Origin of the sequence: Cupriavidus sp. 2TAF22 (assembly GCF_052115045.1) — a bacterium.
GTDB lineage: Bacteria > Pseudomonadota > Gammaproteobacteria > Burkholderiales > Burkholderiaceae > Cupriavidus.
The window spans coordinates 1-57046 of record NZ_JBFRFX010000037.1; the positions used below are offsets into that span (position 1 = coordinate 1).

52 protein-coding genes and 1 pseudogene (1 of these 53 cut by a window edge) are annotated in these 57046 nt (G+C 66.5%); 15 read left to right on the forward strand and 38 right to left on the reverse strand.

Translation table 11 applies throughout. The features are described from left to right. The 25 genes and pseudogenes from AB4Z48_RS31590 to AB4Z48_RS31710 form a co-directional block, all read right to left on the reverse strand. Positions 1-228: pseudogene (locus tag AB4Z48_RS31590) on the reverse strand (ACP synthase 2); the annotation flags it as partial. A 31-nt stretch (positions 229-259) separates the two neighbouring features. Continuing rightward, positions 260-712 (reverse strand): excinuclease ATPase subunit, encoded by a 453-nt coding sequence (locus AB4Z48_RS31595; protein ID WP_441621328.1) that lies wholly within the window; start codon positions 710-712, stop codon positions 260-262. A gap of 82 nt (positions 713-794) precedes the next feature. Further along, positions 795-2024, reverse strand: coding sequence for a beta-ketoacyl-ACP synthase (locus AB4Z48_RS31600; RefSeq protein WP_441621330.1), 1230 nt, complete (start codon positions 2022-2024; stop codon positions 795-797). Further along, positions 2021-2752 (reverse strand): 3-oxoacyl-ACP reductase FabG, encoded by a 732-nt coding sequence (fabG, locus tag AB4Z48_RS31605; protein ID WP_441621332.1) that lies wholly within the window; start codon positions 2750-2752, stop codon positions 2021-2023. The genes AB4Z48_RS31600 and fabG overlap by 4 nt, the downstream gene beginning before the upstream one ends. Beyond that, a complete protein-coding gene (locus AB4Z48_RS31610) occupies positions 2749-3231 on the reverse strand; it encodes an ApeP family dehydratase (RefSeq protein ID WP_441621334.1) in 483 nt (160 codons plus the stop codon). Before AB4Z48_RS31610 ends, fabG begins: the two co-directional genes overlap by 4 nt. A gap of 2 nt (positions 3232-3233) precedes the next feature. After that, on the reverse strand, positions 3234-4418 hold the full coding sequence (locus AB4Z48_RS31615; protein WP_441621336.1) for a beta-ketoacyl-ACP synthase: 1185 nt from the start codon (positions 4416-4418) through the stop codon (positions 3234-3236). Beyond that, positions 4415-5050, reverse strand: a complete 636-nt coding sequence (locus AB4Z48_RS31620; protein WP_441621338.1) for a DUF3261 domain-containing protein — start codon at positions 5048-5050, stop codon at positions 4415-4417. The genes AB4Z48_RS31615 and AB4Z48_RS31620 overlap by 4 nt, the downstream gene beginning before the upstream one ends. Then, entirely contained in the window at positions 5041-6267 is a 1227-nt protein-coding gene (locus AB4Z48_RS31625; protein WP_441621340.1) for an NAD(P)/FAD-dependent oxidoreductase, read from the reverse strand. The genes AB4Z48_RS31620 and AB4Z48_RS31625 overlap by 10 nt, the downstream gene beginning before the upstream one ends. A gap of 55 nt (positions 6268-6322) precedes the next feature. Beyond that, on the reverse strand, positions 6323-8698 hold the full coding sequence (locus tag AB4Z48_RS31630; RefSeq protein WP_441621342.1) for an MMPL family transporter: 2376 nt from the start codon (positions 8696-8698) through the stop codon (positions 6323-6325). Next, the gene (locus AB4Z48_RS31635; protein ID WP_441621344.1) at positions 8691-9317 is read right to left on the reverse strand and encodes a LolA family protein; all 627 of its coding nucleotides are present in this window, start codon (positions 9315-9317) and stop codon (positions 8691-8693) included. Before AB4Z48_RS31635 ends, AB4Z48_RS31630 begins: the two co-directional genes overlap by 8 nt. Beyond that, positions 9314-9763, reverse strand: a complete 450-nt coding sequence (locus tag AB4Z48_RS31640; protein WP_441621346.1) for an acyl-CoA thioesterase — start codon at positions 9761-9763, stop codon at positions 9314-9316. Before AB4Z48_RS31640 ends, AB4Z48_RS31635 begins: the two co-directional genes overlap by 4 nt. A gap of 36 nt (positions 9764-9799) precedes the next feature. Beyond that, positions 9800-10861 (reverse strand): LpxL/LpxP family acyltransferase, encoded by a 1062-nt coding sequence (locus AB4Z48_RS31645; RefSeq protein WP_441621348.1) that lies wholly within the window; start codon positions 10859-10861, stop codon positions 9800-9802. After that, complete coding sequence (locus AB4Z48_RS31650) at positions 10858-11601, reverse strand: glycosyltransferase family 2 protein (RefSeq protein WP_441621350.1); 744 nt, start codon at positions 11599-11601, stop codon at positions 10858-10860. Before AB4Z48_RS31650 ends, AB4Z48_RS31645 begins: the two co-directional genes overlap by 4 nt. Continuing rightward, a complete protein-coding gene (locus tag AB4Z48_RS31655) occupies positions 11594-13306 on the reverse strand; it encodes an AMP-binding protein (protein WP_441621352.1) in 1713 nt (570 codons plus the stop codon). The genes AB4Z48_RS31650 and AB4Z48_RS31655 overlap by 8 nt, the downstream gene beginning before the upstream one ends. Beyond that, positions 13299-13847, reverse strand: a complete 549-nt coding sequence (locus tag AB4Z48_RS31660; RefSeq protein WP_441621354.1) for a hypothetical protein — start codon at positions 13845-13847, stop codon at positions 13299-13301. Before AB4Z48_RS31660 ends, AB4Z48_RS31655 begins: the two co-directional genes overlap by 8 nt. Positions 13848-13852: 5 nt before the next feature. Beyond that, entirely contained in the window at positions 13853-14110 is a 258-nt protein-coding gene (locus AB4Z48_RS31665; protein ID WP_441621356.1) for an acyl carrier protein, read from the reverse strand. A gap of 70 nt (positions 14111-14180) precedes the next feature. Beyond that, entirely contained in the window at positions 14181-14453 is a 273-nt protein-coding gene (locus AB4Z48_RS31670) for a phosphopantetheine-binding protein (RefSeq protein WP_441621358.1), read from the reverse strand. Then, complete coding sequence (locus AB4Z48_RS31675) at positions 14440-15216, reverse strand: lysophospholipid acyltransferase family protein (RefSeq protein ID WP_441621360.1); 777 nt, start codon at positions 15214-15216, stop codon at positions 14440-14442. Before AB4Z48_RS31675 ends, AB4Z48_RS31670 begins: the two co-directional genes overlap by 14 nt. After that, on the reverse strand, positions 15209-15946 hold the full coding sequence (locus AB4Z48_RS31680; RefSeq protein ID WP_441621361.1) for a beta-ketoacyl synthase chain length factor: 738 nt from the start codon (positions 15944-15946) through the stop codon (positions 15209-15211). Before AB4Z48_RS31680 ends, AB4Z48_RS31675 begins: the two co-directional genes overlap by 8 nt. A gap of 674 nt (positions 15947-16620) precedes the next feature. Continuing rightward, the gene (gene fahA / locus AB4Z48_RS31685) at positions 16621-17883 is read right to left on the reverse strand and encodes a fumarylacetoacetase (protein WP_441621363.1); all 1263 of its coding nucleotides are present in this window, start codon (positions 17881-17883) and stop codon (positions 16621-16623) included. Positions 17884-17982: 99 nt separating this feature from the next. Then, positions 17983-19326, reverse strand: a complete 1344-nt coding sequence (gene hmgA, locus AB4Z48_RS31690; protein ID WP_441621365.1) for a homogentisate 1,2-dioxygenase — start codon at positions 19324-19326, stop codon at positions 17983-17985. A 58-nt stretch (positions 19327-19384) separates the two neighbouring features. Beyond that, positions 19385-19624, reverse strand: a complete 240-nt coding sequence (locus tag AB4Z48_RS31695; protein ID WP_441621367.1) for a DUF2783 domain-containing protein — start codon at positions 19622-19624, stop codon at positions 19385-19387. Between the two features lie 19 nt (positions 19625-19643). Beyond that, entirely contained in the window at positions 19644-21431 is a 1788-nt protein-coding gene (locus AB4Z48_RS31700; RefSeq protein ID WP_441621441.1) for an FAD-dependent oxidoreductase, read from the reverse strand. Between the two features lie 120 nt (positions 21432-21551). Further along, positions 21552-22511 (reverse strand): MBL fold metallo-hydrolase, encoded by a 960-nt coding sequence (locus tag AB4Z48_RS31705; RefSeq protein ID WP_441621369.1) that lies wholly within the window; start codon positions 22509-22511, stop codon positions 21552-21554. Between the two features lie 618 nt (positions 22512-23129). Further along, positions 23130-23522, reverse strand: a complete 393-nt coding sequence (locus AB4Z48_RS31710) for a helix-turn-helix domain-containing protein (protein ID WP_441621371.1) — start codon at positions 23520-23522, stop codon at positions 23130-23132. Between the two features lie 266 nt (positions 23523-23788). Between AB4Z48_RS31710 and AB4Z48_RS31715 the strand changes: the two genes are divergently transcribed. Next, entirely contained in the window at positions 23789-24397 is a 609-nt protein-coding gene (locus AB4Z48_RS31715) for a TetR/AcrR family transcriptional regulator (RefSeq protein WP_441621373.1), read from the forward strand. Positions 24398-24647: 250 nt separating this feature from the next. Then, positions 24648-25556, forward strand: a complete 909-nt coding sequence (locus tag AB4Z48_RS31720; protein WP_441621443.1) for an alpha/beta fold hydrolase — start codon at positions 24648-24650, stop codon at positions 25554-25556. 234 nt (positions 25557-25790) lie between these two features. Here the strand turns inward: AB4Z48_RS31720 and AB4Z48_RS31725 are convergent, their stop codons facing one another. The 5 genes from AB4Z48_RS31725 to oxlT (AB4Z48_RS31745) all read right to left on the reverse strand — a co-directional run bounded on the left by AB4Z48_RS31725 (position 25791) and on the right by oxlT (AB4Z48_RS31745) (position 31670). Continuing rightward, positions 25791-26807, reverse strand: a complete 1017-nt coding sequence (locus tag AB4Z48_RS31725) for a zinc-binding alcohol dehydrogenase family protein (protein WP_441621375.1) — start codon at positions 26805-26807, stop codon at positions 25791-25793. A gap of 164 nt (positions 26808-26971) precedes the next feature. After that, positions 26972-28288 (reverse strand): oxalate/formate MFS antiporter, encoded by a 1317-nt coding sequence (oxlT, locus tag AB4Z48_RS31730; protein ID WP_441621377.1) that lies wholly within the window; start codon positions 28286-28288, stop codon positions 26972-26974. Positions 28289-28940: 652 nt separating this feature from the next. After that, on the reverse strand, positions 28941-29162 hold the full coding sequence (locus AB4Z48_RS31735; RefSeq protein WP_441621379.1) for a hypothetical protein: 222 nt from the start codon (positions 29160-29162) through the stop codon (positions 28941-28943). Positions 29163-29337: 175 nt separating this feature from the next. Beyond that, on the reverse strand, positions 29338-30249 hold the full coding sequence (locus AB4Z48_RS31740; RefSeq protein ID WP_441621381.1) for a LysR family transcriptional regulator: 912 nt from the start codon (positions 30247-30249) through the stop codon (positions 29338-29340). A gap of 77 nt (positions 30250-30326) precedes the next feature. After that, the gene (gene oxlT / locus AB4Z48_RS31745) at positions 30327-31670 is read right to left on the reverse strand and encodes an oxalate/formate MFS antiporter (protein ID WP_441621382.1); all 1344 of its coding nucleotides are present in this window, start codon (positions 31668-31670) and stop codon (positions 30327-30329) included. Between the two features lie 210 nt (positions 31671-31880). Here oxlT (AB4Z48_RS31745) and AB4Z48_RS31750 point away from each other — a divergent pair, with 210 nt between their 5' ends. The 3 genes from AB4Z48_RS31750 (at position 31881) to AB4Z48_RS31760 (ending at position 34008) form a co-directional block, all read left to right on the forward strand. Next, the gene (locus AB4Z48_RS31750) at positions 31881-32828 is read left to right on the forward strand and encodes a LysR family transcriptional regulator (RefSeq protein WP_441621384.1); all 948 of its coding nucleotides are present in this window, start codon (positions 31881-31883) and stop codon (positions 32826-32828) included. Between the two features lie 141 nt (positions 32829-32969). Then, positions 32970-33290 (forward strand): LysR family transcriptional regulator, encoded by a 321-nt coding sequence (locus AB4Z48_RS31755; protein ID WP_441621386.1) that lies wholly within the window; start codon positions 32970-32972, stop codon positions 33288-33290. Positions 33291-33438: 148 nt separating this feature from the next. Then, positions 33439-34008, forward strand: a complete 570-nt coding sequence (locus AB4Z48_RS31760) for a cupin domain-containing protein (protein ID WP_441621388.1) — start codon at positions 33439-33441, stop codon at positions 34006-34008. A gap of 55 nt (positions 34009-34063) precedes the next feature. Here the strand turns inward: AB4Z48_RS31760 and AB4Z48_RS31765 are convergent, their stop codons facing one another. From AB4Z48_RS31765 to AB4Z48_RS31780, 4 genes are all read right to left on the reverse strand, one after another. Next, a complete protein-coding gene (locus AB4Z48_RS31765; RefSeq protein WP_441621390.1) occupies positions 34064-34837 on the reverse strand; it encodes a fumarylacetoacetate hydrolase family protein in 774 nt (257 codons plus the stop codon). A gap of 107 nt (positions 34838-34944) precedes the next feature. After that, positions 34945-37074 carry an acetate--CoA ligase family protein gene (locus tag AB4Z48_RS31770; RefSeq protein ID WP_441621392.1) on the reverse strand — a complete coding sequence of 710 codons (2130 nt, stop codon included), beginning with the start codon at positions 37072-37074 and terminating at the stop codon, positions 34945-34947. Positions 37075-37192: 118 nt separating this feature from the next. Beyond that, positions 37193-38425, reverse strand: a complete 1233-nt coding sequence (gene frc, locus AB4Z48_RS31775) for a formyl-CoA transferase (protein ID WP_441621394.1) — start codon at positions 38423-38425, stop codon at positions 37193-37195. 18 nt (positions 38426-38443) lie between these two features. Beyond that, positions 38444-40198: a thiamine pyrophosphate-binding protein gene (locus AB4Z48_RS31780; protein WP_441621396.1), complete on the reverse strand. Its 1755-nt coding sequence runs from the start codon at positions 40196-40198 to the stop codon at positions 38444-38446. Positions 40199-40677: 479 nt separating this feature from the next. On the opposite strand from AB4Z48_RS31780, the gene sucC reads away from it, so the two are divergent. After that, the gene (gene sucC / locus AB4Z48_RS31785) at positions 40678-41889 is read left to right on the forward strand and encodes an ADP-forming succinate--CoA ligase subunit beta (RefSeq protein ID WP_441621398.1); all 1212 of its coding nucleotides are present in this window, start codon (positions 40678-40680) and stop codon (positions 41887-41889) included. Between the two features lies 1 nt (position 41890). Beyond that, positions 41891-42775, forward strand: coding sequence for a succinate--CoA ligase subunit alpha (sucD, locus tag AB4Z48_RS31790; RefSeq protein WP_441621400.1), 885 nt, complete (start codon positions 41891-41893; stop codon positions 42773-42775). Between the two features lie 113 nt (positions 42776-42888). Here the strand turns inward: sucD and AB4Z48_RS31795 are convergent, their stop codons facing one another. Then, positions 42889-43608, reverse strand: a complete 720-nt coding sequence (locus AB4Z48_RS31795) for a GntR family transcriptional regulator (RefSeq protein ID WP_441621402.1) — start codon at positions 43606-43608, stop codon at positions 42889-42891. Between the two features lie 210 nt (positions 43609-43818). After that, complete coding sequence (locus tag AB4Z48_RS31800) at positions 43819-44793, reverse strand: 2-dehydropantoate 2-reductase (RefSeq protein WP_441621404.1); 975 nt, start codon at positions 44791-44793, stop codon at positions 43819-43821. 311 nt (positions 44794-45104) lie between these two features. On the opposite strand from AB4Z48_RS31800, the gene AB4Z48_RS31805 reads away from it, so the two are divergent. Together AB4Z48_RS31805 and AB4Z48_RS31810 are read left to right on the forward strand one after the other, a co-directional pair. Next, positions 45105-46724 (forward strand): glucan biosynthesis protein, encoded by a 1620-nt coding sequence (locus AB4Z48_RS31805; protein WP_441621406.1) that lies wholly within the window; start codon positions 45105-45107, stop codon positions 46722-46724. A gap of 264 nt (positions 46725-46988) precedes the next feature. After that, a complete protein-coding gene (locus AB4Z48_RS31810) occupies positions 46989-47675 on the forward strand; it encodes a GntR family transcriptional regulator (protein ID WP_441621408.1) in 687 nt (228 codons plus the stop codon). Positions 47676-48125: 450 nt separating this feature from the next. Here AB4Z48_RS31810 and AB4Z48_RS31815 read toward each other — a convergent pair whose 3' ends face one another. Both AB4Z48_RS31815 and AB4Z48_RS31820 read right to left on the reverse strand, forming a co-directional pair. Further along, a complete protein-coding gene (locus AB4Z48_RS31815) occupies positions 48126-48311 on the reverse strand; it encodes a hypothetical protein (RefSeq protein ID WP_441621410.1) in 186 nt (61 codons plus the stop codon). A 116-nt stretch (positions 48312-48427) separates the two neighbouring features. Beyond that, the gene (locus tag AB4Z48_RS31820; RefSeq protein ID WP_441621412.1) at positions 48428-48850 is read right to left on the reverse strand and encodes a hypothetical protein; all 423 of its coding nucleotides are present in this window, start codon (positions 48848-48850) and stop codon (positions 48428-48430) included. A gap of 827 nt (positions 48851-49677) precedes the next feature. Here AB4Z48_RS31820 and AB4Z48_RS31825 point away from each other — a divergent pair. The 6 genes from AB4Z48_RS31825 to AB4Z48_RS31850 form a co-directional block, all read left to right on the forward strand. Then, a complete protein-coding gene (locus tag AB4Z48_RS31825; protein WP_441621414.1) occupies positions 49678-50514 on the forward strand; it encodes a hypothetical protein in 837 nt (278 codons plus the stop codon). A gap of 76 nt (positions 50515-50590) precedes the next feature. After that, positions 50591-51928: a caspase family protein gene (locus AB4Z48_RS31830; protein WP_441621416.1), complete on the forward strand. Its 1338-nt coding sequence runs from the start codon at positions 50591-50593 to the stop codon at positions 51926-51928. 72 nt (positions 51929-52000) lie between these two features. Continuing rightward, positions 52001-52894 (forward strand): DUF4384 domain-containing protein, encoded by an 894-nt coding sequence (locus AB4Z48_RS31835; protein ID WP_441621418.1) that lies wholly within the window; start codon positions 52001-52003, stop codon positions 52892-52894. An 82-nt stretch (positions 52895-52976) separates the two neighbouring features. Continuing rightward, the gene (locus tag AB4Z48_RS31840) at positions 52977-55985 is read left to right on the forward strand and encodes a tubulin-like doman-containing protein (RefSeq protein ID WP_441621419.1); all 3009 of its coding nucleotides are present in this window, start codon (positions 52977-52979) and stop codon (positions 55983-55985) included. 86 nt (positions 55986-56071) lie between these two features. Further along, positions 56072-56815, forward strand: a complete 744-nt coding sequence (locus AB4Z48_RS31845; protein WP_441621421.1) for a tetratricopeptide repeat protein — start codon at positions 56072-56074, stop codon at positions 56813-56815. Next, on the forward strand, positions 56812-57046 hold the 5' portion of the coding sequence (locus AB4Z48_RS31850; RefSeq protein ID WP_441621423.1) for a hypothetical protein. The gene runs 530 nt beyond the window's last position; the window shows 235 of its 765 coding nt (coding positions 1-235); it begins with the start codon at positions 56812-56814; its stop codon lies beyond the right edge, outside the window. Before AB4Z48_RS31845 ends, AB4Z48_RS31850 begins: the two co-directional genes overlap by 4 nt.

Below are 57046 nucleotides of genomic sequence, written 5' to 3' on the forward strand. Positions count from 1 at the left end.
GTCCGGCGCCGCGCCGAGCGTCCAGTCCTGCCAGGCGCCGCCGCAGGCCTGCGCCAGCAGCGCCCGCGCCAGCCAGCGCCCGGCAACGAACTGGGCGGCGCGCTGGCCGGCCCGCAGCGAGCCGAGCCGGCTTGTCTCCTGCGCGCTCATCCACTGGCCGGGCGGCGGCGCCTGCCCGGCCATGGCGGCCACGTCGGCCACCCGTACGTAAACGAGCCCGGGCTGCATGGCGCGCTTCAGCCGCGGCTGGCCAGGCAGGTCACCGGGCCGCGACCCTGGCGTAGATGCCCTTGAGCGCAACGCCGGCCACCACGGCGCCGGCATGGCATTCGTACTCGGTCGGGCTGGCGACTTCCGCCTTCTTGTAGTAGCTCACCACATCGACCACGGCATTGACGCCCAGCGACCTGGCCTTGTCCTGGAAGGCGATTAGCGCGGACAGCGCGGCCCAGCGGCAGGCTTCCTCGTCGCTCTTGCCGAAGCTGTTGGTCTTGCGGTTGGACACGTCGCCCTCCCCGGTTTCCAGGACCTTGGGTTTCGCCTGGCCGGCCAGGAAGAACTTGACCGTGCCATCGAGCTTGTCCCGCGCCTCGGGCATGTCGAGGACTTCCTGGAACGGCAGCATGTACTTGGTGTCGCGCGCCGCGGCGGGCGTGGACAGCAGCATGCCGGCCGCAGCGGTGGCTGCCAGGATCGAGAGAGCGTGTTTCATTGACCTTCCTTTCTTGGTTTTGTTGATAAGGAAAAACGCGGATGGCCCTGGAGCGGCTCGCCCGGGAGCGGCTCCAGGCCGGCTAGTGGCCCCAGCGACGGAACACCAGCGAGGTATTGATGCCGCCGAACGCGAAATTGTTGCTCATGGCGTAGTCGACGTCGAGCCGGCGGCCTTCGCCCATGATGTGGTCGAGCGGCGCGCAGCGCAGGTCAGGCGTGGCCAGGTTGATGGTGGGCGCAAACCAGCCTTCGCGCATCATCTCGATGGTCATCCATGCCTCGAGCGCACCGCAGGCGCCCAGCGTATGGCCCATGTAGCTCTTGAGCGAGCTGACCGGCACCGCGCCGCCCAGCACCGCGTGGGTGGCTTGCGACTCGGCGATGTCGCCCTGGTCGGTGGCCGTGCCGTGCGCGTTGACGTAGCCGATGGCCGAAGCGTCGAGCCCCGCGTCCTCGAGCGCCAGGCGCATGGCCTGCGCCATGGTGCCGGCCTGGGGCTGGGTCACGTGAGCGCCGTCGCTGTTGGTGCCGAAGCCGACGATCTCCGCCAGGATGCGCGCGCCACGCGCGCGGGCGTGCTCCAGCTCCTCCAGCACCAGCGTGCCGGCGCCCTCGCCCAGCACCAGCCCGTCGCGCTCGCTGTCGAACGGGCGCGGCGTGGTGTGGGGCGCATCGTTGCAGGTGCTGGTGGCGAACAGCGTATCGAACACGGCGGCTTCGGTCGGGTCGAGTTCTTCCGCGCCGCCGGCCAGCATCGCCACCTGGCGCCCGCTGCGGATGGTCTCGTAGGCGTAGCCGATGCCCTGGCTGCCCGAGGTGCAGGCGCTGGACGTGGTGAGGATGCGCCCGGTAATGCCGAAGAACACGCCGATATTGACCGCGGTGGTATGCGGCATCATGCGGATGTAGGTGGTCGCGCTGATATCCTCGGTGCTGCGCTCGTTCATCATGCGGCCAAAATCCGCCACCGCCGACGGCGTGCCGGTGGACGAGCCGTAGGCGATGCCCAGCCTGCCGCTGGTAACCAGCGGATCGCCGGCAAGCCCCGCATCATGCAGCGCCGCCTCGCTGGCCAGCACCGACATCACCGCCACGCGCCCCATCGCGCGCGTGACCTTGCGCGTGTAGTGCGCCGGCAGCGCGAACGGCGGCACGGGTGCCGCGAGCTGCGTGTTCAGGCCCTTGAAGTCCTGCCAGCCGTGCATCTGCACGACGGCGTTGCGGCCGCTGGCCAGCCGCTCGCGCACGGTCGGCCAGTCATTGCCCAGCGAGCAAACGGCGCCGGTGCCGGTAACGACAACTCGCTTCATCCGAACATCCCTCCGTTGACCGAGATCACCTGCCGCGTGATATAGCCGGCATCGGCGGACATCAGGAACGCCACCGTGGCGGCCACCTCGTCCGGCGTGCCCATGCGACGTGCCGGGATCATGCGCAAGGCTTCCTCCAGCACGTGTTCTTCCACCATCTCGGTGTCGATCAGCCCGGGTGCGACGCAGTTGACGGTGATGTTGCGCTTGGCCAGTTCGATGGCCAGCGCCTTGGTGGCGCCGATGATGCCGGCCTTGGCCGCGCTGTAGTTGGCCTGGCCACGATTGCCCACCAGCCCGGAGACCGACGACAGCGTGACGATGCGGCCCGGCTTGCGCCGCTGCACCATGGGCATCACCACGGGGTTGAGCACGTTGTAGAAGGCATCCAGGTTGGTATGGATGACTTCGTCCCATTCCTCGCCGGTCATGGCCGGGAAGGCAGCGTCGCGCGCGATGCCAGCGTTGCACACCACGCCGTAATAGCAGCCGTGCGCCTCGATATCGGCCAGCAGCGCGGCCGCGGCCTGCTCGCGCTGGCTCACGTCGAAGCACAGCACGCGCGCGCTGCGGCCCAGCGCGCGCACGGCGTCGGCCACCGATTCGGCCTCCTCGCGCCGCGAACGGCAATGCACCACCACATCGCAGCCGTCGCGCGCCAGGCGCAGCGCGATGGCGCGGCCGATGCCGCGCGATGATCCTGTGACGAGCACGGTCCGGTTCGTCATGGTTGTTGTCCTTGCAAGAAAGCCTGCGCGTCGGCAGGCTGGAAAACGGAAACATTGGCGCGCGCCACTTCGCGCCCGTCGAGCGACAGGGCGCAGGCGAACATGCCGAGCCCGTTGTCGCCGGTGAGCTCGGCGCGGGCCCGCACGGTCAGCACGCTGCCGACCGGAAACGCCGCCAGGTCGCACTCGTAGCGGCGCGAGCCGAGCAGGAAGCCGATGYCGGGCTTGCGGCCCGCGCGCAGGTCGCGCACGCCGGCCCAGGCGGCGATGGTCTGCGCCATGTATTCGATGCCGACCCAGCCGGGCATGCCGGACTCGTCGACGAACAGCTGCGTGGCGCGCACCGTGGTGCGCGCCACCGCCTGCTCGTCGTCGGCGCCGAGCAGTTCGTCCAGCAGGCGCATGGCGCCGGCATGCGGCACCACCTCGCCGATCGCCGGCAAGGTGGCCGGGCCGGCCATGTTCGGGGTCACGCTCATGGTCAGCCGGCCCCCAGGATCACGGCGCTGTTGCTGCCGCCGAACGCGAAGGAATTGCTCATCACGTAGCGCGGCGCATGGCCCAGCGTCTCGCCGGGCGCCACCACGTGCAGGGGCGGCAGCGCCGGGTCCGGCACGCCGTCCCACCAGTGCGCGGGCAGGCGGCCTTGCGCGTTGCCGGACAACGTCAGCCACATCAGCGCTGCCTCGATCGCGCCGGCGGCGCCCAGCGCATGGCCGGTCATCGGCTTGGTCGAGCTCAGCGGCACGCCGTCGCCAAACAATGCGGCGCAGGCCAGCGCCTCCATGGCATCGTTCTGCGGCGTGGCGGTGCCGTGCAGGTTAAGGTAGTCGATGGCTGCGGGTGCCAGGCCGGCACGCGCCAGGGCCTGCCGCATGGCGGCCTGCGCGCCGGCGCCGCTGGGATCGGGCGCCGACATGTGATGCGCGTCCGAGGTCTCGCCCCAGCCTGCCAGGCGCACCTCGCCGGGCTCGGCCGAGAGCAGGAAGACGGCGGCACCCTCGCCCAGGTTGATGCCGGCGCGGTTGGCCGAGAGCGGGTTGCAGCGCGCGGCCGAGACCGAGTCCAGCGCGCTGAAGCCGGCGACGGTGAAGGGGCACAAGGTATCGGCGCCGCCCGCGATCACCACGTCGGCGATGCCGCTGCGCAGCAGCCGGGCGCCCGCGGCCAGCGCCTTGGCGCTCGACGAGCAGGCCGTGGACAGCGTATACGCCACGCCGGTCACGCCGAGCGCGCCGGCCAGGAACTGCGCGGGCGAGCCCAGCTCCTGCTGACCGTAGTGGAAGCCTTCTGGCCAATTGCCGCTGGCACGGCGCCCGGTCACCGCCTCGCCGCCTTCGGCGATGCCCGAGGTGCTGGTGCCCATCACGACCGCCACGCGCGCCGGGCCCACCCGGGCAATGGCCGCCTGCACCTGCGCCAGGCACTGCAGTGCGGCGTGGTACAGCATGGCGTTGTTGCGCGTGCGATGCACCAGCGGCGTCGTGTCCGGCACCGCCAGCGCCGCGCCGACGGTGCCGAGGTGCAGCGGCCGGCCTGCGCTGTAGCGCTGCGTGACCTCGCCGCCCGGCGGGCCGTCGGTGCGCCAAAGCGCCGCGCGCACGGCATCGGCGCCGTCGCCCAGGGCACAGGTCACGCCCAGCGCATTGATGAAGATATGGTTCATTTCGGCCCTCCTTGCGTGGCCGCCGGCAGCGTGCGGATGGTCAGCCGGTAGCCGTCGCGGTACTGCTCGAACTCGATGGTCTGCGGGTCCGGGTAGCGAATCTCGGCCACTACCTCGCCACCGGCGCGCAGCACGCGGCGCCCGGCCTCGGCATCGAGCCGCCAGCCGGGCGGCAAGGCCGCGGCAATGGCTTGCACCGGCCACAGCGACAACTGCATTTCACTCAGGATACGCTCCGGCACCAACTCGGCCGGCGCCCACGGCGAACGCACCACGCGCAGGTCCTGTCCGTCCCAGTCCAGGCGCGCCAGTACCTGCCCGCCGGCCAGCGCGGCCAGCCGCGTATGAGCCGCATTGGCTTCGAGCAGCGCCTGGATCTCGCGGCGCTCCTCGCCACGCGGCGTGCGGTACACCACCGTGATCTGCTGCTGCAGCATCAGCTCGCGGCCAAGCGAAGCCGGCGGCAGGCGCAGCAGCGGCACCGCCTCGCGGCTGGCCGCCGGCGCGCCAGCCTCGGGGGTGCCGGGCGCGGGCGTGCCGGGCGCCGCGCAGCCGGCCAGCAGCAGCGCTATCGCGGCAACGGCCAGCAGCGCGGCCGGCGCCGCGTCGAAGCGGGAAGCGATCAGACGCAAAGCTGCTCCAGCACGGCCAGGCGCCGGCGCGATTCGGTGACGAAGGGGTTGCCGCGGTCCCATGCGTAACCGGCCAGGATGGCCGAGATCATGCGGCGGATTTCCGGCGTGGCGTCAGGATGGAAAATCAGCTTCTGGAAGCGTCCTTCGTACCACGCCTCGACAAAGGTGCGGAAGCAATCCACGCCTTCCTTGAGCGGCTGCCCGTACTCCGCCTGCCAGTCCACGGTCTCGCCGGCGAACTGCCGCGCCAGGCAGGCCGTGGCGAGGCTGGCCGACTTGAAGGCGATGGTCACGCCCGAGGAGAACACCGGGTCGAGAAACTCGCCGGCATTGCCGAGCAGCGCATAGCCCTTGCCCCACAGCGACTTCACATTGGCCGAATAGCCGGCGATCTGCCGGGCCGGCGTATCCCACCTGGCATTGGCCAGCAGCCTGGCCAGGCCCGGCTCTTCGCCGACCAGCGCCTTGAGGCGCTCGGTCTCGGTGCCGGTGTACTGGTCGAGGAAGCGCTTCTCCGCCACCACCCCCTGCGAGCAGCGCCCATCGGAAAACGGGATGGTCCAGTACCAGACATCCACGTGCTCGGGATGCACGCTCACGCGGATCTTGTTGCGGTCGAAGGTGCCGGGCGGAATGCGGTCTTCCACGTGGGTGAAGATGGCGCTGCGCACAGGGAAGTTGGACGGCGACTCCAGGTCCAGCAGGCGCGGCAGCACGCGGCCGAAGCCGGAGGCATCCAGCAGGAAGCGCGCCTGCACGCGGTAGACGCTGCCCTCGGCGTCGCGGACGGTGACGCTGGGCTGCTCGCCCTCCACGTCGACGGCGGTAACCTGGTGCGAGAAGCGGACTTCGGCGCCCTGCTTCTGCGCCTCGCCGATCAGCACGTGGTCGAAGCGCGCGCGCTGGACCTGGTAGGTGGTGCCCCAGCCGGCGGAGAACTTGTCGCGGAAATCGAAATCGGTATAGCGGTCGCCGCGCGCGAAGGCGGCGCCGTTCTTGTACTGGAAGCCGGCTTCGACCACGGCCTGCAGCATGCCCGCTTCCTCGATGTACGCCATGCTCTGCGGCAGCAGGCTCTCCCCGATCGAGAAGCGCGGGAAGGTTTCCTTCTCCAGCACCAGCACGCCGATGCCGCGCTTGCGCAAGAGCCCTGCCGCCACGGAGCCTGCCGGACCCGCGCCGATGATAAGGACGTCCACCTGTTCGGTATTCATTTCGTAACCCTGTTCCTGTCGTTCGATCTGTCGATCTTGTTGGTCTTGTTTGTTGTTATCGGCTCTGGTGCCGCATTGCTTCAGCCCCCTGCGCCTGCGGCCGGAACCACGGCGACAGCAGCCACACCGCGCCGACCCCCGACAGCATGGTCATGCCGAAGGCGTGCAGCGCGGGCGTGGACGACAGTGCGAGCAGGCCGAACGCCAGCAGCGTGCTGGCCGCGCCCAGCACGATCGCCGTCCACGACTCGCCGTCGCCGGGATGCTCGAGCAGGAAGATGCCGTAGTCCACCCCCACGCCGAGCAGCAGCGCCAGCGCCAGCACCGAGAACAATTGCAGCGGCACCTGCAGCCAGCCCAGCAGGGCCACGCTGAACAGCGCCGCCAACAGGGTCGGCACCAGCGCGCGCCAGGCGCCGCGGCCATAGCGCCACATCAGCAGCAGCGCCACGCCGGCCGCGCCGGCGGCCAGCAGCCAGGTCATCAGCACGCGGTAGTGCCTGAGCAGCGAGGACAGGTCCGCCACGCGGTCGACCCATTCCACGCCCGGCACCTTGGCCGCCGCCGCTTCGATCAGCGCGATGGTGGCGGGCTTGTCCAGCCCGCGCAGCAGCATGACGCTGGCATAGCCGTCGCCCTCGCGGTCCAGCCACAGGTGGCGCAGCGTGTCCGAGACCGGACTGGCCAGCCACGCCGGCAAGGTCAGCACCTGGCCGGCCGCCGCCGCGTTGGGCGCACCCACCGCGCCCCCGACCGCGCGCGCCACGCGCTCGCGCACGGCGCTTTCCAGGCCGCCGCTCAGGGCCGCGTCGGCACGCTGGCGCGCTGCCGACGGCACCCAGTCGGAGATCGCCACGAAGCCGGCAAGGTCGCCATGCGCGACCACGCCCGCCAGGGCTTGCTTGACCGCCTCCTCGCGCGCCAGCACTTCGTCGGGCGTGCCGCCGCGCACCAGCAGGAACTGCGCCGGGCTGGGCGTGCCCAGCAGGCGCCCGGCGCTACGCTGGGCCTCGATCAGCGCCGGCGGCGAGCTTTGCAACTGCCGCACGTCGTCCGCCACATGGACCTGCCACAAACCCGGCACCACGAACAAGGCCAGCAGGCCGAGCAGCAGCAAGGATGCGCGGTCCGCGCCCACGCGCGGCCAGCGCGCCAGGCTGGCGGTCAGCCAGGCCGACAGGCGCGTCTCGCGCAGCTGGCCGCGGTCGAGCAGGGGAAACCAGAACACCACGGTCAGGAAGGCCGCCACCAGGCCCACGGCCGAGAACAGCGCCATCTGCCGCAGCCCGGGGAACGGCGCGATGCCGAGCGCCAGGTAGGCCACCGCACTGGTCGACAGCGCCAGCGCCATGCCCGGCAGCAGCCGGCGCATCACCTGCGGCGGCGTGGCCCCGGGACTGGCCTGGCGCGAGACGAAATAGTGGATGCCGTAGTCTTCCGCCACGCCCACCAGGCTGGCGCCGAACACCAGGGTGATCAGGTGCACGCGGTCGAACACCAGCGCCGTGGCCGAGACCGCCGCCGCGGTGCCGACCAGCAACGACAGGCCCACCAGGATGATCGGGCGCAGCGAGCGGAAGGCCAGCCACACCAGCAGCAACACCGCCGCCAGCGAGCCCCAGCCGATCACGTTCATTTCCAGGCTGGCCTGCGCGGCGGCGGCCTCGGCGTGCAGCGGAATTCCCGCCGCCACCACCTGCACGCCGCCGCCCTGCTCCGCGGCGCGCGTGGCGAGCTTGAGCAGGTCGGAGTAGTCGGTATCGCCGCTTACCGAGAACGCCGGCTTGCTGATGCGGTAGGTCAGCAGCACCCACTCCTTGCCCTCGGCGCTGAGCGCGGCCAGGCCATCGCGCTCGTGCACGCGCGTCATGGCCGCGCGCGACAGCCACCAGTCCTGCCACAGGCCGAGCGGGTCGGCTGCCCAGTCGGTCAGGCGCGGGCCGGTGGATAGCTGGTAGAGGCGGGTCAGCGCCTGCCGGGCCAGGGTATCCGCGTCGGCCTGGCCCAGCATGGCGCGCTGGCTGTCGGTCAGCAGGCGGTCGCGGTACGGCCGGTAGAAGGCCAGCGCCGCGTCCAGGTCGAAGCTGGCGATGCGGTCCACCGGCTGCAGCAGCCCCGCCTGCGGCCGGGTTGCCGCGCTGAAGCGCTGCGCCGCGGCGCGCGCGCGCGTCCAGTCCGGGGCGCCGACCAGCACCACGATCTCGCGCGATACACCGTCGGCCAGGCGGCGCAGCACGCGGTCGGCGGTGGCGGTACGCTGGCTGGTCGGCAGCAAGGCCATCACATCGGTATCGAGCCGCGAGGCGCGCCAGAACTGCAACTGGTGCGCCGCCAGGGCGATCACCAGCAACAGCCACGCCACGGCCAGCACCCGCTCCAGGGTACTGAGGCCGTGCAAGGACTTGCCGGTGGCCAGGCCCGCGTTACTCAAAGCGCTGCTCCTCGTCGGCGGCCAGGCGCGTGGCCGCGCTCGGGTCGATCAGCTTCACGTGCGTGCTGTCGCCGCCGGCTTCTTCCAGGCGCACATCGCGCACGAAGCGGTCGCCGGCCAGCTCGATACGCGCGAACACGCGGTGCATGGCGGCATCCTTCGGCGTCAGCGTCAGGGTCCATCCGCTCTTGCCGACCAGCTTGCCGGCCACCTCGAAACGCGCCGACAAGGCACGCAGGTCGCCGCGCAGCACCGCGATCACCGACTCGCCCACTACCCGCATGGCGGGCTGGGCATCGGCCTGCATCTGCTGCTGCACGCGCCCGTCGGCACCGCGCATCACCAGCCGCTCAGGTGTCACCAGCAGGCTCGAGGCGAACGGCTCGCGCGTGCTCCACACCACGCCGCGCTCGCGCGCCAGCACGAAGTCGCCGCGCGAAACCAGCGGATTGGCAAAGCCGGACAGGCGGCGCGTCTGCTCGAAACGGCCGTGGATCACCGGCGCATCGGACAAGCGCCCCGCCACCGAGGCCAGCAGGTCGGGCGCCGCCGCGCCGGCCAGGCGCGGGACGGCCAGCACGGCGCCGCACAGGGCCAGCAAGACGCCGCGGCGCTTCATTGCCCGTCCTCCGCGCGCGCCACGCCTTCGCCGGCCGCCACGCCGAGCCGCTCCCACAACACCGGCGGGCACACGTAGCACATCTCGCCATTGCGCATGTCCACCGCCACCTGGATGGTGTAGCCCTTGGTCAGGCGCCGGCCGGTGGCCGCGTCGCGCACCAGGTATTCGATCTTCAGGCGGTTCTCCCACTCGACGATGGCCGCGCGGATGACGAAGGGCTGGCCGTAGGTCAGCGGGCCGACATACTTCACCCGCATGTCCACCACCGGCCAGGCATAGCCCGAGTCGCGCATGGCCGGATAGTCGTAGTGATAGCGTTCGAGCAGCGCGCAGCGCGCCTGCTCGAAATAGCGCACGTAGTTGCCGTGCCACACCACATTCATCGGGTCGAGGTCGTGGAAGGCGGGACTGAGCGTGATCTCGTGGCTGAAGTCTTGAGACATAGGAGTTGCCGTGTGCGGTGTGCGGGGAGCCGGCCGTCAGTCGCCGCGCGGCGCCGGCGCGCCGTGCGGTGTGGCATGTGGCGCGCCGGCGCGCGCGGCTTCGGGCACGCCGCCGCCCTGCCCCCAGAAATCGTAGAAGTTGAACCAGTCGTAGGGCGACTCCGCCAGCAGTTGCGACAGCCATTGCGCGTAGTCCGTGGCATGCCCCGTGAGGATGGCGTCGCGGCGCGCGCGCGGCAGGCGCACCTCGCGCGCCAGCTCGGTGAAGCGCAGCAGGTGGCCATTGCCCGAGCGCACGCAGCCCATGGCGAACAAGGGGCATTCCAGCAGCGCGGCCAGCACGTAGGGGCCGACCGGGAAGCGCGCCGGCGCGCCGAAGAACGGCACCGTCACCGTGCGCCCGCCGTGCACCGGGACGCGGTCGCCGGCGATCGCCACGAACTCGCCCGCGCGGACCTTCTCGGCCAGCATCAGCGCGGTGGCCGGCGAGATGTCGTCGACCTGGAACAGTTGCAGGCCGGAGCGCGGATCCAGGCGCGAGAGAATGCGGTTGAACTGGGCGGCGTGCGCGGTATGCACCAGCACCGTCAGGCGCAGGCCCTGGCGCCGGTTGGCCAGCACGCGGCACAGCTCCAGGCAGCCCATGTGCGCGGTCACGATGATGCCACCCTGGCCGCTGGCAATCTGCTGCTGCATCACTTGTTCGCCCTCGCGTCGCACGTTGCCGTAGCGATAGCCGCCGCCGATGGCGAGCAGCTTGTCGAGCAGCGTGTCGGCGAACGAAAAGAGATGGCGCAAGGTATGGCGCAGGCCCGGCGCGGCGCCCGCGGGCACGGCCGTGCCGGTGGCGGCCTGGACGCGCCGCAGGTAGTCGAGCGACGAATGGCGCGCCAGCGGCCTGGCCAGCCAGTAGTAGGTGACCACGGGATACAGCACGGCGCGGAACAGCGTGCGGCCGCACAGCCGGTAGAGCCAGTACAGGCACCACACGCCCCACACGCAGGTGGATTCGCGGATCTGGCTCCAGTGCCGCGCCATGCGGCCCGGCTGGCTGGCTTGCCGCTGGTCGTGTCGCTGGTCGTGTCGCTGCGCGTTCATGCCGGTCGCACCTTGCGCCACAGCAGCAGCGGCAGCCGCCTGAGCATGCCGAAGAACAGCCGGGTATGCATGGCCGAGATCAGCACGTTGTCACGCCAGACCTGGAAATGCGAGACGCCATCCGACGGATAGGTGACCCGCGTGGGCACGTTGACGATGGGCACGTTGCGCCAGGCCAGGTGGACCAGCACTTCGGTATCGAACTCCATGCGCCGCCCCAGCCGCACGTCATGCACCAGCGCAAGCACCGGGCCGAGCGGATAGACCCGCAGGCCGCACATCGAATCGCGGATGGCGAGCGACAGCGTGTTGATCCAGACCCAGACATGGGTCAGGTAGCGCGCCAGCAGCCGCACGCGCGGCACCGACTCGTCGTAGACCGGATAGCCGCACACCATGGCATCCGGGCGCGCCTGCGCCAGCGCCACGAACTGCGGGATGCACGCGGCGTCGTGCTGGCCGTCGGCATCGATCTGCAGGGCGTGGGTAAAGCCCATGCGCGCGGCCTCTTCGAAGCCGGCCATGATGGCGCCGCCCTTGCCCTGGTTCTTCGGCAGGCGGATCAGGTGCACGCGCTGCGCGTGCGCGGCGGCGATCTCGCGCAGCACGCGCTCGCATGCCGGGCTGCTGCCGTCGTCCACCAGCAGGCAGGGCAGCGGATGCCGCAGGATGGCCTGCACCATGGCGCCGATGGCGTGTTCGTGGTCATAGACCGGCACCAGCACCACCGGCTTAAACATGCGCGTCTCCGAAAACGATGCGACCGCTGGCATGCGGCCCCTGTGCCGAACTGAGGCGGAACGCTAGCGCGTTGCGCTCGGGCTGCCATGTCAGCGCCAGTTGCACGGTCGTGCCCGGCATGATCACGGCCTGGAACTTGAGCGTCTCCAGCCGGCGGAACTGCGCGCGCGGCGGCACCGGCAGGCGCGCCGGCGCCAGCGCCATGACCCAGTCGACCTGCGCCACGCCGGGCACGATCGGACTGCCGGGGAAATGGCCGTCGAACACGGCCAGGTCTTCGCTGATGTCCAGTTCGGCGCTGGCCGACATGGCATCCCCGCCCGCCTGCCAGCGCACCGCCGGCAACACGCGGCGGAACATATCGCGCAGCATGGCTTCGGTGGTCTTGCCCTGGGCATTGCACGGCAAGGCATCGGCGAAACTCCAGCGGCGCGGCAGCGCCAGCGCGTCCACCGCGCTCGCCAGGACGGCGCGCAGCGCGGCCAGCAAGGCTGCCCTGCCCTGGCCGGCCAGCAGGGCGGCGCCGCCATCGCTCGGCACCACCGCGGCACCGAGGCGCATGCCGATATCCAGTTCGAGCAGCACCACGCGCGCTTCGCGCACCAGCGGCGATTGCTGCAGGACTTGCTCGACCTGCGTCAGCGAGATGCGCTTTTCCTCGATCTTGACGATGCGGTCGGCGCGGCCCGCCAGCGCAAAGCCGCCGTCGCCGGCGGGCTGCACCTGGTCGGCGCACAGGTACCAGCCGTCGTCCGGCAGATGGGCCGAGCGGACCGCGAGGAAGCCGTCCTGCAAACGCCACTGCACGCCCGGCAGCGGGGTCCAGCGCTCGTCATGGCGCGCGCGCTGGCGCCAGGCGATGCCGCCGGTCTCCGAGCTGCCGAAGACTTCGACCGGGGCCAGGCCGAAATGGCGCAGCGCGTCGGCCGCGGCCTCCGGCGGCAACGGCCCGCCGGACGAGAACACGGCATGCAGCGAGGCGCGCGCCGGCGCCCAGTCGAGTGCCGGCGGCATGCGCCGCAGGTGCGCGGGGCTGGTCACCAGCACCGCAGGCGTGCCATCGCAGGCGCGCACGATTTCCTCGTGGAAGGCGAGCCGGTCGGCGGGCATGGGCCGCGCCGCGGCAAGCGGCCACAGCACGCAGAACAGCAGGCCATAGATATGCTGGTGCGAGACCGTGGCCAGCACCCGTGCCTGCGCCGGCACGCCGGCGCCGAACGCGGCCTGCAGCGCCTGCACCTCCGCCTCCAGCTGCGACAGTTGCTTGACGATGGCCCCGGGCGCGCCGGTGGAGCCGGAGGTAAACAGGGTTACCTGTGTCGAGCGCGGGTCCAGCGGCGGCCAGCCGGGAGCAGCCGCGCCATGCGCATCCCGCGCCTGCGGCCGCACCCCGCCTGGCAGGTCGCCGGCGCGCGCATCGGCGCGCCCGGCCAGCGCAGCCAGCGTCTCGGCACGCGTATCGCCAGGCAGCACCACGTGCTTGCCGGCGTGCCATGCGCCGAACAAGGCGGCGGCGAACTCGGCAGTGGATTCGAGATAGAGCGCCACCGTGGTGCCCGGCACCGCCGCGAAGGCCTGCCGCCAGGCCGTCGCGCGCCGCACGAAGGCCGGCGCATCCAGGTTGCCGGCCGTGCCGTGCGCCACCGCATGCGTGCGCGCCGCCAGTGCGGCCATCGCGCCGCTTACGCCGAGCCACTCAGCCATGCCTGCCTCCGGCCATCACGCGCTGGCGCACCAGCCATTCGCCGGCAAACATGGCACCCATCAGGCCATAGGCGATGCCGCCGTTGTAGAGTGCCCAGACCCGGTCGCTGGCCAGCACCGCGGTCAGCGCGGCCACCGTGCCGTTGGCGATGAAGAACACGCACCAGGCCTGCGTTACGCGGCGCGTGTAGGCCACGCCCGCGGGCGGCAAATCCGGCTCGCGCAGCCGCGCCAGCCGCTCGACCAGGCTGGGCGGGTGGCGCAGGCTCCAGCCGAACACGGCCAGCATGGCGCCATTGACCAGCACCGGGTAGAGCTTGAGCGGCATGGCGTGGTTGGAAGCCGCCACCACTGCCGCCAGCGCGGCGGCCAGCACCGCCAGCAGGCGCCAGCCGGCCTGGCGGCTGGTCAGCACGCGCAGCAGCGCCAGCGCCACCAGCGCCAGCGCCATCACGCGCGGCGACCAGTGCTGCAGGCCGAAGTAGATCGTCACCGGATAGCACAGCGTGAGCACGCCGAGCAGCAGTTTGCGCAGGCGCATGCGGATCAGGCCGTGGCGGGCGAATCGACCAGCAGGGCCAGTGCCTGCACCACGTCCTGCACGGTGCGCACCGCCTTGAACTGCTCGGGCTTGATCGGCTTGTTGAGCATGGGCTTGAGCTTGACCAGCAGATCGACCGCGTCGATGCTGTCGATGTCCAGGTCTTCGTACAGGCGCGCTTCCGGGCGGATGCGCCCGCGCTCGATCTCGAAGGTTTCCTCGAGCACGGTGGCCACCCGCGCAAAGATTTCGTCATGAGTCATGATGGGCTCCCTTGGTAGTCGGTGGTGCTTGCCGCGCTGGCCGCGGCTGGCGGTATGGTGATCCGCAGGCTCAGGCCGAAGCCTGGCCGGCGCGCTGCGAGGCCACGAAGGCGGCCAGTGCGGTGACGCTGGCGAAACGCGCGCGCATCTCGTCCTTGTCCCCGTTCATGGTCACGCCATAGCGCTTTTGCAGCGCCAGGCCGAGCTCGAGCGCGTCGATCGAATCCAGGCCCAGGCCTTCGATGAACAGCGGCGCGCCGTCGTCGATATCGGCCGGGCCGATGTCTTCGAGCGACAGCGATGAAATGATCAGTTCCTTGATTTCGTGTTCAAGCGCCTTCACGGCGGACCTCCCTGGAAAAAAACTCGGATAGCGATTGGGTCAGATGCCTGACGGCCAGCGCGTCGTCCAGTCCGGACGGCACCCACTGGGCGACGCTGACGTCTTCTCGCACGTCGATGATGTAACGGGGCCTGCGCGCCGGCACGCGATACCACTTTTCACCCTTGGTCAGGGTGGGCGGCTCGCAGCGGATCACCACCGGCGTGAGCGCGAAGCCGCCGCGCACGGCGATATTGGCCGCGCCGCGCTGCAGCCGCAGCGGACCTTGCAATGCGGTGCGCGTGCCCTCGGGAAAGATGACGAGGTTGTTGCCCGCGTTCAGCGAGGCAATGCAGTCGTCCACCATGCCGGCACCGGAATCGTTGCAGACGTAGCCGGTGGCGCGCACCGGCCCGCGCGTAAACGGGTTGCGGGCCAGCCCCGCCTTGACCACGCAGTCGGCCTGGCGCGTCAGCGCGATCAGGAACACCACGTCGATCAGCGAGGGATGGTTGGCCACGATCAGCAGGCCGCTGCGTTGCAGCCGCTCGGGGTGCCGCACCTCGTAGCGGATCACGCCGACGGTGCGCATGAGCAGCAGGAACAGCCGGAAGGCATGGTGGATGATGTTCTTGCACACCCGCTGGCGGCGTGCCGAGGACCACAGCAGCACCGTCATCAGCGGGAATACCGCCACGCGCAGCAGCAAGCCGCCCACGCCGAAGCTGGAGAAGCACAGTCCCGTGGCGCACACGCGCCAGGCACGGTCCAGGCGCTCAACCATGGCGCTGCCACCTCCATGCGCCGCGCTCGCCGCGGTGGCGCAGTTCGGCATCGCCCGCCAGCATGAAGCGCAAGACGTCCAGCCCATGGGGCAGCAAGGCGCCTGGCGTGGCCGGGGCGTCGGCGGCGCTGGTCGCCTCGAGGCTGAACCGGACCTCGCCGGGCTGCGGCCTGGACACGCGCCAGGCCCAGCCGAACAGGCACTCGGGTTCGTCGGCAAAGACCGCGTAGGCGGTGGGCAGCGGCGCCTCGTAGTGCACCAGCAGGACTTCGGCGGCGCCATCGGCCAGCAGGCCGCAGGCTTCCGCCACCGCCGCTTCGACGGTGTCGCGGCCGGCGGCCAGCGCTTGCAGGTTAGCGGGATCGCCGCGGTCGATCGAATACAGTGCCCCGATGGCGTTATGCACGGACAGGCCGAACGCCGTGGGCGACAGGGCCTCGCCGTCGGCGAGGTCGCCGAGCATCTGCAGCGGGCGCAGCGTATCGCCATGGCGCGACGCGAAGATGACGGGAATGCCCTCCACGCCCGGCTGGCAGGCGTAGGCGGGATGGAGAGCGGCCCGGCCTAGCGCGCTGGCGCGCCGGCGCAACATCGGGGCCATGGCGCTCAATGCGGGCAGTTCGTCACCGGCCGGCAGCCAGGGCGCACGGCTCCAGTCAAGCCAGGCTTGCTGCGTGTCTAGTTGTGCTGCACATGCCGCCCATGCGCGAATACCGAATTCCATTGCCATGCCGTTCGCGTTGGGTGGAAGAAATGGCAGCGGCGCTGCCGGCCCGCCGGCGAGCGCTGCGCGCCCAGGTGGCGGGCAGCGCTCTCGCGAGACCTCGCGAAGCGCGCCGGCCAGGCATCGAACAACACTCTGATGACGCAACGTTATCAGGAGATATCAACCGCTCACCGCCTGTTTGCCTCTGTTGACTGCTAATTGCCGCCTGTTTTTCCAGGGCGCCGCCCACATGCCATGGGCCGCAACCTGCATTTCCGAAATAACGGCAAAAAGCGCGCAAAACTAACCTCGGGGCGTGATCAGGACCGCGGAAACCCCTGGTGTGGCGCAAGAAATATATTCAGCAAATAGGACGAATCTGACCTGCGCATTTTGTCAGGGCCGAATTCTCGCACAAAGGGACATCGGAAGGCGATGCGAGATCGTTAAGAAGGTTCGCAAATGTAACGACCGGGGCGCGGCTGCGCGATGGCACCGCTGGGGGCCGCGCCGGGGGCCGTGCTGGGGGCCGTGCTGGGGGCCGTGCTGGGAGCCGCGCCGGGGGCCGGGCAGGCCGGAAGGGCCGCCGGAGGCCGCCTGGCAGCGGATCGGCGGTGAGGAGGGTGCGCGCCGGGCGCGGTCGCGAGCGGCGCACCGGGAGCCTGCAGACGGCTCCCGGCGGGTGCGGCGCGGGAGTCTCAGCGCGCCGCCAGGATCTTCCCGCTGACCTCGCCGAAGCCGACGCGATAGCCGTCGCCCTGGCACCAGCCGGTCATGATCACCTCGTCGCCGTCTTCGAGGAAGCCGCGCTTGGCGCCGTCGGCCAGCGTGAGCGGCTCGGCGCCGTTGCGGGTGGATTCCAGCAGGCTCCCGTAGGAGTCCGGCGTGGTGCCGCTGATGGTGCCGGAACCCATCAGGTCGCCCACGCGCACGTTGCAGCCGGAGACGGTGTGGTGGGCGAGCTGCTGCACCATGGTCCAGTACATGGCCTTGAAGTTGGTGTGGCAGACCGTGGTGGCATGCGCGGAGCCTTCCGGGCGCAAGGCGACTTCGAGCGCGATATCGTAGGCGTTGCCCTGCTGCTGCAGCAGGTATGGCAAGGGCTCGGGCGACTGCGCGGGATTGTCCCGGCGGAACGGCTCCAGCGCGTCCATGGTCACCACCCACGGAGAAATCGAGGTACCGAAGCCCTTGCTGTTGAACGGCCCCAGCGGCACGTATTCCCACTGCTGGATGTCGCGCGCGCTCCAGTCGTTGAGGATCACCATGCCGAAGATATGCGACGGCGCGTCCGCGGTGCTCACGGCTTCGCCCAGCGCCGACGGCTTGCCGACGATAAACGCCATTTCCAGCTCATAGTCGAGCTTGCGACAGGCGGTGAAGATCGGGCGCGGCTGGTCGGGCGGCTTGATCTGGCCCTTGGGGCGGTGCAGCGGCGTGCCGCTCACCACCACCGAGCTGGCGCGGCCGTTATAGCCGATGGGAATTTCCAGCCAGTTGGGCAGCAAGGCGTTGTCCGGGTCGCGGAACATGCGGCCGACATTGGTAGCGTGCTCGCGCGAGGAATAGAAATCCGTATAGCCGGGAATGTCCACCGGCAGGTGCAGGGTGGCCCAGGCCATCGGCACCAGCGCCTGTTCGTGCAGGGCCGATTTGCCGCGCAGGGTGTCGTCGTCGGTCGACAGCAGGCTGGCCAGGCGCTGGCGGGTCTCGGTCCAGGCCGGCTTGCCGAGTGCGATGAACGCGTTGAGCGTGGCGCCGCCGAACACGCCCTTGACGGCGGGCGGCAGCAGGCCTGCTGCATCCAGCACGGCAAGGTCGACGACGAAATCGCCGATCGCAACGCCCACGCGCGGGCCCTGCCCGTTCGTGGAAAAGATGCCGTACGGCAGGTTCTGCAGCGGGAAATGCGTTACGCCATCGTTGGCGGATTCGATCCAACTTTGCTGGACGGTGGTCATCGGGGGCTCCAAAAGGGAATGTCTATGCCTTGGGGCGCCGGCAGCCTGGCTGCGCCGGCGCCCCGGGATGTGCGGATGGCGCGACGGGCAGGCCAGGGCCTAGCGCCGCGTCGGATCGAAATGCTTCTTCAGCCCTTGCCAGCAGGTGTAGTAATCGTGCTGGAGCTGCGCGGACTCGGCCGCGTACGGCGTGGGCCGGATCACCGCCGGGGTCTCGAACATAAAGGCCATGGTATCGCTGATACGGTGCGGCTGCGACGTATCCGCGGCGGTGGCCTTGGCGAAGGTCTCGGCATCCGGGCCGTGGCCGCTCATGCAGTTGTGCAGGCTGGCGCCGCCCGGCGAGAAACCGTCGGCCTTGGCGTCGTACACGCCCTCGATCAGGCCCATGAACTCGCTGGCAATGTTGCGGTGGAACCAGGGCGGGCGGAAGGTATTCTCCATGGTCAGCCAGCGCGGGCCGAAGATGACGAAGTCGATGGTGTCCACGCCCGGGGTGTCGGACGGACTTTGGAGCACCAGGAAGATCGACGGGTCCGGGTGGTCGAAGCTGATCGAGCCGATGGTGTTGAAACGGCGCAGGTCGTATTTGTACGGCGCATAGTTGCCGTGCCAGGCGACCACGTCGAGCGGCGAGTGCCCGATCGGGGCGTGCCACAGGTTGCCCTGGAACTTGGCCACGAGCTCGAAATCGCCTTCGCGGTCTTCGTACCAGGCATGCGGCGTGAGGAAGTCGCGCGGATTGGCCAGGCCGTTGGAGCCGATCACGCCCAGGTCGGGCAGGCGGAACAGCGCACCGTAGTTCTCGCAGATATAGCCGCGCGCCTGGCCATCGGGAAGTTCGACCCGGAAGCGAACGCCGCGCGGCACCACCACGATTTCCTGCGGTTCCACGTCCAGCAGGCCCATTTCGGTGGCCAGGCGCAGCCGGCCCTGCTGCGGCACGATCAACATCTCGCCATCCGCGTTGTAGAAGAAGCGGCCATCCATCGACTTGTTGGCCAGGTACAGGTGGAGGCCGCAGCCGCTCATGGCTTCGGGGCTGCCGTTGCCTGCCATGGTGACGATGCCGTCGATGAAATCAGTGGGCTCCACCGGCATCTGCGGCGGACTCCAGCGCATCTGGTTGGGCGACGCCGGCACGGTGTCGAAGCGGCTGACGATGCGCGACTGTTCCAGCGCCTTGAACGGCTCGTGCATGGCCGCCGGGCGGATGCGGTAGAGCCAGCTGCGGCGGTTGTGGGCGCGCGGCGCGGTGAAGGCCGTGCCGGAGATCTGCTCGGCGTAAAGGCCATAGGGTGCGCGCTGCGGCGAGTTCTGGCCTTCCGGCAGGGCGCCTGGCAGGGCTTCGGTGGCGAACTCGTTGGCAAAGCCGGACTGGTAGCCGCCCTGGCCTGGCAGGTCGCGCAGTTGCGCTGGTACGTTCTGTTGCGTCTGGGTCATGGACTGGATCTTCCTCTGGTCTTTCCTCTGGGTATGGGGGACGGCCGGCCGCGCGGCGTCAGGCCGCTGCCGCCGGGTCGGCGGCGGGCTGGCGGCCAGCCCGTTCAAGCACGCCCGCGCGGGCGTGCGTCATGGCTTCCTGCAGGACGGCAAGGTCGCCGATATGGTTGGCGAGCAGCAGGATCAGCTGCGCGTTGGCGGACTGGCTCTGGGCATCGGACAAGTCGCGGTGCATATCGATCAGGGCCTCGTAGAAATCGTCCGGCCGGGCGAGATTGGGTTCGGTGTTGAGCGGCATGGGCTGTTCGTCCGGGTGGTCAGGCAATGGCTTCGAGCGCGCTGGCACTACCAGCGCAGGCTGCCGCGCCGGCGCCGTCCTGCCAGCCAAGCGCGCGCCGCAGCGCGGCCTGCACCTGCGCGGGATCGAAGGCGCGCCAGCGCGCGCACACGTGCTGGTCGGGGCGCAACAGATAGACGCTGCCCGGCCGGCCATCGTAGCGATGCGCGAGCAGGCCCTGGCTGTCTTCGAGCAGGATTGCGCCGTGCGGCAGCGCCGGGCCTTGCGCCGCATGTTCCGGCGCGGCCACGCAGACCAGCGCCAGCGGCAGCGGCAGCGGGCCAGCGGCCAGCGCCTGCAAGGCAGACAAGGCGGCCGGCGGCAGGCCCCCTGCCGCCGTGAACACCATCACGGCAAAGCGGTTGCCGAGCTGGCCCAGCAGCCACGCATGCTGGCCGCCCACCTTGACCGGCGCGTCCACGCACGCCGCGCCAGGCACCATGGCGCCGGCGAAGCCGGCTTCATTGCCCGCGCCGGGCGCAGCGTGCGCATCGGGCGTGTTGAGCACCGACTCGTGCAGCACGGCCGGTACCGACAGGCGCCCGCTGTTGACCAGCTGGCGGGCGAAGGCATGGTGGCGCGCCAGGTTCAGCACGGCGTCGCGGAACACGCGGCTCACCGGCGTCTTGGGCGTGATGAAATCGGTCGAGCGCGTGGAGTTGCGGATGTTCTCGTCGGCGGCGAATTCCCGCTCGCTGGCATAGCTGTCGAGCAAGGCGTCGGGCGCGCTGCCTGCCAGCACCAGCCCGAGTTTCCAGGCCAGGTTCTCGGCATCCTGCACGCCGCTGTTGGCGCCGCGCGCGCCGAACGGCGAGACGCGGTGCGCCGCATCCCCCGCGAACAGCACGCGCGCGTGGCGGAAACGGTCCATGCGCTGGCACGAGAAGGTATAGACGCTGACCCACTCCAGCGCGAAATCCACCTCCTCGCCCAGCAAGGCCTTGATGCGCGGGATGACCCGCCCGGGCTGCTTCTCCAGGTCGGGGTCGGCATCCCAGCCGAGCTGGAAATCGATGCGCCAGACGTTGTCGGGCTGGCGGTGCAGCAAGACCGAGTAATTGCGGTTGAACGGCGGGTCGAACCAGAACCATCGCTCGCTGGGAAACGGCGCGGTCATCTTCACGTCGGCGATCAGGAAGCGGTCGTGGAAGACGCGGCCCTTGCTTTCCAGCCCCATGGCCTGCCGCACGGGGCTGCGCGCGCCGTCGGCCACCACCACGTAGCGCGCCTGCAGCGCGTAGTTGCCGTCGGGCGTTTCCACGTCGAGCGTCACCGTGGCATCGTCCTGCGCCAGGCCGGCCACGCGATGCTTCCAGCGGATGGCCAGGTTGGGCAATTCGGCCGCGCGGTCGACCAGATAGCCTTCCACATAGTATTGCTGCAGGTTGATAAAGGCGGGCCGGGCATGCCCGGTCTCGGGCAGCAGGTCAAAGCCGTACACCAGTTCCTCGTCGAAGAAGATCTTGCCGACGTGCCAGCTCACGCCTTTTTCCACCATGCGCGCGCCGCAGCCGAGGCGGTCGAAGATGTCGAGCGTGCGCTTGGCGAAGCAGATCGCGCGCGAGCCGGTGGACAGGGTGCAATCGTCGTCCAGCACGACTACCGGCACGCCTTGCCGGGCCAGGTCGATGGCCGCGGTCAGGCCGACCGGCCCGGCGCCGACCACCACCACCGGATGCACGGAATGCGGCCCGGCGCCCGGCTGCGGCGCCTGCTGTTCGGCACAGCGCTGGTAGGCAAAGGTGCGGGCCTGGTAGTTCGTTTCCATCATGTCTCCATCGTCCAGCCTTGAACGCCGGCGCCGGCCGCTTGGGCGGCTCTGGTGGCGCGGCGGCGGCGGCGGGCCGCCGCTCTTGTGCATCTCTCGCTGCTACTCCTGCTATTCCTGCTATTCCTGCAGCGCCGCCCACATTTCCTTGTCGCGCTGGGCGGTCCAGATGCGCGGGTGCTTGATTCCGCTCGCTTCGTCGAAGGCGCGCGCCACGTCGAACGGCAGGCAATGCTCGTATATGAAAACGTGGCCGAACTGCTCGTCCATGGCGGCGCGCGTATGGGCCATGGCTGCTTTGAGGTCGAGCTTTTGCGCCACCGCCTCCTTGCCCCGCTGCAGCAGCGTGCTGACGAAATCGCGCGTGTAGTCCAGCCCGCGGCCGACCATCTCGGGCGTGGTCAGGACCGGGCCACGGCCGGGCACCAGCGCGGCCGGCTCCAGGGCACGCAGCGCCTCGAGCGTGGCGGGCCACTCCGCGAGCTGCGCGTCGCCGCAATAGCAGGCGGCATCGAATTCGACCAGGTCGCCGGAAAACAGGATCTTCTGGGAGGGAATCCACACCACGGTATCGCCCTTGGTGTGGCCCGGGCCGGGGTGCATGATCCTGACCTCGAGCTTGCCGAGGAACAGCGTCAGCTCGCGCTCGAACACCACGGTCGGCCACGTCAGGCCTGGCACCGTCTCTACGCCCGCGAACAGGCGCGGGAAGCGCTCGATCTCGGACTTCATGTCGGCCTCGCCGCGCTCCGCGATCATCTCGTAGGTGCCCCGGCTGGCGATCACGTTCTGCGCGCCCTCCTTGAAATAGGCCGAGGCGCCCAGCACGCGCACGGCGTGGTAGTGCGACAGCACCACGTGCTTGATCGGCTTGTCGGTGAGGGCCCGGATGCGCGCGATCAGGTCCTGCGCCATGGCCGGCGTGGCGGTCGTATCGACGATCAGCACGCTGTCGTCGCCAATGATCACGCCGGAATTCGGGTCGCCTTCCGCGGTGTACGCATAGGCATTCTCCGAGAGCCTGGTGAAGGTGACCTGCTTCTCCTGCAGGTCCGCCTGCGATGCAAAGGCCTTGCTCATGTCTGCTCCTCTCTTATCGTGGACCGGCCGCCTACGGACACGGCGCCGCCCTGCCCTGCATGGCAAGCCGGCGCCGCAGGGGACTGCGGCGGACGGGAATTGCGCCGGCGGCGGCCTGCCTGCCGCCTGTCATGTCATCTGCTACGCCAGACCGGACCAGACCCGACCAGGCATCACCGAAAATTACACAATACGTAATTCATTTACCTTATCGTAATCGCACAATCGAGACGTGTCAAACCGGCAGCGGCCAGGACGATGCGCGCWTCACTATCGCCATTGAAGGCCGCGGAAGGGCGTAAAGGAAGGCTGGCGCAGCAAAAGGCGCCCGGCGACGCGCGTTGCAGGCGAGGCGGACGGGCCGGATCAGGAGAAAACGGGGAACTGGCGGACTGGCGGACTGGCGGACTGGCGGACTTGGCCGACTTGCGGGCAGGAATGACTGCGTCCCGGGCGCGGGCGCCGGGGCGTCAGCGAGCATATGCGCCGGATGCACGCCGGGCGGATAACCACCCGGGGCAACCACGCAGGCTCGAACAGCAGGCTGGAGGCGTGCCTGCTGCACCGGGACAGACCACGCTACCCCGGCCGCGGATCGGGCCGGGATGGCGAGAATGCTCAGGCGGGCTTGTGACCTTCGCCGGGACTCGACGCGAAGCCGCTACCGACCGGGTTGGACGGTGTCGGGCTGGCGGGAGCAGATGCTGTGGCAGGCGCCTGGCCGGCCATGGAGGCGGCCGTGACGCCGCCGTTGCGGCTGGCTATGAATGCGTTGACGTCKGCAGCGAGATGCTGGGGTGCCAGCACCACTTCCAGTCCGAGCGCCTCGCAAGCCGCGAGGAAAGTGGACATGCGGGGGTCGGCTTGACCCGATTCGGCCCGCAGGTAAGCTTCGCGGGAAATGCCGGCCTTACGGGCGACGTCTTCCTGCTTGAGCTTTCGCGCTCGGCGCAACGCCCGCAGTTGCCGGAACGGTTCGCTAGCGCCTCTTGGCACGGCTGTACTGTTCATGTCGGTCTCCAGTCACCAGTGAAAATAAAAGTGCGCGGACGTGCATTCGAGTATAGAGCACGCAAAGCGTTCCGTATGTAATCAGGGGAACACTTTGTGCAGATTTCTTGAGAGTGCTCGGACAAACCTAACTTACGCCAATCCGTAGGTCCAATAAAGCACAATCTCCTGCCTCCGTGCAAGCTTAACGGACGACTGCAGTTTAGGTTGACGAGAGTGCACACGGCCGATATTGACAAACCGACCGGTCGTGCTATTCTCGTTCCATGCAAAAAGGTCAGCTTACCCGCGCAGCCATCGTCGAACAGGCGCTCGACACCGCCTCCCAGGTGGGGTTCGACCAGTTGTCGCTCGCCACGCTGGCGGCAGACACCAGCATGTCGAAGAGCGGGCTCTACGCTCACTTCAAGTCCAAGGAAGCGCTGCAGCAAGCGGTACTCGCGCTGGCGGTGGAACGCTTCGCCGATGTCGCCGTGCGCCCCGCCCTGCGCCAGCCGCGTGGCACGCGCAGGCTGCAGGCGCTGTTCGACGGCTACCTGCTCTGGCTGGGTGGCTCGATCAACAAGGGCCGCTGCCTGTTCATGGCCCTGAGCCAGGAATACCGCGACCGGCCCGGCGCGACGCGCGACCTGGTGGTGCAGTCGCTCAAGGACTGGCACAGCGTCATTGCCCGCGCGGTCAGCGACGCCATCGAGGAAGGCGACATTTCGCCGGCGCAGGACCCGCGCCAGTTCGCCTTCGAAATGGTCGGCATCGGCATGTCCTTCCAGCAATCCTACAAATTGCTGGGCCGCGAGGACAGCGAGGTCATGGCGCGCCGCGCCTTTGATGCGCTGCTGCGGTGCGCCGAGCTGGCGCAGGCGTCGCGCAAATAGATTCGCCCCGCTTTACCCGGCACGCATGCCGGCCACATGAATAAAGGGAAAGAGGTACACGAGGCAGCCAGGCGCTGTCTTTTTCAGCACAGAAAAATAGCACGACTGGTCGGTCTTGCGGAGCGCAAACGGAAGCGCAAACCGCTGGCAGCCCGTCAGGATGGAAGTCTTCGTTGGAGATTCAGCCGTGACGCAAGCGATTAATCGTCCCACCCAAAAGCGGCATGCCGCACCGGCATTCCCCCCCGCCATGCGCTGGACGCGCCTCTATTGGCAACTCGCCGGACTCGTCCATCCTTCCGGCGCGGCACGTGCGCTGGAACGGACCTGGTTCAGCCCGCCGCGTGGCAAGGGACCGGATGCCGCCGGGCGCGAACTGCTCGGTCAGGCACGCATGGACTGGGCCCTGGTAACCGGACAGGGCGCAAGCCGGCGTGTGCGCGTGTACCGCTGGGGCAGCGAAGGACCGACCGTGCTGCTGGCGCACGGATGGGGCGGCCATGCCGCGCAATGGCAGCCACTGGTGGCACCCCTGCTGGCCGCGGGCATGCGCGTGGTGGCTTTCGATGCCCTTTCCCACGGCGCCTCCGATGCGGGTGCGCGTGGTCCCGCGCAAAGTTCGGTGGTGGAAATGTCGCGCGCCTTGCTGGCCACGGCCTGGCATGCCGGCCCCATCCATGCAGCCATTGCGCACTCGCTCGGCAGCGCCGCGCTGGCGCTGGCCGTGCGCGAAGGCCTCCACCTCGAGGCCGCCGTGATGATCGGTCCGCCGGCCGACATGCGCAGCGCCGCGGCCGCGCTCGCCTGGCGGCTTGGCATCGCCCCGCAGGTGCTGGACCGCATGCAGCAGAACAGCGAGCGCTGGCTGGGCATGCCCTGGTCGGCCTTCAACGTGCCCGCGCTCGGGCATACGCGGCCGGTACCGCCGGCGCTGGTCATCCATGACCGGCAAGACAAGGAAGTCGACTGGGAAAACGGCGCAGCCATCGCCGGCGCCTGGCCGGGCGCAAGCCTGATGACGACCGACGGGCTTGGACACCGGCGCGTGCTGCAGGATGCGGCAGTGATTGCGCGCGCGGTGGCGTTTGTGAGCAGTGCCGGTGCCCCGGCGCGCCCTGTCGCCCCATCCCGCGCCGCCCCTGCCGAGGCTCACGCCTAGTACGGTTCCGATGCTGATGCTGCCTCCCGGTCATTGTCGCCTGCACCGGGGGCCAGCCGCGGCACACGCCTCCAGACCTTGCCAGGCAAGACGGGGTGCGTGGCATTGCCACGTACCCCGAGCGGAAGGATGGTCGGAACGTCTGGCCGTTAATTGCATATCATTCCGTTAGCGCCCCGCACAACAGGATGCGAGGCGGCATCACGCAGACGGGCCAAGGCCCGCCTGCCCGCCTCAAAACCCTTCCAGCACCAGCTTTCCGATCGTCTGACCGCCCTCGAGCATGGCATGCGCGCGCCGCAGGTTTGCCGCATCGATGCGCCCGAGGTTTTCCCCCAGCGTGGTCTGCAGACGCCCGGCGTCGATCAGGCGCGCCACTTCATTGAGCAGGCGATGCTGCTCGATCATGTCCGGCGTGCCGAACATCGAGCGGGTGAACATGAACTCCCAGACGAAGGTCGCGCTCTTGCTCTTCAGGTCGCCGACCGGCAGCGCGCTGGCATTCTCCACGATCGAGCAGATCTTGCCCTGGGGCGCGATCACGGTAGCCATCGCCGGGAAATGGCGATCAGTGTCGTTGAAGCAGAGGATGTAGTCGACGTCGGCAAAGCCCAGGCCGCGCAATTGCCCGGCCATGTCGCCGCGATGGTCGATGGTGTGGTCGGCGCCGAGCTTGCGGCACCAGGCCGCCGATTCGGGACGCGACGCGGTGGCGATGACAGTCAGGCCCGCCAGGGTCTTGGCCAGCTGGATGCCGATGGAACCCACGCCCCCTGCCCCGCCGATGATCAGCACCGAGCGCCCGGCATGCCCGCCCTGCGGCGACACGCCCAGCCGGTCGAACAGCGCCTCCCAGGCCGTGATGGCCGTCAGCGGCAGGGCCGCGGCGTGGGCAAAGTCGAGCGAAGCCGGCTTGTGCCCGACGATACGCTCATCGACCAGGTGGAATTCGCTGTTGGTACCGGGGCGCGTGATGCTGCCGGCGTAGAAGACCGGGTCGCCCGCCTTGAACAAGGTCACTTCCGGCCCGACCGCGGCGACCGTGCCGGCGGCGTCCCAGCCAAGCACGCGCGCTTGCGGCTCGACCTTGTCCTTGGGGGCCCGCACCTTGGTGTCGACCGGGTTGACCGCGATGGCCGCGATCTTGACCAGCAGGTCGCGGCCTTCCGGCACGGGGGTGGCGATATCGATGTCCACCAGGGACTCAGGGTTGTCGATGGGCAGGTAACGCGTCAGGCCAACAGCTTTCATTTTCGGGCTCCTTCATGCAGGTTCGGCGCTGACGAACACATCGATGCGCCATGGGCACAGGGTAGCCCCGATCATCTGCATTGATTAGCCGGAAAATACAACAAGGACTTTCCGCGAAATCAGGAAAGTCCTTGCCAGGCTTCAGGTTCCGGCGCAGCTCACGCTCAGGTGAGGTCTTCCGGCACAGCCCGGTAGCCCATCGGCGCAGTGGTATTGGCATGCACGTACTTCCTGGCATGGGCCTCGCGCATCGGCTTGAGCACGAACATGGCGAGCAGCGCGGACAGCCCGGCCATGCCCGAAGCCAGCATGAACACGGCGTGCCAGTCGCCGGTGGCGGCGGTGATCACGCTGGAGAACGGCACCAGCAGCGCCGCGGTGCCCTTCGCCGTATATAGCAGGCCGGCATTGGTCGCGGCGAACCTGGGGCCGAAGGTGTCGCCGCAGGTAGCCGGGAACAGACTGTAGATCTCGCCCCAGGCGAAGAACACGACGCCCGTCAGCACCACGAACGCAACCGGGTTCTGCCCGTACCTGGCCAGCAGCAGGATGCCGACCGCCTCGATCGCGAAGGCCAGGAACATGGTGTTCTCACGACCGATATTGTCCGAGATCCAGCCGAAGAAAGGCCGGGTCAGGCCATTGAGCACGCGGTCGATGGTGAGCGCGAAGGTCAGCGCCGGCAGCGTCAGGCCGAGCAACGAGACGGGCATGCCGTCGAGGCCGAAATCCTTGGCGATGGGCCCGAGCTGCGCCGTAGCCATCAGGCCGCCGGCCGCCATCATCACGAACATGGCGTACATGACCCAGAAGATGGGCGACGACAGCACCTGGCGCGGCGAGGCGTTATAGGTCGCGGTCTTGACTGCGTCCTTGACCTGGCTGAGTACCTTGGCCGAAGGCGGATAGAGGGCCATGCCCAGGAAGAACACGATCAGCCCCTGGCCCAGTCCGAACCACAGGAAGGTGGCTTCGTACCCGCTGGTCTTGATCATGTTGGCGATCGGCACAACCGTGAGCGCCGAGCCCGCGCCGAAACCCGCGGCGGTAATACCCGCTGCCAGTCCGCGGCGGTTGGGAAACCACTTGAGCGCATTGCCGACGCAGGTGCCGTATACCGCGCCCGCGCCGACCCCGCCGACCGCGGCGGCGAAGTAGAGCATCGGCAGCGACGAAGCGACTGAATTCAGCGCCCACGCCACCGCGCACAGCAGGCCGCCGCCCACCACCACGGGGCGCGGACCGTATTTGTCGACCAGGTAGCCTTCGATCGGCACCAGCCAGGTCTCGGTCACCACGAAGATCGTGAAGGCGACCTGGATCGCAGTACGTCCCCAGTGGTACTTGTCGTCGATCGGATTGACGAAGAGGGTCCAGCCGTACTGCATGTTGGCGATCATCGCCATGCAGATCACGCCAAAACAAAGCTGTACCCAAGGTGAGGCAAAGCGTGACTCGGGCGCGTTTTGCTGATGTTCCATGGTGTGCCTCCTGGTGGCGGGACATGCCGCCTTGTTTTGGGAAGGATGTCTTTTGACACCTCTTGCGGGATGCGCTCACGGCTGCCATGTCCGGGCGCTCCTTTCCGGAGCCCTTCTCTGGCGCGGCTTCCCGGCTGCCTGGGGTCGTTTCAGTGCTATACAGTATGTGATATATCAATATAGTCAAGATGCTTTTCAGCCACCCGGCGGCGGCCCGAAAACGGTCGCGAATGCGCCCCGGCAGCGCCCAAACCCGCGGCCAAGCCCACTGGTGCGCGACACGCATCAACGCCGCCGCGCGACAGGCACGATGGTGCTGACGGATCAATGACTTAGGTCATCGCGGCGCATCAATGGAACGGGGGGAGCAGCGCCTGGCGCGAGGCGAGGAAAGGCGGGGGGAAGGGGCGCGGATGGGCGCAGTCGCCGGGTATCCGGGAAAGTCCCTAGAACAAGTCAGGCAAGGAGGGCGCCGGATGTTCTCAATGTACGGGAGGGAGATGTGATCGGGGCGGCGTGCATCTGGCCCGGAATACTGCACAGGATCGCAGCATGCAGCGGCCAGGAGGGCCTGTTGGCAATCATCGGCGAGGATGCCATGCGGGCTCGGGCCGCAGGCCGAACGGCCCGCCGCCCTGCCCCGCCGGCAGCCTCACGCACGGGCCAGTTGCGGTTCCGCGCCAATGCCGGTGGCAGCGGCACGCGGGCGGCCAATGCCAGCCTTTTCCTGCGACGCGCCAAGTCCGGCAAAGCGGCCGTGCTCCTGCGCGCGCACCAGCACGGCGGTTGGCACGCGAGTGGCGATCAGGAAGGTGACGCCGACGCCAAGGGTGAGCAAACCAAGAGCGAGGCCGAGAAGAAGAACGCTGTCCATCAGAAAACTCCGGTATGGATGGTGAGTAGGAGTTTTCATTATATGCTGCATCGCACTATGTGTAAATATCCTGTATGTAATATATCACGTCGAGTTTTGTAACTACGCGACACCGCCGCGGGCAGTCGGCCGCGCCCTTGCGAGCGCGGCCCGCATGCAACCGGCCCGCCGCGCCTTACCCGACCCGGGCCATCCGCGCCTGTTCGTACTCCATGCCGCGCAGCGCATCCCAGATGGCGGCTGCGTTCGGCTTGAGCGACCGGCTCTTGCGCCGCACCAGCATCACCGAGGACGTTACCTGGGGCCGCAACGGCCGCATCACCGTGGCCGGGCTCAGGCCAGCCGAGTGCGCGCGCGACGGTACGATGCCGATGCCCAGTCCCAGCGCCACCATGCCGAAGATCGCGGCGAAATGGCCGAGCACCTGCAGCGATCCCGCGCGCACGTGATACACGCCGAAGGCCTGCTCCACCGCCGGCTGGATGCCCGAACTCTGGTCCAGCATCAGCACGTTCGCATCGTTGAGATCGCCCCACCCTATCGCTTCGCGCGCGGCAAGCGGATGCTGGGACGGCAGCACGGCATGGAAAGGATCGGCGCAGAGCGCCTCGCAATAGAGATCGTCGCCTGCCTCGGGATTGGTGGCGATGCCGAAATCCACCTCGCCGCTACGCACGCCTTGCAACACGCCGTCGTGCGAACGGTCCTTCAGGCAGATGCCGATGCCGGGCCAGGCCGTGCGGCAGCCCGCCAGCCAGCCCGGCACCGACATCGACGACAGCACCGGATCGGAGGCGATCTGCACCAGGCCCTGGCATGGCCTGCCAGTGCCCTGGCTTTCCCGCAGCGTCTGCTCGACCTCCTCGATCAGGTGGCAGATGCGCTGCGACAAATGCTCTCCGGCGTCGGTCAGTTCCACCTGCCGCGTGGTGCGGTCGAACAGGCGCTGGTCGATCTCGTCTTCGAGCTCTCGCACGCTGCGGCTAATGGCCGACTGCGTGAGCCCGAGTTCGGCCGCGGCGCGGGTGAAGCTTTTCTGGCGGGCTACGGCGGCAAACGCCTTGAGCTGCGGAAGCGAGATATTCATGATGCCCCCTTCTATATGCGCGATGCCCGGCCACCGGGGCCGGGCTGGTGCGTCAGCGATTCTCCGGAAACGGCGCCCTACTCGCTCTTGCGGGGCGACAACCCCGCGAGACAGGCCGCGCTGTCGGCGCCCACCGGCACCGTATCGCCAGCATGACCCGTGATAAAGCGCCTGCGCATCGGCGCGAGTATGAATTTGGCGGACAGCCCCGCGGCAATGGTCACGAGCGCAGCCACCGTGAAGACGGCATCCCATCCGCCGCGCGCCGACAGCACCGAGGCCAGCGGCACCAGCATCGCTGCCGTGCCCTTTGCGGTGTAGAGCGTGCCGGCATTGGCCGCCGCGAACTTGCTGCCGAAGGTATCGGCGCACAGCGCCGGGAAGATCGAGAAGATCTCGCCCCAGAACAGGAAGGTCAGCGCGGCGAACGTCATGAACCAGTACGGGTTATGGCCGAACTGCATCAGCCCGAGCAGCGACAGCCCCTCGCCGATGAAAATGAAGAACATGGTGTTCTCCCGCCCGATCCGATCGGAGATAAAGCCGCACAGCGGCCGGGTCAGCCCGTTGCAGAGGTTGTCGATCGACAGCGTCATGGTCAGCAGCGGCAGCGTGAAGCCCAGCATCGTCACGGGCATCGAGGCGAAACCGAAATCGCGCGCGATGGGACCCAGTTGCGCGGTGGCCATGATGCCGCCCGCGGCCACCGCCACGAACGAGGCATAGATGACCCAGAACACCGGCGTCCTGACCATGCGCCCCGGCGTGAACTCGATCGGGTTGGTCAGCACCGCCCTGGCCGCCACGGCGCCTGCTGGCGGGCGCGGCTTGACCAGGAGCAAGGCCATCAGCAGGATGCAGACACCCTGCAGGATCCCGAACGTGATGAAGGCATGCTCGTAGCCCGAGCGCTGGATCATGTTGGCGATGGGAATCACCGTGAGCGCGGAGCCCGCCCCGAAGCCGGCCGCGGTCAGGCCGGCGGCAAGGCCGCGCTTGTCCGGGAACCACTTGAGCGCGTTGCCCACGCAGGTGCCGTAGACCCCGCCCGCGCCGATGCCCGCGATCACTGCCGCCAGGTAAAGCTGCGGCAGGCTGGTGGCATAGGCATTGATGACCCATGCCAGTCCCGCGCACACCGCGCCGCAAGCCACCACCGGGCGCGGTCCCAGCTTGTCGACCAGCCAGCCTTCCAGCGGGACCAGCCAGGTTTCCGTCACGATGAAAATGGAGAATGCTATCTGGATCGCCGACTCACCCCAATGATGCTTGGCGTTCATCGGCCCGACAAAGAGTGTCCAGCCATACTGGAGATTGGCCACCAGCCCCATGCAGACCACGCCGATCGCCAACTGGAACCAGCGATTGCGAAGCCAGCCGGAGCGGCCGTGGGCGGAGGCCGCCGTCGTGTCGTGCGTCATGTCGTGTCTCCTGCATAGTGCTGTCGCGCTCTGCGGCGCGAAGGGAAGGCTTCTCTGCTAGGGGGAGCCCTTGGTCACTACTGATTGAGCGCGCCTGACATTGCGGCACGTGCATCCGTGGACTGATGCTAGGTCAAACTAAGTTCGACACAGCATAAAGTTTTTTATTATTATCATTAACGATCCCTTATACATCGGGCGGAACAGTGCATGAAGAACGCGACGCTGCGCCAGCTGAAGGTTTTCGAGACGGTTGCCCGGCACCTGAGCTTCTCGCGCGCCGCCGAGGAGCTGCACCTGACCCAGCCCGCCGTATCCACGCAAGTGCGGCAGCTGGAGGGGCATGTCGGCCTGCCGCTGTTCGAGCAGCTGGGCAAGAAGATCTATCTCACGCCAGCCGGCATCGAGATGCTGAATTACAGCCGCAGCATCATGCAGCAATTCCGCGAAGCGGAAGATGCCATGTCGCAACTCAAGGGCATCTCCGGCGGACGGCTCAACGTCGCCGTCATCAGCGCAGGCGACTATTTCTTCCCCCGCCTGCTTGCGCAGTTCATGCAGCGCCATGACGGCGTCACGCTGAATCTTGCGGTGCACAACCGCGAAGAATTGCTGCACCAGCTTGCCGGCAACCTCACCGACCTTGCCGTGATGGTGAGGCCGCCCGAGGGCATGGATACCATCAGCGAACCGTTCGCGCCCCATCCCTACGTGATCGTCGCCGCGCCCAACCACCGACTGGTGAGCGAGCGCAACATCCCGCTGGCGGCACTGGCCGACGAGGCCTTCGTCGCACGCGAGAAGGGCTCGGACACCTGGAACTCCATGCAGGAAGGCTTTGCCGGGCGCCTGTCCAACCTGCGCATCGCCATGGAGATCAAGAGCACCGAAACCATCAAGCAGGCCGTGATCGCGAACATGGGCATCGCCTTCCTGTCCGCCCACACCGTCGGGCTCGAACTGCAGACCGGCAACCTGGCCGTGCTCGATATCGAAGGCTTCCCGGTGATGCTCAACTGGTACGTGGTACACCGCAAGAACAAGCGCCTGCCGCCGGTCGCGCTCGCCTTCAAGCATTTCCTGATGGAAGAAGGCGCCAGCCTGATCCAGCGCATCACCGGCGTGGAGAAGCTGATCAGGCCACAGCGTCAGCCGTAGTGGACAGACGCGCGGATCGATCCCGAATCCATAAACGATTCATTATGATTTCATGATCTAACTTTAATTATCGTTAATTGATCGACAACCCTAAGCTTCGACTCAGGCCAACCCCTGCAAAGCGCCCGAAGGAGTCCGATCATGAACCAGATCCAGTCCGCAGCCCCCGCCGCCATCCATGCCGACGCCGCCATCGCGCCCCGCGCGGTCGACAGTACGCTCGACGAGCGACAGCTAGCCGCCTACAACGCAGCCTTCACCGAACTGGGCCTGCGCTTTCGCTGGGACCGCGAGATGTTCGCCTGGCTGTGCGGCATCGAATGCGAGCAAAGCCGCATTGCGCGCTATATCGAGCAATACCATGCGCACCTGCTCAAGGCCTACGATGCCGAATTCCTCAGCCGGCTGATCTTCGACAAGAAATGCGACTACCTGCGCGCCATGGCGAGCCAGGCCAACTGAGCCGGGCCACCGCGAAGCGCCGCCCGCCGGCGCTTCGCTCCCCCCTGGCACCGCCCCCCCGAATCGCTCCGATAGTGCGCTGGCGCACTTAGCCTGCGTGCGTGGCCCGCTAATGTCGACCTACCTGTCGAAACAATGGGAGGCGGCCATGGAGCCCTCGCATTCGGTACGCGGAAGCGGTGCGCCTGCCACGCTCGCGGAACGCCGCGAAGGCGCCTTCGCCAGTACGCGCGACCTGCCGCTGCAGACCTGCCCCATCGAGGCCGCCTGGATCCGTGCCGGCGAGCCGCAGTCGCGTGCCGCCACGCACTCGCGCTCGATCGACGGCATGGCCAGCACCAGCCTCTGGGAATGCACCGGCGGCGCCTTTCAGTGGCACTACGGCTGGGAGGAAACCGTGCTGATCCTGGAGGGCAAGGTCAAGGTGACCAGCCCGGGCGGGCGCGTCCATATGCTGCAGCCTGGCGACATTGCCTATTTCCCCGCCAATACCACGTGGCTGTGGGAGGTGGACGGCTATGTGCGCAAAGTGGCGTTCTGCCGCCGGCAAGTGCCCGTCACGCTGCGCCTGGCCACGCGCGTGCTGGCGCGCCTGAACGTCACCAACCACCTCGGCGAGGCATGCGGCACGGTGCTGGCCAGGCTGCGCCGCCTGCCCGCGCGGGCAGGCCTGCGCGATACTTCCGCGCTGACACTGCTGATGAGCCTGCCACTGTAGGCATGCCGGAGCCGGGCGCGCGCACAGCCACGCCGCGGCCCGGCGGGCCACCGGCCTAGCCGCGCATGTGGTTGACCAGCGCGCCGATGCCGTCGATGCTGACCTCGACCACGGCCCCGTCCTTCATCGAACCTACGCCGAGCGAGGTGCCGCAGGCAATCACGTCGCCGGGCATGAGCGTAAGGTCCTGCGAAATCAGGCTGACCTGCTGCTCCGGCGAGAAGACCAGGTCGGAAAGCGGATAGTTCTGCCGCTCCGCCCCGTCCAGCCGCGTGATCACGCGCGCCGCGCGCCAGTCCAGTTCCGTGACGATGGCCGGGCCGATGCAGCCAAAGGTATCGAAACCCTTGGCGCGGCACCACTGCGGGAAATTCGGGTCTGCGCCGATCAGCTCCGCCGCGGTGACATCGTTGACCACGGTATAGCCGAAGATATGCGTCGCGGCCTCTTCCGGCGCCACGTTGCGGCAGCGCCGGCCGATCACGATGCCGAGTTCGCCTTCGTACACGATCTTGCCCGCGTAGCTGCGCGGCCGCAGGATGGCGTCGCCAGGACCGGCCAGCGAACTTGCCGGCTTGATCAGGAACAGCGGGTGCCCTGGCACGGGCTTGTCCAGCTTGCGCGCCAATGCGTGGAAGTTGTTCCACAGCGCCACCACCTTGCCCGGCTCGCACGGGCTGAGCAGGCGCAGGCCTTCGCGCGCCAGCATGGCGCCGGTGGGGCGCGGGTTCGCAAAGCCGGGGCCATCGTATTCGGCCACGCGATCGCCCTCGATGCGTCCGAAGCCGGTCTCGCCATCGCCTGTCTGGAAGCGGATCCAAGTCTGCACGGAAAACTCCTCCGGCGGGCGCGGCTCCCCGCCGCTGCCCGCCTTTGTGCCGCGTTGTCGTCGTCAGGGCCCGCTCGGCGCGCGCCCCTCTCCCCTGGGTCGATGATTCAGATCTTCCCCGCCCCGCGCGCCCACTTGTATTTGGCGCCCAGCACCGCAACGGGGATCTCGGTCGAGTAGGCATAGGCTGGCACGCCGTGTTCGTACAGGTACTCTGCGGCCTCCTCCACCTGCACGTCGCCGGCCAGCGAGGCCACGATGGGCTTCTCGATGCCGCGCGCCGCCATCTCTTGCTTCACCTCCACCACCAGCTTGGCGAACACCATCGGCGGCGTGATGATGGTGTGCCAGTAGCCGAGGATGATGGCGTGGATGCGCGGGTCTTCCATGCCCAGGCGCAGCGTGTTCTTGTAGGTGGAAGGCGGCTCGCCGCCGGTGATGTCGACCGGGTTGCCGGCCGCGCCGAACGGCGGGATGAACTTGCGGAACGCCGCGTCGAGGTCGTCCGGCATGGTCATCAGGGACAAGTTGTTGTCCACGCAGGCATCCGACAACAGCACGCCGGAGCCGCCGGCGCCCGTGATGATCACCACGTTCTCGCCCTTGGGCACGGGCAGCTTGGGAATGCCGCGCGCGTACTCCAGCAGATCGCGCAGCGAGCGGGCGCGAATCACGCCGCACTGCTTGAACACGTCCTCGTAGATCTTGTCGTTGCCGGCCAGGGCGCCGGTGTGCGAGCTGGCGGCGCGCGCGCCCAGGCTGGTGCGCCCGGCCTTGAGCACCACCACCGGCTTTTTCCTCGAGACCCGGCGCGCGGCCTCGGCGAAGGCGCGGCCGTCCTTCAGGTCCTCGCAATGCTGGGCGATGATCTCGGTGTGCTCGTCCTGCTCGAAGAAGGTCAGCAGGTCGTCTTCGTCGATATCGGACTTGTTGCCCAGTCCGACGATGGCGGACACGCCCATCTTGGCCGAGCGCGAGAAGCCGATGATGGCCATGCCGATGCCGCCCGACTGCGACGACAGCGCCGCCTTGCCCTTGACGTCGTATGGCGTGCAGAAGGTCGCGCAGAGATTCTTCGGCGTGTAGTAGAAGCCGTAGATATTGGGCCCCATCAGGCGGATGCCGTGCTTGCGCGCAATGGCCACGATCTCTTCCTGGCCGTCCACGTTGCCGGTCTCGGCAAAGCCGGACGGAATCAGCACCGCGCCGGGGATCTGCTTGCGGCCCACTTCCTCAAGCGCGCCTGCCACCAGCTTGGCGGGAATGGCGAACACCGCCACGTCCACCTCGCCCGGCACATCGAGCACGCTCTTGTAGGCGGTCATGCCCATGATCTCGCCGCCCTTGGGATGGATCGGGTAGATCTTGCCCTGGTAGCCGCCGTTGATCAGGTTCTTCATCACCGAGTTGCCAATCTTGCCGTCCTCGGCGGAGGCACCGATCACCGCCACGGCATCGGGCCGCATGATCCGGTTCATCTGCTGCACGATCTCGTCCTGGCCCGGCCGGTAGCGTTGCGGCTGCGGCGCGAAATCGACCACGATGCGCACGTCGGCGGCGATGGCGCCGTCCTTGCTGGCGAACACCGGGTTGAGGTCGAGTTCGGCGATCTCGGGGAAATCGTTCACCAGCTCGGACACACGCCGGATCATGCCGGCCAGCGCCTCGCGGTTGGCCGGCTCGGCGCCGCGCACGCCTCTGAGCACCTCGGCCGCGGCGATGCCGTCAAGCATCGACAACGCTTCTTCCTCGCTGGCCGGCGCCAGGCGGAAGGTGATGTCCTTGAGCACCTCCACCAGCACGCCGCCCAGGCCGAAGGCCACCAGCTTGCCGAAGGAAGGATCGGTGACGGCGCCGATGATGACCTCCTGCCCGCCGGTGATCATCTGCTGCACCTGTACGCCCACGATATTGGCCTGCGCGTTGTACTTGTGCGCGTTCTCGACAATGCGCAGGTAGCCGTTCTCGACTTCGGCGGCATCCTTCAGGCCGACCAGCACGCCGCCCGCCTCGGTCTTGTGCAGGATGTCCGGCGAGACGATCTTCAGCACCACCGGATAGCCCATCTTCGCCGCCAGCTCCACCGCGCCGGTGGGTGTCTTCGCCACGCCTTCGCCGGGCACGGCAATGCCATAGGCGTCGCACACCAGCTTGCCTTCAGGCGCCGTCAATGCGTCACGCCCCTCTTGTTTCACAGCGGCGAGAATCTTCCGCACCGCGTCTTTGTCGTGTGCCATGTCAGGTCTCCAACTGTTCATGGTTTGCATCGGGATGCACCGCCCCGCGCCCTCGCGGTCGACGCGAGGGCGGGCGGCTTGCGGATCTACTGCGGGGAAGTAACCGAGACTCGTCTGCTCAGACCGCGCCGGCTGCGCGCAGGGCTTCGATCTGCGTGGGCGTGCGGCCCAGCCAGTCGAGGATCTCCTCGGTGTGCTCGCCCAGCAAGGGCGAGCGCTCCACCGTGACGGGCGAGGCCGACAGCGTGATGGGGCAGCCGAGCTGCACGTACTGGCCGCGCTCCGGGTGGTCCAGCTCGACCAGGTAGCCGCGCTCGTACATCGACTTGTCCTCGATCAGATCCTTCATCGAAAGGATCGGCCCGCACGGCACGTCGAGCTCATTGAGCGCGTCCATCACTTCGAACTTGGTACGCGTGCGCGTCCATTTCTCGATGATGGAGAAGCATTCGTCCAGGCATTTGAGGCGGGCCTCCGGCGTGGCGAACTGCGCGTGCGTGATGAGATCTTCGCGGCCGCACAGGCGCATCAGCGGCTCCCAGCCTTGCGGCTGCACGATCACGTAGACGTAATCGTTGGCGCCGCCCGGCGCGCAACGCAAGGCCGCGCCCGGCTGCCCGCCACCCGACGCATTGCCCGCGCGCGGCACGAAGTCACCGAACTCCTGGTTTGGATACTCGCGCATCGGCCCGGCGGCCAGGCGCTGCTGGTCGCGCAGCTTGACCCGGCACAGGTTGAGCACCGAATCCTGCATCGCCACTTCCACGCGCTGGCCGCGCCCCGAATGCTCGCGCTGCAGCAATGCCGCCAGGATGCCGACCACGCAGTGGATGCCGGTGCCGGAATCGCCGATCTGGGCACCGGTCACCGTCGGCGCGCCTTCCGCGGCGCCGGTGGTGCTGGCCGAACCGCCCATGCATTGCGCCACGTTCTCGTAGGCCTTGCAGTCAGCGTATGGCCCCGGCCCGAAGCCCTTGATCGAAGCGTAGATCAGGCGCGGGTTGAGCGTCTGCAGGCGGTCCCAGTCGAAGCCCGCGCGGTCCAGCACGCCGGGGCCGAAATTTTCCACCAGCACGTCGCAGCGCTGCACCAGGTCCTCCAGCAACGCCTTGCCTTCCGGCGTCTTCATATTCAGCGTCAGGCTGCGCTTGTTGGAATTGAGCATGGTGAAGTACAAGCTGTCCGCATTGGGCACATCGCGCAGCTGGCTGCGCGTGATGTCGCCGCGCCCGGGCAACTCCACCTTGATCACATCGGCCCCCAGCCACGCCATCAGCTGGGTGGCCGAAGGGCCGGCCTGCACATGCGTCATGTCCAGGATCCGCACACCGTCCAGTGCCTTGTCCATCATTGTCTCCTCGCCGCCTGGTTACTTGTACATGGTCTGGTTCTTGGTGCCCGGCGCGTACTCGCGCGGGTCCACCCAGATATTGATCACGGCGGACTTGCCGGTGCGCTGCACCGCCTCGCGCCCGCGTTGCAGCGCGCCTGCAATGGCGCTGGCCTCCCGCACTTCCTCGCCGTAGCCGCCCAGCATCTCGGCGAACTTCGAGAACGGCACGTCCGACAGCAGGTTGCCCACGTTGCCGCGCTCTTCGCCGTACTTGGCCAGCTGGCCGTAGCGGATCTGGTTCATCGCCGAGTTGTTGCCGATCACCGCCAGGTAGGGCACACCGAAGCGGTTGGCGGTCTCCATGTCGAATGCAGTCATGCCGAAGGAGCCATCGCCGTAGAAGCAGAGGATCTCCTTGCTGGGGTTGGCCAGCCCCGCGGCGATGGCGAATCCGGTGCCCACGCCGAGCGAACCGAGCGCGCCGGGATCCATCCACTGGCCGGGCCGGCGCGGGCGCACTGCCTGCGCGGAGATGGTCACCACGTCGCCACCGTCACCGATATAGACAGTGTCGTCGGACAGGAACTCGTTCAGTTCATAGGCCACGCGATAGGGATGGATCGGCGAGTTCTCCGAGCGGAACAGCGGCATCAGCTTCTCGGTAGCCACGGCCTCGGCTTCGGTCAGCTGGCCCATCCATTTCTGGCGAGCCTGGCGCTTGTCGTTCTTGATGCGCCCGCTGGCGGCCTGCAGCACTGCGCCGAGGATGGCGCCGGGGTCGCCCACCAGGCCGAGGTCGATCTCTCGGTTCTTGCCCACCGTGCGGTAGTCCATGTCGATCTGCACCAGCGTCAGCTCGCGGCTGATGCGCTTGCCGTAGCCCATGCGGAAGTCGAACGGCGTGCCCACGATGATGAGCACGTCCGCATTGGCGAAAGCCTGCGTGCGCGTGCGGTCGAAGTGGTGCGGATCGCCCGGTGGCAGCAGGCCCCGGCTGGCGCCGTTGAAATAGCCGGGGATATCCAGGCCCTTGAGCAGCGCGATCGCTTCCTCGTGGCCGCGCGCGGTCCAGACCTGCTGGCCGTAGAGGATCGCAGGACGCTCCGCGTTCACCAGGATGTCGGCCAGCCGCTCGATGTCCCTTGGGTCGCCGATCGACTTCGTGGAGGCGCGATAGTGGCCCGGCCGCGGGATCACGGCGCGCGCCAGGTCGACTTCACGGTCCAGCACGTCGCGCGGGATTTCCAGGTAGGCCGGCCCCGGCGCGCCGTTGAAGCATTCGCGCGCGGCCATGGAGATCATGTCCGCCACGCGCTCCGTGCTCGGGATGGAGGCGGCGAACTTGGTGATCGGCGCCATCATGTCCACATGGGGCAAGTCTTGCAGCGAGCCCATCTTGTGCTGCGACAAGGCGCCCTGCCCGCCGATATGGATGATCGGGCTCTCCGAGCGGAACGCCGTGGCCACGCCGGTTACGGCGTTGGTGCAGCCCGGGCCCGCGGTAGTCACCACGCAGCCCAGCTTGCCGGTCTGGCGCGCATAGCCGTCGGCGGCATGCGCGGCCACCTGTTCGTGGCGCACGTCGATGATGCGGATGCCTTCGTCCACGCAGCCGTCATAGATATCGATGATGTGGCCGCCGCACAAGGTGAAGATCGTGTCGACGCCTTCGTTCTTCAGTGCCCGCGCCACCAGGTGACCGCCGGAAATCACGCCGGCGTCGCGGGTCTTCTGCTTCAGGGTGTCTTCGGCCGTGGTGGTCTCGGGCCGCGTGGATACGACTGCAGACATGTCTTGGTCTCCTCGTTGACTTGAATGCGACTGGCTGTGACGCGGGACGCCTGCCGGCTGCGCCCTGTCACGACACCCTCTCGCCTGTTACCGCCTTGCTGCCTCTGCCTGGCCGGGCGTTGTGCTCCCGGCCTGCGATGCGCTCGATCCTTTTCGTCGGATCTTGATGACATACGGTATGTGATATATCAACGAAGCTCAAGAGAAATTTGGTGGACACACCTTCGATTTCGACGACGCGCCGCAGCATTTGGACGGCAATAGCGCACAAATGAACTGAATTGCTGAATCTACGTGGATTGATTCCGGTTTCTCACGAGCCGCGGCCCGCCAGTTTTGCCGCCCGGTTGGTTGTCGCCATCGACAGGCTTTTCCTTGTTTCTCTTTGATATATTACATACCATATTTCACAGCGCGATCGCGTCGCGAGCCAATCTCGCGCCGCGCCGGTTCGCGCCCCAACCAGAGCGAGGAGACCTGTGAACATCCACGAATATCAGGCCAAGGAACTGCTGCGGCGGTTCGACGTGGCCGTGCCGCGCGGAGCGGTTGCCTTTACCCCGGAGGAAGCCGCCAGCGCCGCGCGCAAGCTCGGCGGCTCGGTCTGGGTAGTGAAATCCCAGATCCACGCTGGCGGGCGCGGTGCCGGCCACTTCCGCAACGATCCCGGCGGCAAGGGCGGCGTGCGCGTGGTCAAGTCGGTCGACGCGGTGCGGGCGCAGGCCGGGCAGATGCTCGGCGCCGTGCTGGTCACCAGGCAGACCGGCGAAGCCGGGCGCGAGGTGCGCCGCCTGTATGTAGAAGAAGGCTGCGAAATCGCCCGCGCGCTGTACCTGGGCATGCTGATCGACCGCGCCACATCCCGCGTGACGGTGATGGCCTCCACCGAGGGTGGCATGGAGATCGAGGAAGTGGCCGAGCGCACGCCCGAGAGGATCCTCAAGGTGGCGATCGATCCGGCCGCCGGCATCCAGCCCTTCCATGCCCGCCGCCTGGCGTTTGGCCTGGGCCTGTCCGGCAAGCAGGTGAGCGCGGCCTCGCGCTTCATCCTGGCGGCCTACCGCGCCTTCGTCGAACTCGATGCCTCGGTGGTGGAGATCAACCCGCTGGTGGTCACACGTGCTGGCGACGTGATCGCGCTCGACGCCAAGTTCAACTTCGACGACAACGCGCTCTACCGCCACCCCGATATCGAGGCGCTGCGCGACGAGACCGAGGAGGACCCGGCCGAAGCCGCGGCTGCGCGCCACGAGCTGAACTACGTCAAGCTCGACGGCAATATCGGCTGCATGGTCAACGGCGCCGGGCTGGCCATGGCCACCATGGACATCATCAAGCTCTATGGCGGCGAGCCGGCCAACTTCCTCGACGTGGGCGGGGGTGCCACGCGCGAGCGCGTGACCGCAGCCTTCCGGCTGATCCTCGACGACCCCAAGGTCGAGGGCATCCTGGTCAATATCTTCGGCGGCATCATGCGCTGCGACGTGATCGCCGAAGGCGTGGTGGCAGCCGCCCGCGAGATCGACCTGACGGTGCCGCTGGTGGTGCGGCTCGAAGGCACCAATGTGGAACTGGGCAAGGCCATCCTGCATGACTCGGGCCTGCCCATCGTGTCGGCGGATCATCTCGCCGACGCGGCGGAGAAAATCGTCCAGGCCGTACAGGCCGTCCACGCCAACGGGAGGAAATGACATGGCCGTCCTGATCCATCGAGACACCAAGGTGATCTGCCAGGGCTTCACTGGCGCGCAAGGCAGCTTCCACTCCGAACAGGCGGCGGCCTATGGCACGCGCATGGTTGGCGGCGTGACACCGGGCAAGGGCGGCGAGACGCATCTCGGGCTGCCCGTGTTCGACACCGTGGCCACCGCAGTGGACCGTACCGGCGCTGACGCCTCGGTCATCTACGTGCCGCCGCCTTTCGCGGCTGACGCGATCCTCGAAGCGGTGGACGCAGGCATCGGGCTGATCGTCTGCATCACCGAAGGCATCCCGGTGATCGACATGGTGCGCGTGAAGCGCTCACTGTCGGGCTCGGGCAGCCGCCTGATCGGTCCCAACTGCCCAGGCGTGATCACGCCGGGGCAGTGCAAGATCGGCATCATGCCCGGCCATATCCACCGCGCCGGCAAGATCGGCGTGGTATCGCGCTCGGGCACCCTGACCTACGAGGCCGTCGCGCAGACCACCGCCGCCGGCCTGGGGCAGAGCACCTGCATCGGCATTGGCGGCGATCCCGTCAACGGCACGAGTTTCATCGACTGCCTGGAGATGTTCCTGGCCGACGACGACACCGAGGGCATCATCATGATCGGCGAGATCGGCGGCTCGGCCGAGGAGGAAGCCGCACGCTTCCTGCAGGATGCGCGCAGCGGTGGCCGCGTCAAGCCGGTGGTGGGGTTCATCGCGGGCACCACCGCCCCGCCCGGGCGCCGCATGGGACATGCGGGCGCGATCATCTCGGGAGGCACGGGCACGGCGCAGGCCAAGATCGACGCCATGCGCGCCGCCGGCATCCGCGTGGCGCGCTCGCCGGCCGAGCTGGGCAAGACGATGGCGCAAGCGCTGGCCAGATAGCGCGCCGCCATCTGGCGAAAGGCCGTGGGCGCGGAACGATGGATGTTCCCGCGCCCATGTCGTTCATGGCAGGCGCCCTGCGCGCCTGGCCGCCCGGGGCAAGCCCCCCGGTCTCAGTCCAGGAAGTCGCAGTTCTTCTCGACGTAATCCGCGAGGTCGAGCGAGTGCTGGCGCACGAGTTTCTCGGCCAGCTCCGTGTCGCGCTTTTCCAGCGCCTCGATGATGCGCAGGTGATCGACGATGGAGCGCGAGGCCCGGTCGCTCTGCGAGATCGTCATCTTCCGGATGGCCCGCACATGGACGAAGATATTCTTGATCGAGTCCATGATGATCTGCGACTTCGACAACTGCACGATGGCCTGGTGAAAGGCAATGTTGGCGTCGGAGTACTCCTCGATATGCTCGGCCGGCGTGCCATCGCGGAAGCTGTCGAACATGTGCCGCAGCTTGGCGATCTCCTCGTCGCTGGCATGCAGCGTGGCCAGCCGCGCGGCCATGCTTTCCAGCGCGGCCCAGACCTGGATCATCTCCACGATCTCGCGCTTCGTCTTGCGCATGATGTAGATGCCGCGCCGCGGCACGGTGCGCAGGAATCCCTCCTGCTCCAGCAGCGTCATGGCTTCGCGGATCGGGGTACGGCTCACGCCGAGCGCCTCGCTCAGGACCCGCTCGTCGAGCCRGATCTCTTCATCCGACTGATAGATGTCGGCATCGGAAATGGCCTGTCGCAGCATCGCGTAGGCCTGGTCCCGCAGGCTGGCGCCAGCATTGATGGGCTGGAGAGAGAGGGTCAGCCCGGTGGGCTGTTCAGCGGATTGGCTTTGCGCGGACATGGATAGGCTCGAATTGATACCAGCGCCCCGGCTGCCTCGCGGGGCAGCCGGCGGCTAGCCACCTAGCTTACCAAAAGCGGCCCGGCATGCGCGGAATGCATAGAAAAATGCACAATTGGCATAGATCAGGCAACATTTGGGTGGTGGTTTTGAGTATATGGTATATCACATGGTCGCCATCGCCCTCCCGCGCATCCCACACAAGCCGTCTCAGGCCGCCTGCGCCATGCGCTCGCGCTGCTTGATCAGGCCGAGCACGGTGTCGACCATCGGTGTCGGCTGACTCACCAGCCGTCCCATTTCCTGCACCACCGTGAGCAGCGGATCGATTTCCATGGCGCGCCCTGCTTCCAGGTCCTGCAGCATCGATGTCTTGTGCGCRCCCACCGCGCCCGCCCCATCGATGCGCCGCTCCACGTCGACACGGAAATGCACGCCGAAACGCTCCGCGATGCCCTGGGCTTCGAGCATCATGGCGCGTGACAAGGCGCGCGTGGCGGGGTCGGCCGTGATGACATCCAGCGTGGCATGGGTCAGCGCGCTGATCGGGTTGAAGCACAGGTTGCCCCACAGCTTGAGCCAGATCTCGTCGCGAATGTTGTCGCGCACGGGCGCCTCCAGGCCGGCGGCCACCATCATTTCGCTCAGATGCGCCACCCGCGCCGACTTGTTCCCGTCCGGCTCGCCGAGCGGGAATTTCTTGCCATAGACATGGCGGATCACGCCGGGCTCGACGATTTCCGCCGCTGGGTAAAGGACGCAGCCGATGGCACGTTCGGGCCCCAGCCCGCGCCACTGGCGAGCGCCGGGATCGACGCTCTCCAGCGTCGTGCCGGCCAGCGGGCCGCCGTGCCGATGGAAATACCAGTAGGGTATGCCGTTGACACCGGTCACCACCGCGGTCCCGGGCCCGAGCAAGGGCTGCATCAGATCGACCACGCCTGGCACCGAGTGGGCCTTGAGCGTGATGAACACGTAATCCTGCGGGCCCAGTTCGGCCGGGTCGCTGGTGCAGCGGACCCGTGCCACCCTCTCCTCGCCTTCGATCTGCAGGCGCAATCCGTCTGCCTTCATGGCTGCCAGGTGCGCACCGCGCGCCACCAGGCTCACCTCCGCCCCGGCCAGTGCAAGCTGCACCCCAAGGTATCCCCCGATCGCGCCGGCGCCATAGATACAGATTTTCATGCTGTCGTCTCCTGCTGTCTGATGGATGGATCTTTTGATATATCACATACTACATTCCACAGAGCGAGAGTCAACCTCTATCCGCATGCTTGCCCAAGCGCGATCGTCAGTGCACGGGCGATGCAGGCGTCCCGCACGGATCACACCGCCTACACTTCATCGCATCTTTGTCGCATCACCGCGGAGAATCCACGACGAGACGATGACCTGGGATCACTTGCCGATACCGTTTTCCGAACTTTCCACTTTTTGCCGCGTCTTTCATTGTTCTGCCCATTCGGTATCACTGCGCCAAGGACGACCCGCCTTCGATGATGAATCGCCGCAGCCTGCTCGTTTCCGCCACCGCTTCCGCCGCGCTCGCGGCCCTCGGGGTCACGCCCTCCGTCCTGGCTGCCGGCCGGATCAAGCTGGGCGACGCCCGCCCCTTCAGCTTCGATACCTTGATAGAACGTGCCCGCACCATGGCGGGCAAGCCATACGCCCCGCCCGCCACGGCGCCAGCGGAAATCCTTGGCAAGATCGACTACGAAGCCCACGGCAAGATCCGCTTCAAGCCCGATGACGCCCTGTTCGCGGACGGCCCGGGCCAGTTCCCGGTCACGTTCTTCCACCTCGGCACCTTCTTTCGCCAGCCGGTGCGCATGCATGTGATCGACAGCGCCAAGGGCGTGCCTGCCGCGCGCGAAATCGTCTATGACGAGTCGTATTTCGACATGCCGGCCGACAGTCCCGCGCGCAAGCTGCCGCGCGGCAGTGGCTTTGCCGGCTTCCGGCTCCAGGAAAGCCGCCTCGGCGACCAGAAGAAGYTGGACTGGAAAAAGAACGACTGGGTGGCATTCCTGGGCGCTTCGTACTTCCGTGCCATTGGCGAGCTTTACCAGTACGGCCTGTCCGCGCGCGGCATCGCCATCGACGTGGCGGAGACCGGCAAGCCGGAGGAATTCCCCGGCTTTACGCATTTTTTCTTCGAGCCGCCGTCAGGCAATGCGGACACCGCGACGGTATACGCCCTGCTCGACGGGCCCAGCGTGTGCGGCGCCTACCGCTTCGCCATGCAGCGCGGCAAAGGCGTACTGATGGATATCGACTGCGCGCTGTTCCTGCGCAAGGACGTGGCACGACTTGGCCTGACCCCGCTGACCTCCATGTGCTGGTTTACCGAAGCCAGCAAGGGCACCGCCGTGGACTGGCGCCCCGAGGTGCACGACTCCGATGGCCTGGCGATCTGGAACGGCGCCGGCGAGCATATCTGGCGCCCGCTCAACAATCCGCCGCGCACCATGGCGTCTAGCTTCGGCGACGACAACCCGCGCGGGTTCGGCCTGCTGCAGCGCGACCGCAATTTCGACCACTACCAGGACGGCGTGCACTACGAGCGGCGCCCCAGCCTGTGGGTGGAGCCGCGCGACGGCTGGGGGGCGGGCGCCGTACAACTGATCGAGATCCCCACCGACGATGAGATCCACGACAATATCGTCGCCATGTGGGTGCCCAAGGCACCCGCCAGGGCCGGCAGCGATTTCCGCCTGCGCTACCGCCTGCACTGGCTGGCGGACGAGCCCTACCCCAGCCCGCTAGCGCGCTGCGTGGCCACCCGGCTGGGCAACGGCGGCCAGCCCGGCCAGCCGCGCCCGCAAGGCGTGCGCAAGTTCATGGTGGAGTTCAAGGGCGGCCCGCTCGATAAGCTGCCGTTCGGCACCAAGCCCGAAGCGGTACTGAGCAGCTCGCGCGGGACCTTCTCCTACGTGTTTGCGGAAGCGGTGCCCAATGGCGTGGCCGGGCACTGGCGCGCCCAGTTCGACCTCACCGCCGAAGGCAAGGATCCGGTCGACGTGCGCTTGTTCCTGCGGCTGGACGGCAAACCCTTATCGGAAACCTGGCTTTACCAGTACCACCCGTTCAACTCGCCGGCCGGCTCCGGCGCCTGAGCGCGCGAGCGGTACGCGGTAGCCGGTATTGGCCTGTCGTGATGTAGCGCGCACCGGAGCAGGTATCATGGCGACGGCCCGGCAACCGGGAGTTTACGCGCGTGCCAGGCTGTCTCATGACGACGAACCGTACCGGCCATGGCCGGTCACCGCCTTTTCTGCGTAACTTCCGGGCCTTTTCCGGGCCTTTTCCGGGCCTTTATCCACGCCTTTTCCGGGCCTTTTCCGACTCTCTTCTGCGCCTCTTCCGCTTTCCCTGCCGAGATGATTCCCGCTAACCCCGCCGACGCCGCCGCCCCCAGCCCAGACGATTCGCTGCCCCGTGCCGAGCGGGCCTACCAGCACCTGCGCAACGCCATCCAGGCCGGGCAACTGCCCTCCGGTACGCGGCTGCGGGAGGTGGAACTGGCCGCCACGCTCGGGCTGTCGCGCACTCCGGTGCGCGAAGCGTTGTCGCGACTGGAGTCGGAAGGGCTGGTCGTCAACGAGCCCAACCGCGGCATGATGGTGACGCGGCTCGACGCCAGCATGGTGAGCGAGTTGTACGTCATGCGCGAAGTGCTCGAAGGCACTGCCGCAGCGCTGGCGGCGCGCCACGCCACCGACGTGGAAATCTCGCTGCTGCGCGACATCGTGCAGCGCGATCTCGCCATCGCCGAGAACCCCGACAAGCTCGCTGCCAACAACCGGCTCTTCCACGAGACACTGCACCGTTGCGCGCACAACCGCTACCTGCTCAAGACCCTGCGCTCCCTGCACGAATCGATGGCCCTGCTGGGCCGCACCACGCTGGCCTTGCCCGGGCGGGCACAGGTTTCCTACCAGGACCACATCGCACTGGTGGACGCGCTCGAGCAGCGCAATCCCGCGCAGGCCGAGCAGATCATGCGTCGCCATATCCAGCAGGCATACAAGGCACGGCTATCGATGTGGATCGACGAGCAGGCCTGACGTCCAGGTCGCCGCTGCCGCGCGTGCATGGCGCCAGGCGCCAAGGCTGAGCAGCGCGAGCGCGGCCGGGCTCAGTGCAAGAACGCGCGGTGGCGAGCCCCGGCGCAGATCAGCCAGCTTCGGTGCCGGAATCCGCGGGACATAAAAAAACCGGCCAAAAAGCGCTGCGCTCCGGTGGAGCGACGCGTTGGCCGGTCTTGCCGCGCGGAGCACCCGCGCCGGGTCTGACGATGCCGATGCCCGCGCTCGCAACAATTCGTGCAATGGCACGAAGGCGAGCCGCAGCCGCATGGCCGTCAAACCAAGACTGCAAACAATCTTCAGACTATCGACTAGACAGCTACTACAAACAACAGCAAACAACAGACTTCAAATAGCTTCAAACGAACTGCAAATCACTGACTTCAGCAACACACGCTTGATTCTTGATGACGGTTGCCACCGCTGCGATCAGCCGTTCGCGTAGGTGATCTTGGCGCGGCGAGCCTGGCTTTGCAGACGGCCAAAGACACGCTGAACAGCGGCAACAGCGCTCTTCACGTCGTCGATGAAGGCCGGGCTACGGGGGCCCAGTTCACGGTCGATCAGTTCGCGTTCCAGTTGGTCGGTCATCTTGATATCGGATTGGGTGTTCATGGCTTGCTCCTTAGGTGATAACCCGCATCGGGTTTTCCCTAATTGTAGCAAAATAAATGCGGCAGAGCAGCAATAGGTGATAGTACGTATGCCGTGGCGCAACGTGGGGTGACGACTTAACCATAACGTTGCCGATTTGCAACGATTAGATCGGCAACGACATGCTTGATCCCCCCCAGCATTAAAGTTGACCATAAAGCATATTTTGGTCGGAGCCCGCGAGGTGGATCAACGCGATCCGCAGCCATTCGCCGATGCACGTCTTGTTTGCGCTTTTCGACAATGGCGCTCCAGCAATCAGGGAAAGTTGCTGCGAAGCTACTTGGTGAGATGCGARGCAACTCACCGAAATCGTTACCCGATAGAGAGGTAGTCGACAAAATTCGGAGGCCGTATTCCAGGACGCGAATCGCTGGCAGCCGTGCAAACATTTCGCCGTCGAAGAGCACGGCACAGACTCCGGTCCACTTGCGGTAGGCGATAAATTGCACTTCCTGGCCGACGAGAAATTCGGTACGCGGTGTACGTGTGTTCAGCATCTTGACGAAGCGACCGCGAGGAACGGCGGTGTCCGTATGCCATTTCCCGAGAGCCGGCAGGCGCGCTCTTGCCCCCGCTTTCACCGTACCAGCGTACCTCGCCGTAGTTCAGGCGTGCGACAAGCCTTCCCGCGCGCCTCGGCAGGCTGCTCGCCTGTCTGCCCCTCATTGCAACGATGCCCCAGAGTCACAGGACCTGCCACGACTGGAATCGGCGATGCCAGATGTCGTCCCACGCTTGCTCATGTGCTGCCAGACGCTGTGATCGAAGTGGGCGCGGTCGATGCCAAGGATGTCGGCCGCGACATTGATCACGGCTTGGTCAGAATAACCACTCGGGATCAGTCCGGCCAACCAGAGAAAGTTGCGAAGATGTCGGTCAATTGCACTGGCGGATAGATATTGTCCCGAAACTCGCCGGGAGCGCCAAATTGAACGGGGGCACTGCAGCTGGGCCAACGAGACGCGGTGGCACCACCGATGTGCTCTACATTCCCGGCCCAAACGCAGAGGTTTTCAGCACGCCTCGATAAACAGCAGCATCCCACATTATCGAGGTGGGATGCTTCTTCCTTGACTGATGGAAAGATCCCCCCTTCTCCATGGTCCAGATGCCGAACCGCCGTCTTGCACTGAATGTTCAGCGTGGAACATTACAGCACTCCACAGATTGCTTACCACCCTCCTGAACCTGCATAAACCCACCCAACGTAGGGTGAAAATCAAGGACAGGATGCCGTTCTAAGGATGAAGTTCGTCATTGAGGCTGTTGCATAAGCATGCTCAGCATCGAGAAGGCCAAGGCATCAACTCCCATGGATTAAGACGTGATGTTTGTGCCACTTTTCGAGAAAAATTCACTCTCGGACGAATATCGGGAAATACAAAGTTCTTCACAAAAAACACTAAACATCATCATGGTCATTCGCAGTCGCTTCTCTAAGACGGTTGTTGCCGCCTCGCTTCTGTTTCCCCTCGCCGCCCCTTTCAGCCATGCACAGGAATCCGCTAACGCGGACCTTGATTCCTGCGTTACACAGGAACAGACAATTCTGACGGCCAAGGGCGCCGGCATGGGCATCGTCGCCGGGCTCGGCGCAGCGCTCTTTGGCAAAAACAAGGATGACAGCATCAAGAAGGCCGCCATTGGCGCAGCCGTAGGTGGCGCCTTGGGGGCGGCCGCCGGCTTTGCCACGGCGTACTACACGGCCATCGACACGTGCTACAAGAAGAATCCGAGCTGGATCCCGGAATCGAAGATTGAACGTACCAAGGGGTACCAGCAGGTCAAGAAGGATATCAAGTACAACCCGAAGGAAGGCGACAAGACGTTGGTCTCCAAGATCGACATGCCGACCACCGCGAAAGCCGGCGACAAGATCGATCTGGCAACCACGTTCATCGCGATGACTAAGAACGGTTCCGAAGCCCCAGTAAAGGTAGAACGTAAGCTCTTTGTGATCGATGATGGAAAGGAATCGATCTTGCCGTTCCCTGGCCAAACCGCTGAGGATCGCACCGTAGAGGCTGGCCAGAACGTTGACACATCGCGCCTGCCGATTCCTTCGGAAGCCAAGAGTGGCAGCAAATACCGTTACGAGTTTGCGGTGAGCATGGCTGGCAAGCCTGCGGCGGTTGCCTCGCAGACCGTTACGATTCTGTAATTCGAGATAGTGGGGTGGGCTGCTTCGGGCAGCCCGGCTGCGCTCACGCGTCGGCTGCATCCCTGCCCCAAAGATCATGCGCACGACATCATTGCACTGCAGCCTCGTACTCCTGGGTGCGCTATTACTTGGCGGCTGTGCCGCCAGCCAGCTTCATGGCTTCCAAAACGCCTACCAGGGCTACAACGTCCCCGAGCCACTAGTTGCAACCGTCCGCTATGAACTAAAACGGCACGGTTTGCCGAATGCGCAAGTTACACGCGACAGCGTAGGCCGGATCCGCCTGGTGGGCAACTACCAGGATGAGGATGAAGTCGACCGCGCATTCTTCATCGTCCAATCAATTGTCGGCATCAAGTCGACCTCACCGTTCTATCCGGAGAGCATCAAGGAGAAGCGCTGGGAAGTTCAGGCAGGACAGGCGCTTGCCGCCCATGCGAGGGCGGTACGCGATCGACCCGCACCACCTGCTAAGCGGGCCTTGATCATTGGTATCAATACCTTCCGTGACAAGCGCGTGCCCGACATCTTGGGTGAAGACGATGCACGACGCGTGAAAATGGAGGCGGAGAAAGCGAACTACCGCACCACAGCCCTGCTCGGCCCGCAAGCCACCAAGGCCAACATCGAAGCCATTCTGAAACGTTTTAAAGACGAGGTGGGACCGAACGATACCGTACTCATCTATGTGTCCAGCCACGGGGCCATGCCCGTACCGTCTCCCCGTGTGCGGGACGCGCGAAAGATGTCGATCATCGCTTATGACTCGGGGGATCCACGGGTCCCTGACCGTGACTTTGCGATCAGTGTATTCGACAGCTCGGTACCCGACCTCAAGTTGCAAGAGTTAGCACAGACGCCGAGCAGACAGACCCGCCTGATCATCGATACGTGCTACAGCGGCGAGATTCTGAGGGGTATCCCGGATGAGTCCAGACGCTACATCCTTGCGGCCAACGGCGGTGTACCTGAGCGCGCCGGCATTTCGATGGCGGCATGGACCGGCCAAGCGTACGAGGCCAAGGGTATCCGCTTTACGGAAGATGGCGCAGGTAGCACGCAGAACGTTCGTACCACCCAGACCACGCCAATGGATCTTAGCCGATACACGATTATCACGGCCACGAGCGATGGCGAGCAGTCGTGGGGCCCGTCCGCAGGCGGCACCTTCGAAAGTCCAGTCACCCCTGGCAAGCGCCTGCAGGGTTCGTTCTTCACGCAAGCTTTCTTTGAGTACCTTGCAAAGTTCAATGGACATATCGAACCGGCCTTCGTGGAAGCCCGCAAGTTCACTGTGCAAAAGGTGGCGAGCATTCCGCCCGTCTCGGGCTACAAAGGCCCAGTCCCTATCCCACAGGTACCTCGGCTAAACCCGTCCTTGGCTGCCGGCGACAAGAGCAGCATCTATGAATAGGGGGAATCGCCCAATCGCGTGCCGCCCCATTTTTTGTCCGATCAACGCATTTCTGGATATCAAGAGCTGACCATGCGACTTCAATTCGCTGCCCTGCCCCTGCTGCTCGCGGCCTGCGGCGTCACCTGCGCGCAGGAAAGCTATAGCGCAAAATCCCTGTTCTTCGGCGAGGACAACGACGTCGTCGCGGTGTCCACGAGCAAGCCGGCCAATGCAACCACAGCGGTAGCTGCCGCCCCCGCCTCTGCCCAGAAGGCGACTCCGATCAAGGTGGCCAGCAAGAAACCAGCCAACCAAAGCATCGGCGCCAGCTATTTCATCCGCCTCAAGAACCCCGACGGCAGCACCCGCGATGTCCTGGCGAGCCGCAAGTTCCAGAGTGGTGACCGCTTTCAGCTTGGTGTCAAGGTGAACAAGCCTTCCTACATCTTCGTTTTCAATGAGGATGCCAACGGCAAGATCACGCAGATCTACCCGCAGCCGGGCCACAACAACTACATCAATGCCATGGGCGTAGTGTTCCTGCCCGGCCAGGGTGCCTTCGAATTCGATCGCAAGCCTGGTACTGAGCATTTGCTGGTCTATGTGTCGCAACAGCCCGTGCCCTCCAACATGCCGGATCGCATCCGCTCGATGCAGCCCGATGTCGTGACCACGACGTACGCCGCGTCCACCGGTGCGCCGGCGGCCCAGTGCAATACTCCAGCGGCCACGCCCGTAGTGGACGCCGCACCTCAGCGATTTGAGGCCGCCAACGAACAGGCACTTTACGCATCGAAGGCCATCACGTTTACCGACGACGCTGCCTGCGGCAAGGCGGATGCCGGCGCACTCTACGCGTCAAAGGCCATCGTTTTCAGCGACGACGCCGATGCGGGCGGCATGCAGGCCGCGTCCTATGTCGTCAAGAAGGCCACCACTCCAGATGCCAGCCTGTTCCTGAAGATTAGGCTGGTGCACGAATAAGCGAACACCCACGACCCATGATGCCAGGGAGCAGCCTACTAGAGGCGCGTTTCCCCGCGTCGCAACCGTGATAAAGGAATTCATGAGCAATAACCACCTCATCGTCGGCCTTGGTGGCACCGGCGGGAAGATTATCCGTCATCTGCGTAAGACCATCGAGCGCAGCAAGGATGCCCAGGGCAACAGCCCGTCTGAAGCGCGCTTCGAATACCTCTATGTGGATACGTCGGACGACGAGATCAATAAGAAGGAGGAATGGAAGGTCCTTGGCAAAGAAATCGACCTCGATCGCAGCCAGTACCTTATCAACACGGCCAGCAATGTCCGTCCCGTGCTCAGCGATCCCGAGTCCTTCCCTGGCCTGAAGGACTGGATCGAGCCGCGCGATGTGTTCGACTTCGTCAATGCCACCACGGCCGGTGCCGCGCAACGCCGCAAGCTGGGCCGCGTGGTGTTCGCGCAAAACGCCTCGCGCTTCGTCAAGGCTGTGGAAGATCGCCTGCAGGTACTGGAATCGGCGCCTGGCAGCAGGAAAGGGGCCGTGATTCATATCGTTTGCGGCTTGGCTGGCGGCACCGGCAGCGGCTCGTTGGTGGATGCCGTCGCCCAGATCCGCCACAAGTGCGCCGACCACGATCTGTATCGCGTTATCGTCTACGCCGTACTGCCCGAGAAGCATTCCCGCCGCGTGAAGGACGTGGCTGGCGTGTCGACGTACTATGCGAATGGCTATGCCGCGCTGACCGAACTCAATGCATTGGCCGTGGGCAAGTACAAGCCGGTCAACCTGCTAGACGGCTCGCGCCTGAATCACGATATCTATTTCAACGGCTGCTACCTTGTCAATAACATCAACGAGCACAATGTGCAGTTCGATGTAGACGTGGAAGTGCCTCGCCTTGTCGCCGAATTCATTTTCCAGAAGACGATGAATAAGGAGTGGGAAGGCCTGGGTCGCGCCGAGAAGGGCGAAAACGACATCAAGAGCTTCGAAAGCGACGAGAACATCGGCAAAGCGCGCGCCAAGCTGTTCATGTCGTTTGGCATTAAGCGCGTGGTGGTGCCGGAACAGGAGATCAAGGAATTCCTGGCGTACGGCTTTGCGGAACAGGCCACGCGTCAGCTCATGTACAACAATTTCCGCCAGGGCGACGGGTACGCCGACGAGGCCGTGGAAAAAGACTGGGGCTCCGAGGCTCGCAAGCCCGACACATTGCAGTCGTTTCTGCTGACCGACGCGCACCTGATGCTCGACACCGGCATCCTCGAAGACGACGCCAAGAACACCGCGTGGAAGCCGCCGCGCGAGTACTGGAAACAGATCATCAGCTTGCAGGTGCCGGATATCCGTGCCGACAAGAACATCGAGGAAGCCAACTGGCTACTGGTGCTAAACGGCCGCCTCTCGAAGGTCTTCGACGAGACGTATCGCACCATGGGCGGCGTGCGGAAATTCTTCGAGATCAAGGGGAACGCCCGACTCGAGATGGCCCGCCATGTCAGCCGGCACATCGAAAAGGACCTGTTCGCGCGCTGGAAGGCGGGCAACGCGTCGCTGTTCCAGCTTCGCCAGTTCATGGACGCGCTGATCGCCATGCTGGACGAGCGCCTCGCACTACTGTCCGCACGCGTCGCCAAGCTGCCCAACGAGCTGGAAGCCCTCCAGGCCCGGTACAAGGAACTGGAGAACAAGTTCAATAACGTTGGCATCTTCGCCAAGGCGCTGACTGACAAGCGCGGCGGCCTTTTTGCCGATATCGGCGCATTGCTGCAGGATCAATACACGCTGAATACCAACCAGCAGGGGCTGAAATTTGCGTGCAGCCTGATCCCATTCGTCAAGGACCAGCTCGTTTCGCTGCGGGGCACCATCGACGGCCTGCACCAGAATCTGGTAGTTGCCACTGACAAGGTGTCCAAGGAAAGGGCCAGCCGCCTGAAGGCTGCCGATGCCGTCTACCAGAAGCGCATCTTCGACGAGACCGCCATTGCCAACGTAATGAAGGCACTTATCATCGACGAAGCGGCCCAGATGGCGCGCACGCAACGGGTACGTCAGTCGATCATCGACCTGGCCGGCACGGATGTGGACAGCTTCGACGTGCTGCTGCAGAGCACGTCGCTGGGAAGCATCATTTCCACGCTGTCGCAGGAGTCCGCGCAGATCGTCGAACTGGCGCATGCCGAGATCGCCCGTCAGATGCCGCCGGTACTGCACGTGAACATTGTGGAGCGCCTGCAGAAGCGTTACGACGCCAATGACTCGGGCCTCAAGGAATTCGTTTCGCAGTTGTATGAGGAAGCTGGCACGACGCTCGTCTACAACAAGACCGAAGTCGATCGCGTAGTCGCCAACAATGTTGGGGGCAGCCAGGGGCGCGCGCAGACTATTGGCGTGTTCCTGCCGGAATGCGAGGGTCAGAAGGAATTCCGTAGCAAGCTGGCCGGGCTGTTCGAGTCGCAGAAGGACCCGGCATCCGACACCAAGGTGGCCGTGGGGAACCTGTCGAACCAGATTGTGATCATGAAGGTGTCGTCGCTGATGCCGGCGCGCTTCGTCGAGTCCCTGACCGAGTTCAAGCGCCACTACGACGGCCTGTTGGCCGACAGCCGCGAAGCCGTACTACTTCATGGCGAAGGCAATGGCGCCAAACTGCCGCCGCTCTTCGCACGATCGACAGCCGAGATCCGGGCCGAATCCCGCCGCAAACCGTACATCCTGCTGGCGCACTTGCTCGGCATGGTCAAGGAACGTCAGAACCGGACAACGGGCCTGATGGAATGGGTGTTCTCGTACTTCGCCGGAGACCTGCCGAAGGTGCATGTGCTGCAAGGCAAGACGTGGCACGACGTGCTGCAAGCCGAGCAACCGGCCGAGGCCCAGGCCGCCATCGAGAAGGAAGTGGCTAAGCGTCTCGATGCCGAGTACAAGCACATCGACAAGAAGACCGAGCTGCGCAAGGCGTACCAGCAGATGGTGCTAACACGTTACGAGGAAGTCGACCATGACGAACAGGATCTTCAACTGGTGGCGCTTGGCGCCATGCGGGAACCCATGTTCGAAATTGCCGGCCTACCGTTGAACGACTAACGCCTTACATCGTCGGCCGGTGTCGATCCCTGTCGTCGGCCCGGCCGATGTTCATCCGTGTGACATAAACTCAAGAGTAGAAGGTTATGGCGAAATACAAATGCCCGACGCTGGGTGACTGCGAACGCGCCAACGCGGGCGAAATCTTTGAACGGTCCCCTGGCGACGATCTGCACTGCCCTGGTTGCAACATACTGCTGGACCAGGTGCAGGGCCCCACCGGCGGCAAGCGCGGCGGCGTGAACAAGGCAGCAATCGCCGGCGCCGCGGCTGTCGTGGTGGCGCTGGCCGGCGGCGGCTACTTCTTCTTGGCACATAAGGCTGGACAACCCGAGGAATCGGTGGAGCCCGTGGCCGCACCTGTTGCCGCCGCGGAAGCCGCCCCGGAACCAGCCCCTGCATCCGCACCCGCATCCGCCGGTGGCATCGCTCCGAACGAAGCAGAAACTGCCGCCTTGCGCACCAAGGGTGAAAGCGATCTGAAGACCGGCAATGCGGATAGCGCCGAGCAGGCCAGCAATAAGGCAGCTGCCAACGAAATGCTCAAGCTCGCCATTGCGAAGATGACCCAGGGCAAGCTAGACGAGGCCGAGAAGAGTCTGGCGTCCGCTCGCGATCTCGATCCCCGTCAATCGCTGGTACCTTACAACCTAGCGGTACTGCGTCTGAAACAAGGCCGCACTGACGACGCGCTGAAGGAATTCGAAGCGAGCTTCATGGCCGGGTTCCCCTACTTCGACAAGATGGACCAAGATCCCGATCTCGATAGCTTGCGCAAGGACCCGCGCTTCACCAAGCTCGTAGAGCAGTATCGCAAGCAGACCACATGAGTCTGGTGAACATCGTCCTTGCCTTGCGCGACGGCAGGCGTCGTACGGGGGGCATGGCACTGCGCATCGCCCCCGCAGTGCTCGCAGCCGGCTTGCTGATGGCCTGCGGCAAGCCCGACGGCAACCGCATTCTTGGACACTGGCGAGCCGAGCGATTCATCGCCCAAGGAATCAGCGTGCCAATGGGGCCCGAGTTCGAAGTCACACTCCATGCGGTACGCAGCCCTGATG

Bases quoted from the DNA above. Each gene is read 5' to 3' on its own strand.
- AB4Z48_RS31675 (WP_441621360.1), bottom strand. From the start codon at position 15,216: ATGGTTGAGCGCCTGGACCGTGCCTGGCGCGTGTGCGCCACGGGACTG.
- AB4Z48_RS31635 (WP_441621344.1), bottom strand. From the start codon at position 9,317: ATGAAGCGCCGCGGCGTCTTGCTGGCCCTGTGCGGCGCCGTGCTGGCC.
- AB4Z48_RS31705 (WP_441621369.1), bottom strand. From the start codon at position 22,511: ATGAGCAAGGCCTTTGCATCGCAGGCGGACCTGCAGGAGAAGCAGGTC.
- oxlT (WP_441621382.1), bottom strand. From the start codon at position 31,670: ATGACGCACGACACGACGGCGGCCTCCGCCCACGGCCGCTCCGGCTGG.
- AB4Z48_RS31595 (WP_441621328.1), bottom strand. From the start codon at position 712: ATGAAACACGCTCTCTCGATCCTGGCAGCCACCGCTGCGGCCGGCATG.
- AB4Z48_RS31725 (WP_441621375.1), bottom strand. From the start codon at position 26,807: ATGAAAGCTGTTGGCCTGACGCGTTACCTGCCCATCGACAACCCTGAG.
- fahA (WP_441621363.1), bottom strand. From the start codon at position 17,883: ATGACCACCGTCCAGCAAAGTTGGATCGAATCCGCCAACGATGGCGTA.
- AB4Z48_RS31645 (WP_441621348.1), bottom strand. From the start codon at position 10,861: ATGAACGCGCAGCGACACGACCAGCGACACGACCAGCGGCAAGCCAGC.
- AB4Z48_RS31615 (WP_441621336.1), bottom strand. From the start codon at position 4,418: ATGAACCATATCTTCATCAATGCGCTGGGCGTGACCTGTGCCCTGGGC.
- AB4Z48_RS31780 (WP_441621396.1), bottom strand. From the start codon at position 40,198: ATGTCTGCAGTCGTATCCACGCGGCCCGAGACCACCACGGCCGAAGAC.
- AB4Z48_RS31625 (WP_441621340.1), bottom strand. From the start codon at position 6,267: ATGAATACCGAACAGGTGGACGTCCTTATCATCGGCGCGGGTCCGGCA.
- AB4Z48_RS31600 (WP_441621330.1), bottom strand. From the start codon at position 2,024: ATGAAGCGAGTTGTCGTTACCGGCACCGGCGCCGTTTGCTCGCTGGGC.
- AB4Z48_RS31660 (WP_441621354.1), bottom strand. From the start codon at position 13,847: ATGCGCCTGCGCAAACTGCTGCTCGGCGTGCTCACGCTGTGCTATCCG.
- AB4Z48_RS31810 (WP_441621408.1), top strand. From the start codon at position 46,989: ATGATTCCCGCTAACCCCGCCGACGCCGCCGCCCCCAGCCCAGACGAT.
- AB4Z48_RS31700 (WP_441621441.1), bottom strand. From the start codon at position 21,431: ATGGAAACGAACTACCAGGCCCGCACCTTTGCCTACCAGCGCTGTGCC.
- AB4Z48_RS31750 (WP_441621384.1), top strand. From the start codon at position 31,881: ATGAAGAACGCGACGCTGCGCCAGCTGAAGGTTTTCGAGACGGTTGCC.
- AB4Z48_RS31755 (WP_441621386.1), top strand. From the start codon at position 32,970: ATGAACCAGATCCAGTCCGCAGCCCCCGCCGCCATCCATGCCGACGCC.
- AB4Z48_RS31830 (WP_441621416.1), top strand. From the start codon at position 50,591: ATGCGCACGACATCATTGCACTGCAGCCTCGTACTCCTGGGTGCGCTA.
- AB4Z48_RS31680 (WP_441621361.1), bottom strand. From the start codon at position 15,946: ATGGCAATGGAATTCGGTATTCGCGCATGGGCGGCATGTGCAGCACAA.
- AB4Z48_RS31650 (WP_441621350.1), bottom strand. From the start codon at position 11,601: ATGTTTAAGCCGGTGGTGCTGGTGCCGGTCTATGACCACGAACACGCC.
- AB4Z48_RS31665 (WP_441621356.1), bottom strand. From the start codon at position 14,110: ATGACTCATGACGAAATCTTTGCGCGGGTGGCCACCGTGCTCGAGGAA.
- AB4Z48_RS31715 (WP_441621373.1), top strand. From the start codon at position 23,789: ATGCAAAAAGGTCAGCTTACCCGCGCAGCCATCGTCGAACAGGCGCTC.
- AB4Z48_RS31770 (WP_441621392.1), bottom strand. From the start codon at position 37,074: ATGGCACACGACAAAGACGCGGTGCGGAAGATTCTCGCCGCTGTGAAA.
- fabG (WP_441621332.1), bottom strand. From the start codon at position 2,752: ATGACGAACCGGACCGTGCTCGTCACAGGATCATCGCGCGGCATCGGC.
- sucD (WP_441621400.1), top strand. From the start codon at position 41,891: ATGGCCGTCCTGATCCATCGAGACACCAAGGTGATCTGCCAGGGCTTC.
- AB4Z48_RS31760 (WP_441621388.1), top strand. From the start codon at position 33,439: ATGGAGCCCTCGCATTCGGTACGCGGAAGCGGTGCGCCTGCCACGCTC.
- hmgA (WP_441621365.1), bottom strand. From the start codon at position 19,326: ATGACCCAGACGCAACAGAACGTACCAGCGCAACTGCGCGACCTGCCA.
- AB4Z48_RS31735 (WP_441621379.1), bottom strand. From the start codon at position 29,162: ATGGACAGCGTTCTTCTTCTCGGCCTCGCTCTTGGTTTGCTCACCCTT.
- AB4Z48_RS31740 (WP_441621381.1), bottom strand. From the start codon at position 30,249: ATGAATATCTCGCTTCCGCAGCTCAAGGCGTTTGCCGCCGTAGCCCGC.
- AB4Z48_RS31720 (WP_441621443.1), top strand. From the start codon at position 24,648: ATGCGCTGGACGCGCCTCTATTGGCAACTCGCCGGACTCGTCCATCCT.
- AB4Z48_RS31640 (WP_441621346.1), bottom strand. From the start codon at position 9,763: ATGTCTCAAGACTTCAGCCACGAGATCACGCTCAGTCCCGCCTTCCAC.
- AB4Z48_RS31815 (WP_441621410.1), bottom strand. From the start codon at position 48,311: ATGAACACCCAATCCGATATCAAGATGACCGACCAACTGGAACGCGAA.
- frc (WP_441621394.1), bottom strand. From the start codon at position 38,425: ATGATGGACAAGGCACTGGACGGTGTGCGGATCCTGGACATGACGCAT.
- AB4Z48_RS31695 (WP_441621367.1), bottom strand. From the start codon at position 19,624: ATGCCGCTCAACACCGAACCCAATCTCGCCCGGCCGGACGATTTCTAC.
- AB4Z48_RS31835 (WP_441621418.1), top strand. From the start codon at position 52,001: ATGCGACTTCAATTCGCTGCCCTGCCCCTGCTGCTCGCGGCCTGCGGC.
- AB4Z48_RS31845 (WP_441621421.1), top strand. From the start codon at position 56,072: ATGGCGAAATACAAATGCCCGACGCTGGGTGACTGCGAACGCGCCAAC.
- AB4Z48_RS31655 (WP_441621352.1), bottom strand. From the start codon at position 13,306: ATGGCTGAGTGGCTCGGCGTAAGCGGCGCGATGGCCGCACTGGCGGCG.
- oxlT (WP_441621377.1), bottom strand. From the start codon at position 28,288: ATGGAACATCAGCAAAACGCGCCCGAGTCACGCTTTGCCTCACCTTGG.
- AB4Z48_RS31840 (WP_441621419.1), top strand. From the start codon at position 52,977: ATGAGCAATAACCACCTCATCGTCGGCCTTGGTGGCACCGGCGGGAAG.